Origin of the sequence: Parvularcula mediterranea (assembly GCF_013085255.1) — a bacterium.
GTDB lineage: Bacteria > Pseudomonadota > Alphaproteobacteria > Caulobacterales > Parvularculaceae > Parvularcula > Parvularcula mediterranea.
The window spans coordinates 282,596-339,743 of sequence record NZ_JABFCX010000003.1 but is presented as its reverse complement, the minus strand read 5'-3'; the positions used below and the strand labels follow the sequence as shown (position 1 = coordinate 339,743).

The window sequence follows — 57,148 nt, the reverse complement described above, 5'->3', positions numbered from 1 at the left end:
TGGAGCAGCCATAGCCATTCCACCATGTGGCCGGGCTCAATGACCGAACCGCTGGCCGCATCCGGGGTCCAATCTTCACCAAAGAACTCAAGGAGGGCTTTGCGCTGGCGATCCCAAAAGGCGCGATCCCACAGAGCCTTGATCTCCTCGACGGCACTGTCAGAAAACGCCCAAGGGCCAGCTTCGCGCCTAAGAAGCGCTGCCTCGAAGAGGTGCATGTGCGGGTTCGTTCGCCGAGGTAGCGACGCGGGGATGCCTTCTGCGAACCCTCCCTCAGGGTGGCGAACGGTTTCGAAGTACCGCTCGACGATGGCGTCAATGTCATCCGCTTCCGGATCATTGTAGCGCAACCTGCGCTCAGCCGACGCCAGAAGGACGAAGGCGTGGTCGTAGCTGTCCCGCAGGTCGCTCTTCACGGAGCCATCGGCGTTGAAGATGTGAATGAAGCAGGTCGGTCCGTCTTTGAGAGGCTTCAGTCCCTCATCGATCATGAAGCGCCAGGCGTGGTCCGAAGCCTCGCGTCCGCCGGTCATGAGGCCAAGATGCTCGGCGCGTGCAAATGACCAGGCTTGCCGGGCCTGGACGCGCAGCCTCTTGTGCCCATCGCGGAGAGGCTCGCCGTCATGGGAGAGGGCCTCGTAGTAGCCGCCAAGGGGGTCACGGCCCTTGTCGCGGAACAGGGGGATGGCGTCCTCAGCGCACCAGGCGAGGAAGCGATCCCGAGCTTTCTCAAACTTTGACGTCGCCATGACTGCCCTTGTTTATGACCCCAACGAGGCAGCGCCTCGCAGTGTACTGCCTTTGTTTCCGCAAAATGAGATGATCACCTCGCGCCAACGATCCCCTGCGAGCGGAGATACAGCTTCGAATGGTGAGTTTGAGACTTCGTGAAACACATGAAGATCCGAGGCAACCACCGGTGTGCCGAGCGCTTCGGCCTCGACGATCGGCAGACCAAAACCCTCTGCAAAGGAGGGCATGAGGAGAGCCCTTGCACCTGCGATGGCGCTGGCTAGGGCTCGGTCCGAGAGCGCTGGGGCTTCGAAGACGTGGTCCCGAAGGGCAGGACACCGGTCGATGAGGGCGAAGGTGTCGGAGTTCATCCAACCCCTCCGACCTGCGAGGACCAATGCCGGGGTATCGGCGCCGAGTTCCGAAGCTATGTCACGCCAGACCTGCAGAAGCAGGCCGTGGTTCTTACGCGGCTCGATCGTCCCCACGCAGATGAAATAGGGCCTGTTCGCTTGGAGCGGCTCGATGTCTGTGGGCAGCCCGGCGGATAAAGGCGTGACGGAGACTGGTGGGACCGGGAGGCCGAAGCGCTCGGCGAGACCGGTCAACTCATCGTGCGTGGCCTCGGAGTTGACCTCCACTCTGTCGGCAGAGCGGAGAAGCGCGCGGAGGCGCTTTTCGTGCTTCGCGGCGTCACCGTCTTTGGAGTACTCCGGGAAGGTGATCGGAATCGCATCGTGCCAGAAGAGGTCGATCTCAGCGCCCCACCGCTCTTTCAAGCCTTCGAGAAAGCCGTCCTTGTCGAGATGGTGGTGCGAGACGTTTCGGTAGGTGACCGCGTTCGCGCTGTCTGAAAGATAGGAATCGGCCCTCCGGGACCTCAGGATCGAAACAGGGGCGCGAGGGCCGTCCAGCTTAGGGGCTTCGACAGCTGACAGGTTTTCGCTCGGAGGCGCGCCCGCTCCAAGGAAGGCATAGAGCTCTCGAGCGACCTTCGCGCCTTCTTCCGTCCCTTTTGACCACCGTTCTTGAAGCGTGGAGGTGAGGGCCGCGATCTGCTCCCTCTGCAGGAACCAGCTCCGCTGGCCGCGCGTTGCGTAGAAGAAGACTTCGCCAGTCCGGCGCAGCGCTTTCCCGGCCTCCTCCAGCTCGACCCGGTCGATCCCTGTCGGGCTCGGGCGGTCTGCGCGTGAGACGAGGCGCGAGACATCGAGGACGAAAGCAGGAGAATCGCTCATTTTGGCGTTCTGCCTCATTCGGGGCCGCCGCACCATCCGCGGTTGGGCGTTGCCTGTTCACAGCCGAGGCGGAGTGTGCGAGACGCGGGTTTCCTGTTTCGCCTCAAGGACCAACACTGCCCCATGCCCCCCGCCCCTCTCTTCGCTTCGCAAGGTGCACACGAGGGGCCGCGGCAGATCTTCACCATCTGCTCGAAGAACTACCTCCCGCTCGCCCGAGAACTGGCCGCGTCGGTACTGGAGCACGAGCCTTCAGCGCGCGTGACGGTGATCCTTTCCGACGAGGCAGACGACGTCTCCGCGATTTCTGATTATCTCGGCGTGTCGTGCCTGCCGGGGCGGGAGCTGCCGCTGCCGACCTACTATGACATGGCGATGCGCTACGACATCGTGGAGTTCAACACGGCGCTGAAGCCAGCGGCGTTCCTCCACTTCATGGACAAGGGCGCGGGGAGTATTGTCTACCTCGACCCGGACATCCAGCTTCATCGTCCGCTCACAGATGTTTGGGATGCCATCGCGGAGGGTGCGCAGGGGGTGATCACGCCCCATATCTGCCAGCCGCTCGACATGGAGAAGAACCCGACTGAGCTGAAAATCATGCGGACGGGCATCTACAATCTCGGCTTCGCCGCGCTCGCCAATACGGAAGACGCCCGCAAGTTTGCGGAGTGGTGGGGCAGGCGGATGCCCGCAGACTGCCGGGTGGATCTTGATGCCGGGGTCTTTGTCGACCAGAAATATGTCGACCTCATGCCATCCTATCTTCCGCGTACGAAGATCTTGCGTCACCCGGGCTATAACGTCGCCTATTGGAACCTCGCGCATAGGCCCCTGGCCAGGGCGACGAATGGGTTCACCGCCGCGGGCCAGCCTCTCGTCTTCATGCACTTCTCAGGCATCCGCGAGGACAAGGCCGACTTTGTCAGTGTCCACCAGGACCGTGTCTCTGTCGCTGACCTCGGCGAGGGGAGGGCGCTGTTCGATGCCTATCGCGAGAAACTGCGTGGCAACCGAAAGGCGCTGAAGGAGGCCGGCATAGCAGCCAAATACGCCTACGGACAGTTCCTCACCGGCGAAGAGATCCCGAAGCTCGTCAGAACCGTCTACGCAAAGTCCGTGCCGCCATCGGCGAAGCCTTTCGAGGAAGTCTTCGACCTCGCCAAGGGACCCTTCAATCAGGGCGCGACAGGCATCACCCACAAGAACCAGCACCTCATCTCGCCTGTGATGGCCGACCTTTGGCTTAGGAAGCCGCACCTTCAGGTCGCCTTCAACATCAGGAATGCCAAGGAGGCCAAGGCCTACGCCCTATGGTTCGTCGAGACGGGCTACAGGGAATGGGACATTGCCCCCGCCTTCATCCCGAAAGCGGCATTCGCCTTGACCGATGAGAAGCGCTCCGTCCGGGCACGGATGGCCGTCTTCACCATGAAGCTCATGGAGAAGGCCAAGTTCTTCGCCTTCATGTATCCCAAGCCGGTGCGCAGAGCCGCCACCCGGTTCAACCGACGTGTGGCGCCCCAGCTCGCCAAGCGCATCAAGACCCGCTGAGTTATGGCGACGCCCACCACCTATTTCACAATCTGCTCGGCGAACTACATGCCCTTCGCGAGGACGCTCCATGCGTCGCTGACGAGGCACCAACCGGATGCGAGGTTTGTCCTGTTCCTCGCCGATATCGTCCCCGATGATCTCGATGCGAATGACCTTCCGTTTGACGTGGTGGAGGCGAGGACCCTCGGCATCGAGACCTTCCCGGACATGGCGTTTCGCTATGACATTATGGAGTTCAACACGGCCATCAAGCCGTTCTGTTTCCAGAAGGTCTTCCGCGACCAGCCGGGTTCACGTGCCGTCTATCTCGACCCAGACATCTACGTCACCGCGCCGCTGACGCGCCTTGATGAGGTCTTCGACGAAGGTGCGGAGTTGATCCTGACGCCCCATGCTCTGGCTCCGCTTGATGACGGCTACGACCCTGATGACCGCCGTATCATGCAGACCGGGTCCTACAATTTGGGCTTCGCGGCGATGGCGCATGCTACCGATACGGAGCGCCTGCTCGGCTGGTGGGCAGACCACATGCGCACCCGGTGCTTGAACGCACTGCCCATGGGCATCTTTGTCGACCAGAAGTTCATGGATATGGCCCCGGCCTTCGTGGAACAGGCGCATATCCTGCGGCACCGGGGCTACAACGTTGCTTACTGGAACCTGCACGAGCGTCCCGTCGCGAGGCAGGGCGATCAGTATACCGCAGGCAGCGATCCGCTCGTCTTCTTCCACTTCTCCGGCGTCGACCGGAAGAACGCGGAAGTCTTCTCCCGCCACCAGAACCGCTACACGGCAGCAGATATCGGCGACGCGCGTGAACTTCTCGAGGAGTACAAGGCTGCGCTGGCAAGCCATGACGAGGATCACTGGCGCCGCGTTCCCTACGCCTACGGAACGCACAAGGACGGTCGGCCGATCGCCGACTTCATGCGCAAGGTCTATCGCCGGGTGCACGAGGATGCGCTGAGCGTTGATGAAGACGGGCTCTTCACCTTCAATCCGACCCTCTACAACCACCGTTCGGATACGCTTCTCGATCACCAAGGCGCAGAGATCACGCGTATCATGCACGAGGTCTGGCGCATGCGGACGGACCTGAGGACCGCGTTTGACCTCCGCAGGGAACGCGACCGCAAGGATTTTGCCGCTTGGTATAGGAAAGACGGGGCTGCTCAGCATGGCCTGCCGCCTGAGCTGATCCCAGGCTACGAGCCCCCGGCCGACACTCCGGACGCTGAAGAGCCAAAGGGTCCGACAGACCTCGACGTCGATCCTTCGCTGCCGGAAGCCGTTACCCTCGTCGGCTATCTCAAGACGGAAAGCGGCGTCGGTGAGGCCGCCCGCAACAAGGAAGCAGCCCTCCGCTCGGCCGGCGTTCAAGTCCACCGCAGAACGCTCCGTGCGGAAGGCTTCGCCAATCTAGAGGACGGCGAAGAGGACAGCCTCGAAGACGCCCGCATCCTCTATCTTCACGTCAATGCTGACCGCACCCTCGGGACCCTCGGTACGCTGAGTGAGAAGGAGCGTTTAGGCCGCTACCGCATCGGCTACTGGGCGTGGGAGCTCAGGACCTTCCCGAGCCACTGGGTCGCTGCCGCCGACGGCCTCCACGAAATCTGGGTGCCGAGCCGCTTCGTCCGCGACGCCGTGGCCGAGCGGATCGACAAACCCATTACCCTCATTCCCCACCCCGTCGTCATCAATCCCGGCGACCGGGCCAAGGGCAGGGCAGCGATGGGCCTCGACGATCCCGAAACTCTCGCCGTCGCCACCGTCTTCGACACGCGCTCCTTCATCAAGCGGAAGAACCCGATGGGCGCCTTGGAAGCGTTCCGGAGAGCCTTCCCCGATCCCAAAAAGTCCAATGTCCGCCTGATCCTCAAAAGCCACGGCCCCCTCGATTCGGACCTCGCCCGTCAGGTCTTCGCTGAGGCGGCTGGCGTTCCCGGCGTCATCGTCAAGCACCAGGTCATGACAGGCCAGGATATGGCCGACTTCATGGAAGGCATCGACGTCCTCCTTTCGCCTCACCGAGCGGAAGGCTTCGGCCTCAACATCGCGGAAGCTATGGGGCGGGGGAAGGTTGCCATCGCCACGAACTGGTCAGGCAACACCGACTTCATGACCAGCACCAACTCGGTCCCGATCGATTTTTCGCTGAGGTCGCTTGCCCCGGGCGACTATCCGTTCGCGGAAGGCCAGATGTGGGCTGAGCCAAATATTGACCAGATCGTGCATGCTTTGAGGGACTTGGCAGAAGATATTGCGCTGCAACAGAAACTGGGGCAGGAAGCTGCGGTGACCATCGGGGAGCAGTTCGGGCTGGAGCGGATAGGGTCGCTCTCGAAAGCCCGAATCGATGCAATCCTCACGGCCACGGGGTAACCGGTATCAGGCGTGATTTTGTAATCTTATCAGGCCAGTTTCCTCACAATTAACGATTGACCCGTATTGATTCCGGTGGGGGTCCATCGCTAGCGTTAACCCAATTGGGGACATTTGGGCTATGGGGCAGAACCTCGCTGAACAATCGGCGCAGCTCGGGCAGGGGCTGGACGAGATCGATAATTTGATCGGCCGGAAATTTCTATTGCTGCAGGGGCCTTTCGGTCCCTTCTACCTGCGACTTGCAGAGGAGCTTCAGCGCTTTGGCGCCGAAGTGGCCAAGGTCAATCTGACCGGCGCAGACGTATGGGGCTGGAACCGCCGCTTTCCTGCTGTTGAGTTCAAGGAAGGCCCTGAGGCCTGGTCCGGCTGGCTCGCACGCGAGATGGAAGAGCGCGGCATCACCGATGTGATCATGCACTCTGACTGCCAAGCCTATCACCGCATGGCTGTCGACGTTGCTGGCGCGCTGGGTGTCCGGGTCTTCGTGACCGAGCAGGGCTATCTCCGGCCGCACTGGATCACCTTCGAGCGTGGAGGCGTGAACGCCAACTCGGCGCTCCTGAAGGAGTTCGAGGCCATCAAGACCTTCCCGGCGCTCTTTGCATCGCGGAAGAAGATCGCCACGCCGACCGGTAAGCACACGCGCGCCTATGTCATCAGGACCACGGTCGCGAACCTCGCGCTCTATTTCCACTGGCACCGCTTCCCGAAGTACAAGAACGCCTTCTCCTACGCGCCGTGGAAGCAGTGCGTCGGCCATATCCGTCGCTATGTCCGCAACCGGATGGGCTTCAGGAAGAAGAGCCTCGCCGCGCTTAATGCGGTCACGAACAGCGGTGATCCCTTCTACGTGGCGCTGCTGCAGCGCCCCGGCGACAGCCAGATCTACAAGCATTCGCGGTTCAAGGACCTCGGCGCCTTCTGCGAGGCAACAATCGAAAGCTTCGCGAACTGCGCTCCCAAGAACGCCAAGCTTGTCTTCAAGGCCCACCCGCTCGACCACGATCTCGACGACCACCGGCAGCGCATCTCAGATGCCGCGAAGCAGTATCGGGTCGAAGATCGCGTGGTCTATGTCGACGGTGGCGTGCTCGGTCAGATCCTGCCTCAGTCAGTCGGCGCCATCACCATCAACTCGACCGCTGGCCTGACGGCCGTGGAAATGGGTTGCCCCACCATCGCGCTCGGCAACGCTCTCTATGACGGTGAAGGGCTCACCCATCAGGGACCGCTCGACCAGTTTTGGAACAAACCGCAGTCGCCGGATCCTGCGCTCGTGCGCAGGTTCATCGGGTATCTCCTCGTGAAGACACAGATCAACGGCGACTTCTCGACCGATCACGGCATGCGCATGGCGATTGCCGGGATCATCGGTGGCCTGATCTACGAAGGCGCCCTCGACGGCCAGGTCGGCGAGTGCGTGGAGCTACCGCTTCAACAGGCCAACAGCTCCGCGCCAGCGCATGAGGCAGCCAGACGCGCCGCAGGTTAAGCACCGGGCGCATACCCCGTTGCAACGCCCGGCAATTTGCGCCATCTGAGGCGCCAATGCCCCTATAGCTCAGCTGGTAGAGCAACTGATTTGTAATCAGTAGGTCGTTCGTTCGAGTCGGACTGGGGGCACCACATTCTACCATCTCAAGCGCAGGTACGCTGCTGAGCGTCCGGCTTCAATGAAGGGTCAGCGTCCGAACTCGCAGACGACCGGAGTCGGCGAGGCTATTTTATCTGTATAAAGAGGATGAGCAGCAGAGAAGCCTGCCACCAAGTACGGTGCGTCTTGCTCAACGATCCTGAAGGGATGGCTCCGGTGGAGGGATTCGAACCCCCGACCCAGCGATTAACAGTCGCTTGCTCTACCACTGAGCTACACCGGAATGAGGGGCGGCAGTAGCGTATTGGGGCAGGGGTGAAAACCCCGTTTTTTCCCCTTTTTCGCGCTTTTTCCGCCTCCCTGAAAGAGAACGGCCCCGCGAAAGCGAGGCCGGTCCCTTGGGGGTATGGTGGGTATGTCTTCCTGGGAGAAGAAGACACCCTTGACCTGCACGGGTAAGGTTAACCAGCGGTAAAGCTGGAACCCTATTCCGCAGGGACGTGCTCGGCCCCTTTGATCTCCGGAACACCCTCAGCAGAGGCGCCTTCGCCAAGGCGAGGCTGACGCTCACCGGTCCAGATACCCTTGAAGAAGCGTTGGATGTCGGCGCCTGCCGCGTACATCGCCGGGACGAAGAACAGCGTCACGAAGAGCGCAAAGGCGACCCCGAAGGAAAGGCTGACCACGACCGGTTTGAGGAACTCTGCGTCGATCGAGCGCTCGAGCAGGATCGGCAGGAGGCCGATGAACGTCGTCACCGAGGTGAGGAGGATCGGGCGGAAGCGCACCGTGCCTGCCTCGACGAGGGCGGCGAACGCGCCGGCGCCTTGGGCCCTCAGCCGGTTCACATAGTCGACCAGCACGAGGTTGTCGTTGACGACCACGCCAGCGGCTGCCGCGATCCCGAAGAACGAGAAGATCGAGAACTCGATCCCGAATATCGCATGCCCGAACACGGCGCCCATGTAGCCGAACGGAATGGCTGACATGATGAGGAGCGGCTGGAAGTAGCTGCCAAACGCAATCGCCAGAAGCATGTACATGCCAAGGAGCGCCGCCATCATCCCCACGAAGAAGGAGTTGAGGAACTCGGCCTGCTCCTGGTCACCGCCGCGGCGGACAATGTCCACGGCGGGGTACTTGGCGAGGATCTGCGGCACCACCTGTCCGTAGAACTCACCGCGCAGGGGACCTGCATCGGCGCCTTCGCGGATACGGGCGAAGATCGTCACCGAGCGTTTGCGGTCGGTCCTGCGGATGAAGCGCACGGCTGGTCCAGTCTCGAACTCGACGACGGAAGAGACAGGGATCTCGCGACCGTCAGGGGTTCTGATCCGGAAGCCTGAATAGAGGCTCTCGAGGCTCTCACGCTGCTCCAGCGGGTAGCGGACCATCACGCGGACGTCCTGGCCGTCGCGGGGAAGGCGCTGGACCTCTTCACCGTAGTAGGCCTGACGAAGTTGCCGCGCGACGTCCTGCACCGTAACGCCGAAGCGTTCAGCACCCGGACGGAGCTTCAGACGAAGCTCGTCGAGCGGTGCCTGGAGGTTGTCGCGGACATCGTAGAGGATCGGCCGTGAACGGAGATACTCCTTGATCTCGTCAGCAGCCGCAGCGGCCTGGTCGAGGTCATTGGTCTCGATCGCCAGCACGAAGCGGTTGGAGCCGTTCGAGAAGGTCGAGCTGATCGTGATCTCCTGAGCGTCGGGAATAGGCCCGATCAGGTCACGGTAGATGTCACCGATCTCAGCCATGGTCATGCCGCGCTCGTCACCGGAGACGAACGTGTTGAAGCCGTTGAGGCCACCGGTCCAACCCCAAAGCTGGGTCGACGTCATGATGTCCTTGCCGGCCTTATCGAGAAGGACCTTGTCGAGTTCGATGTTCGCAGCCTCGATCTGGTCGTAGACCTGCTGGGTCCTTGTCCAAGAGGTTCCCTCCTGCATGGCGATGTTGGTTTGCAGGAAGTCGTTCTCGATATCCGGGTCAAACTTCAGCGGGATCCAGCCTTGGCCCACGAGGGAGACCGACACGGCGAAGAGGCCGAGGAAGAAGGCAATGGTGATCGTCCGGCCGTGGATCGCCGTCTTGATCATCGGGCGATAGAAACGGTCAGCGAACCAGAGGAGGCCGTCAGCCAGCTTGCCCTGCATCGCCATGATGCCCTTGCCGCTCGGTTTCTTGAGGTGCGCCAAGTGAGCAGGAAGGATCAGGAAGCTTTCGATCAACGAGAAGGTCAGCGCAAGGATGATCGTCCAGGAGATGGCCTGGAGGAACGCCTTGAACATGCCGCCGATGAAGAGGAACGGCGAGAAGGCGAGCATGGTCGTCAGGACGGCGAACACCACCGGCTTGAGGACAATCTGCGTACCGACGATGGCAGCATCGACGCCTTCACGGCCGATCTCGACCTGCCTGTTGATACTCTCCCCCACAACCAGCGCGTCATCGACCACGATCCCGATCACGAGGAGGAGGCCGAAGAGCGACAGCATGTTCAGGCTGACACCGACCATCGGCATGAAGATGAACGTACCGATGAAGGCGACGCCGATACCGATGGCGACCCAGAAGGCAACGGTCGGCCGCAGGAACAGCATCAGGATGATGAGGACGAGGAGAAGACCCGTCGCGGCGTTTTCGCTGACGATCCGCATACGGCCATCATAGAACTCCTCGAGCGTGAAGAGCAGCTCGAGCTTGGCGCCGTTGGGCAGCTCGGCATTCTTGCGCTCGATATACCCGCGCACCGCCGCCATGATGGTCTTGAGGTTCGCGTTCTCGGGCTGGTTCAGCTCGATGATCATGCCCGGCTCGCCATCGATGCGGAAACGGAAGTTCGCGTCGGGGAAGCCGTCGATCACCTTGGCGACATCGCGCACACGGATCACTGATCCATCGAGGTCTTGGCGCACGATGATCTCGCCGAACTCACGCTCTGTGTTGGCGAGGTTGCGCGAGGCAAGGGGAATGTTGCCCGTGTCGGTACGGATCTCGCCCATGGAGAGATTGAGCGATGAGCCGCGGATGGCGCGGGAGACGTCGTCGAAGGTCAGGCCGTAACGGCGCAGGGATTCTTCGCTGACTTCGATCGAGACCTCTTCGGTCCTGAGGCCCTGAACATTGATGAGGGGCGTCGCACCCGGAACGGCTGCGAGTTCGTTCCTGACCTCACGGGCGAGGCGGTTGAGCTTCCTCTCGCCGACATCGCCGGACAGCATGATCCAGGCGAGGTTGTTGCCGAAGTTCGTTCGCGCCACGACCGGGGGAAAGCTGTCCTGGGGCAGGTTGGAGACGCCGTCGACCCGGGCCTTCACCTCGTTGAGGAAGCTGTCAAAGTCGCCGCTCTCGGTCATCTCGACCGTGAGGGATGCGCTGCCCTCGCGGGCAATGGCCGTCAGTTCCTTGACGTTGTCGAGGTTGGCCATCTCCTCCTCGATGCGGAGGACGATCTGCTCCTCGACATCAGTCGGCGATGCGCCCGGCCAGGAGATGTTGATGCTCACCGACTGAGGCTGGATCGACGGCTGGGCCTCGCGGCTGAGCGAGAAGAAGCTCAGCATGCCGATGATGATGATGAAGGCCATCAGGAGGTTGGCGGCAACCTCGTTCTTGGCCCACCAGGAGACGAGACCGTTCATCAGTTGGCTCCGTTCTGGCTACCCGTCGAAGCAGCGGCCGAGAGACCGGTGTCCGTCGAGACAGGTTTGCGGCTGGCGCTCTCGCCGCCCTCGTAGAGAGGACGGATCGGCTGGCCAACACCAACGGTGACCGGGCTGATCACGAGAAGCTCGCCTTCTTCGAGGCCGCCGGTGGCGATGACGCCTTCACCGGCCTGGGCCACGATGATCGGACGCCGGACCTGCAGGAGGTCTTCGTCGTCGATGACGAAGACGGAGTTGTCATCCTGAAGGGCGAGGAGCGGGATCGTGGTCGCACGCTCGACGTCAGGGCCGTCGATCTCGGCGTTCACGAACAGACCGAAGGCCATAGGGAAGCCCTCGTCCGATCCGAGACCATAAGGGTCGATGACCTCAGCGATGGCCGAGATCTGGCGGGTCGAGCTATCGATCGCTGCGTCGACGCGAACGAGATAACCCTTCCACTGACGCATCTGCCCTGCGACGTCAGCGGTCAGCATGACCTCTGGGCCCTCGGTGCCTTCAGCCTCGAAGGCGAAGGGGAGCTGGAGTTTCGCAAGGTCACTGTCGGTGAGGGGCAGGCGAACCTCTGCGACATCGGTCGAGAAAACCGCGCCGAGATTGGCGCCTGGCGCCACATACTGACCGACGTTGGCGTTGATGGTCCGCACACGGCCATCGAACGGCGCACGGATGCGCGTCCGCTTCAGGGCCAGCTCGGCATCGGCGAGGTTGGCCTTGGCCGAGGCGAGGTCAGCCTCTGCTGCAGCGAGCTGGGGCTTGCGAAGCGCGAGGAGCGATGGGTCGGTGCCGTCATTGCCCGAAAGCTCGGCATAGTCGCGAGCGGCGAGGGCGGCTTCCGCTTCCTCAACCGCGAGGCGCTGCTCCGACTGGGCCACCGTTGCGCGAGCGCGGGTCACGGCGAGGCGGTAGTCGTCATCCTCAATGGTGACGAGCACGTCGCCCTGCTTGATGACGCCGCCGCCAGCGAAGCTTGGCGAGACACTTTCGATCCTGCCGGCGATCTGGGCTGCGAGCTGGATCTCGCGGCGGGGCTGGACCTCGCCTTGGGTCTTCACCTTGAGGTTGATCGGTCCGTATTCGACGGGTCGCACGAAGGCGATGGGCGCGACGACCTCAGCCTCCTGCTTCTCAGGCTCGGGCCGGAGCGCTCCCATGACGGAGATGGCCGCTACGAAGAAGAACAAGACACCTAAGGTGCCGCCGATGACGACGAGTTTCCGGATCATAGGACATCTCCTTCGGATGGGCCCATCGCGGTCAGGGGTTTCGCGGTACGGGCCTCGGCGAGCTGCTCCTCGCCTTTGAGCTGATAGGGGGCGCCAAGCGCCAGGTAGAGATCGACGCGGTTCGCCAGCCTTGCCCGCTGGGCATCGATCAGTTGTCCCTCGGCCTGAATGCGGCGCTGCTGCGCGTTGATCAGGTCGAAGATATTGGTGGTGCCTGCCAGATAGCGGCGTTCGGTCAGGTCCTCGGCAGCTGCGGCCTCGCGGAACGCGACGGCCAGGGCTTCCTGACGGAGTGCCAGAAGGCGCTCAGCTGCCACGGCGTCCTCGACCTCGCGCCAGGCGGTCAGGGCCGTGGTCGCATAGTCATAGAGCGCAGCGCGCGCGTTGGCGGCGGCCTGGCGCTCGTTGGCGATGAGACGCCCGCCCTGGAAGATCGGCTGGGTCAGATTGCCGACGAGACGCTTTGAGAGAAGGTCGAAGTCAAAGAGGTCTTCGAACGTCGCGACCGTCGAACCCTGTGGCGGCAGCGCGTTTTCGGAGACGCTGGCCGAGAGGCTGAGCTGCGGAAGGAAGGCTTTGCGCGCCTGGCTGACCCGGAGGCCTGCGGCTTTCAGGCGGCGTTCGGCGGCGACAATGTCAGGGCGACGGACGAGGAGCTCCTCCGGCGTACCAAGAGACATGGGCCGGCTGTCGCTCAGACCTGTCGGGTTCGGCAGGGAAGAAAGGCCCTCGATCGAAGCGGAGGGGTAGCGGCCGAGAAGCACTTCGAGCTGGCGGCTCGCCTCGAGCTCCTGCTGCTTCCGGCCCTCAAGAGCGGCCTGGGAGCTGGCAAGGCTTGAACGCGCGAGGCGCAGGTCGAGGCTGGTCGAGATCCCGCGATTGTAGCGGCGCTCGATAATGTTGAGGTTGGCTTCGCCCGTCTCGACATCACGCTCCGCCAGCTGGCGCTGTAGCTTTGCAGCCGTCAGGTTGAAGTGGCCGCGCGCCGCATTGGCAGCCAGCGACAGGCGCGCCGCTGCGAAATCGAGGTTTTGCGCAGCCGCATCGAGGTAGGCCGCGCGTGTCTGATCCGTGAGGCGGCCCCAGACGTCGAGCTCCCACTGGAGGCTTAGCCCTAAGTCGAAGTTGGTCTGGAACTGGTCACCGAACTGCTGGCCCTGGAAAATAATCGGACCACCGGAGCGGCTGGCGTTCAGGCCAGAGCTGACAGAAGGCAGCAGCGACGAGCGGGTCGCGCGTGCAACGTTTCGGCTCGCCTGAACCCGGGCATAGGTCGCCTGGATGTTGAAATTGTTCTCGAGAGCGTCGGCAACGACCTCTTCCACGACGGGGTCGGCAAGGTCTGCGAGCCAGTTGTCCGTCACCGGGGTCGCAGGCGCGCCCTCGGTCACCGCCGCCCAGTTGGCCCGGTCGGTCTCGATCGGCTCCAGCGCCTCCCGGGGTCCGGGTGTGGCGCAGGAAGCGGCCAATACTGCCACTGCGACGCCCTGTCGCGCCCAGTTTGCCCTTGCCATCTTAGGACTCCTTACCTTCCCCACGGGTGCCTCTTATCGAAAAACATTGAAAATGTGGATTCGATTTCAACCACCGGCGCCAAAAAAAATTGCCTTAGAGCAAGTTTATCACACGATCGGTTGAGGATCAGACACCAGCATTCATGCGGGTTCCGAAAGGTGACAGAATGACATCGAAAGTCTCGCTCAACGCAAGCGTGTAGCGGCCGAAGAAACTCTCTCTATGAGGGAGGGAAATGGAGGCACCACCCGGAATCGAACCGGGGTACACGGATTTGCAATCCGCTGCGTCACCACTCCGCCATGGTGCCTCGAGACCCGCCGCGACCGCGCCGGAAGGCGGTCCATAAGCGAGCCGGAAAAGGATCACAAGCGGGGACCTTCTCTTTCTCGAAGAAGACGCCTAACAGCCCGCGAACGAGCTCAGTTTTGCATCATCCCGGAGGTTAGCGTGGATACGGCCAAGGCGCGAAAACACATGGTGGACAGCCAGGTCCGTCCGAACGACGTGACCGATTTCGCGCTGCAGGACGCGATGAGCGAGCTGCCCCGCGAGCGCTTCGTGCCCGCGGACAAGCGTGCTCTGGCCTATGTCGAGCAGGACGTGCCGCTCTTCGATGACCGCTGGATGCTGAAGGCTCGCGACTTCTCCAAGCTCATCAACGCGGCGAACATCCAGAAGGATGACCTCGTTCTCGATATCGCCTGTGGCTACGGCTACTCGACCGCCGTGCTCGCCAAGCTCTGCAATGTCGTCGTTGCTGTTGAAGAAGACGAGGCCATCGTCACCGGCGCTTCGGAGCGAATCTCCGAGCTTGGCATCGATAACGCCGTGGTCATGGCCAATCCGCTGGCCGAGGGGTGTCCGGCCCAGGGGCCGTATGACGTTATCGTCGTGGCCGGCGGCGTCGAGGACAATCTCGAGCCGCTCCTCAAACAGCTCAAGGAAGATGTCGGCCGCCTCGTGACCGTCCGCGTCGAAGGCAGGGTCGGAACCGCGACCCTCTACACACGCTCTGGTGAGGTGTTCGGCGAACGGAAGCTCTTCGAAGCGCACCCTGCAGGGGTCATCCCGGCCTTCAGGAAAAAGGCCGGCTTCGCGTTCTAAGGTCACGCGCGTTTACCACTTTTACGTGCAATTGCACTTGCTCCTGATTCCGAACGCCCCGATGGTGGTTACCTAACTCTTATTGGAGCTTGCGGCATGGCAGCGGCGCAGACCGAACTCAGCATGGACGAAATCCTCGCGTCGATCCGCAGGATCATCCACGAGGAAGAAGAGCCCAAGGCGAAAGCGCCGCGTGACGAGACCAACACGGTCGACCTGAAAAAGGCCGCGGCGGAAGCAAAAGCCGAAGCCGCGCCGAAGGCCGCTGCGCCTGCCATTGAGGACGAGGACGACGAACCGTTCATCCCGGCGGTCCCGCGCGAGCCGAAGGCAGCAAAACCCAAAGCCAAACCTGCTCCGAAGGCTTCGCCTGAAGTCAAAGCTGAGGCACCAGAAGCTGCTCCGCAGACGGATGACGACGAAGCGACCGCCGCCTTCGACGCTGCTCCGCTCAAAGAGCTTCTGTCCGAGCTGCCAGCAGAGGAAGTCGCCACGGAGCGCGGTGCGCCCGCCGAAGCGCAAGCTCCGAAGACTGAAGAACCAAAGCCTGCTCCTGCGGCTGCGCCTGAAGTGAAAGCGGAAGCTCCCGCTCCGAAGGTCGAACCGACGATGGAACCAAAGGCAGAGGTCGCTGCACCCGCAGAAGAGCCGGCAACTGCTCCCGAGACCAACGAAGCACTCACCGACCGTGTCGTGGAAAGCCTTCTTGGCGGTGGTCAGGCCGACGGCGTCGCTGCTGCGTTCGCGAGCCTCAAGCGCCAGGTCCAGATCAGCCAGGCACCGCAGCCGAAGACCCTCGAGGACCTCGTCCTCGAGATGCTCAAGCCTATGCTCCAGCAGTGGCTCGACCAGAACCTTCAGCCCATCGTCGAGGCCGAAGTGAAGGCGGAAGTGAAGCGGCTCTCCGGCCGCTCCTAAGCTCTCAGCTCCTAGCGGTAGAGAACCCGTTCCTTGAAGCCGAGCCCTTTGGGCTTGGCGAACTCAACGGTGCCGTTCTTCTTCACGAGATCGAATGAAGCGCCCCGGGTGGCGGTGTAATTAGGGCTCCTGACCGTCGACATGGTGATGAAGTCGACGCGGCCACGATCCTCTTCGAAGCTCAAGAGCAGGTAGCCATTGTTGATGGCGTCCGTGTACCGAACTTCCGGGTTGTCCCTGCGCATCAGCAGGCTGAAATCGAAGGCCTTGTCACCGAAGAGGCCCGCTGGCCCAGGCGACGTAATCCCCGCCGTGCCAAGCTCGACGCCCATGTGGGTGCCGTCATCCCGCTTCAGGTCGTTGGCCCAGAACTGGTGCGTGTCGCCCGTCAGGACCACGAGATCGCTTGCGCCAGCCGTGGCCGACGCCTCGTAGAAGCGCTCCCGCTCCACAGGGTACCCGTCCCAGCTGTCCGTGTTGTAGGGCAGGCCAGCTGACGTATACGCCATGAAGTCCCTGATCTCTGGGAAGAGGGGCTCAATGGCCGCGATCTCTGCCTCGCCCACATATTCCGAGAGGGCAGGGAGCGAGACGCGGGCGAAGAGGATCTGGTTCGCGATCAGCCGCCACTCAGCTCCGGTGTCCACAGAGCGCTTGAGGCTACCCATCACGTAATCCATCTGCTCCGCACCCAGGAGGCGTCGCTCAGGATCGTTCAGGACCTCGGCGCGATAACGGTCCGCGCCGCCGTCCTCGGCCAGCATGGGCGCAGCCTGCTCATAGCCGATGGGCTTGGTCCGCGCGGTCAGGCGGCTCTCGATGGCGGTGACGGTGAGGTACTTGCCCCAGCCATAGTCGCGCCAGATTTCTTCCCGCGTCCGGCCCGGCACAGGCTCACGCACAGGCATGTATTCATAGTAGGCCTGCATCGCCGCGCGCTTGCGCTCAGCCCACGGGCCTTCGGTCTCGGGCTGGTGGTTTTCCGCGCCGTCCTTCCAGCTGTCATTGGAAGTCTCGTGGTCGTCCCAGATCGCGATGAGCGGGTGCTTCGCGTGCATCCTCTGGGAGGCAGGGTCGGCTTTATATTGGCGGTGACGCTGGCGGTAATCGTCGAGGACGACGATCTCCTTGGCAGGCTCGTGCAGCCTCCCGATGGCCGCGCCGACATCCCCGCCATAACCGTCGGGGCCATACTCATAGAGATAGTCGCCAAGGTGGAGGACTGCATCGAGCCCTTCCTGCCGGGCGATGTGATCATAGGCATTGAAGAAGCCGTACTGGTAGTTGGTGCAGCTGGCGATCGCGAACCGTGCGCTCTCTGCCTCCAGCGGCAGGGTCTTGGTGAAGCCGACGGGGCTCTCGCGGTCAAAGACCAGGAACTTGTAGGCGTAGCTCTTCCCCGGTTCGAGCCTGTCAGCGACCACCTTCACGCAATAGTCGGTCTGCGGGCCTGCCTCGGCCTTGCCGCGCCAGACCATTCTGGAGAAGCTTTCATCCTCCGCGATCACCACGGTGACGGGCACCTGGCCCTCCGACACACCATGCACCCGGGTCCAGAGAACCACCGAATCGGGCCGCGGATCGCCGCTCGCCACGCCGCAGGCGAAGGTGTCCTCACCGCCTGCCCCTGCGTTCTGGAAGCTACCAAGCTGGGGCTTCGTCGCGCAGGCACCGACGCCCCCGACCATGCCGCCAAGTAAAGCTGTGCGCCGCGAAATGATCATGGGATCTCCTCCAGATAAGGTCGTGGATTATCTGAAGGAGGGTTACCCCTCTCCGCGGTTGAGTGCACCCCCTGATTTCCCATCTTTACTTCAGTAGCGGAGAGCGCTAGCGGCGCGCTCCTGCCGTATCCCACCAAAGCCCCGACCGATTGAGGGGCCCACTGCAAGGGGTCCGGCACTCATGTCTAACGGCGGTCAGGGGACAAGGGCGTCCCGTAGCCGCCTTACACACGGGGGTCCCATGCGGTGGTCCAATTCGATAACGCGCGGCAGCTAGTCCAAGAGCTGCAGCCCGAGGTACCGGTGGTGTGCCAGCGCCCGCATCTCGCGGAGCGCGCGGCCAGACGCTTCCTCGAAGGCTTTCCCGGAGATGTTCTCTACGCGGTCAAGGCAAACCCAGCGCCATGGCTGATCGAGACGCTTTACGGTGCAGGCATCCGGCATTTCGATGCTGCGTCCCTGACCGAAGTGCGGCTCGTGCGCGAACATGCGCCGGGGGCAACGATCGGCTTCATGCATCCGGTGAAGATGGAGCGGGCCATTGCCGAGGCGTATTTCGTCCACGGCGTGCGCATATTCTCTCTCGATACCGAGGCGGAGCTCGAGAAGATCCTGACCGCGACGCAGGGCGCCGCGGACCTGACCCTCTGCGTCAGGCTCCAGGTCAGCTCCGACCTCGCCAAGATCAGCCTCAGTTCAAAGTTCGGCGCGGACGAAAGCGCTGACGCATCACTCCTTCAGGCCGTGCGCGGCAAGGCGGAACGCCTCGGCGTCTGCTTCCACGTCGGCAGCCAGGCGATGAGCCCCGCAGCCTTCGCAGGCGCCATGGACCGTGCCGCGCGCGCCGTGCGCAGGGCAGGGGTCATCGTCGACGTCCTCGACGTGGGCGGCGGCTTCCCAGCCACCTACCCGGGGATGGAGCCGCCGGATCTCGAAGCCTATTTTGCGGAGATCGCCGCGAAGTTCGAAGACTTCCCCAAGGCCGGAAACGCACGCCTCTGGTGTGAGCCGGGCCGCGCCCTTTCAGCGGATGCAGAAAGCGTCATCGTCATGGTCATGGGGCGCAAGGACGACGCGCTCTTCATCAATGACGGGGCCTACGGATCACTCTACGACGCCGCCCATCTAGGCTGGCGTTATCCAGCCCAGAACCTAGCGCGGGAAGGAGCAGAGACGCCCTTCCGCCTCTACGGGCCGACCTGTGACGATGCGGACCAGATGTTCGGTCCCTTCTACCTCCCCGAAGCCACGCAGGTCGGAGACTATATCGAGTTCGGCACCTTGGGTGCCTACGGACGAAGTATGGTCACCGGTTTCAACGGATACGGACGTTTCCAAGAGGCCGGCCTCGCCGACGACCCTTTTCCTTCCCTTTTCAAAGGCGCCCCTGAGATGGCAGCCGAGGAGATCAACCGATGAGCCAGACCAAGATTGCCCTTTTTCAACCCGCCTTCGACGCAGCCAATGATCTGCACCATGACAATGACGCTCTCGATCACTTCATCGAGCGTGACGGCAAGGTCTACGCAGGCACGCACCTGATCATCGACCTTGTCGGCGCGAAGAACCTGACGGACAAGGACCGGATGGACGCCGCCTTCCGCGAGGTCGTCGAGACCTGCGGCGCGACGCTTCTGCACATCCACATCCACACCTTCCTGCCCTCGGGCGGTCTGTCGGGCGTGGCGGTGCTGGCCGAGAGCCACATCTCCGTCCACACCTGGCCGGAGCGCGACTACGCGGCTTTCGACGTCTTCATGTGCGGCGACGCCAAGCCTGAGCTGGCCGTCGAGATCCTCAAGCGGCATTTCTCCGCAGACGAAGCAAACGTCCAGACCTTCTACCGCGGCGAAGGCGTGGCTGACTGATGGGCAAGTACCTCCACAAGATCGGCGACGAGCTCTGGTTCAAGGAAGAGATGGAGGAGGGCATCGGCCACTCCGCTCGCGTGGACAAAGTCCTCTTCGATGACGAAATCGACCACCAGCACCTCGTCGTCTTCGAAAACGCCAAGTACGGACGGATGTTTGCCTTGAATGGCATCATCCAGATGACGTCCTCGGACGAATTCGTCTATCACGAGATGCTGGCCCATGTGCCGCTTTACGCCCACGGCGAGGCGAAGCGGGTCCTGATCATTGGCGGCGGCGATGGCGGCATCCTGCGCGAGGTCCTGCGCCACAAGAGCTGCGAAAGCGCGACCCTCGTCGAGATCGAGAAGGATGTCATCGAGTTCGCCAAGCAGTGGTTCCCCGAGACCTCGAACGGCGCCTTCGATGATCCGCGCACGAACATCGTCATCACTGACGGTGCGAAGTACGTGCAGGAGACGGACGAGCGCTATGACGTGGTCATCGTCGATTCGACCGATCCCGTCGGCCCTGGCGAAGTTCTCTTCACGGAGGAGTTCTACGCGGGCTGCAAGCGCGTCCTGACCCCCGGCGGTATCCTCACGGTGCAGGGCGGCCTTCCGTTCCTCCAGCCGTGGGAGCCAAAGATGATCAAGGAGCGTCAGTCGAAGAGCTTCGCGAATGTCGACTTCTACGTCGCAGCCGTACCGACCTACACCGGCGGCCTGATGACCCTCGGCTTCGCGTCAGACGCTCAGTACCCGCACGATGCCACCTGGCTCCGCCGCCGCACCAGCGCCAACCCGCTGGAGATGGGCTACTACACCCCCGAAGTGCACGAAGCAGCATTTGCTCTGCCTGCGTATATTCGGAAGGGGTTGGAGTAGGTTCCTCTTCCCCCGTGGGGGAAGTGTCAGCGAAGCTGACGAAGGGGGACGCCGCTCTCGACCCCTCAGCCCCTAACAGGGGCAGCTCCCTTACCGGGGAGCAAGGCACCAACTTGATTGTCCGCTTTCCCAGCCGACCGGAGGGAGAGCCGGGACCCATGGACTACCCTCTGGAATTGCGCCCGAGGTTGGTCCATGGATCCCGGATCCCCGGGGCAAGCCCCGCGGTCCGGGAAGACGTCGGCGTAGGATTTACCCATGACTAACCTCATGTTCGAACACGACCGCATCGCGGCCCCTGAGGACGCGCCCCGCGTCCACATCATCCCCTTCGGCCTCGAGGACACCGTTTCCTACGAAGGCGGCACCGCAAAGGCGCCCGAGGCGATCTTTCGGGCCGCCAAAGAAGTCGAGCTCTGGGACGATGAGCTCTGGCGTGAGCCGATCCGCTCTTTTAACGAAGAGATCATCGAAACCGGCCCCATCGCCAAGACGATCGAGGAGGGCATGGGCCAGCTCGAGGCCCTCGTCCGCAAGACCCTCGAGGCAGGGGCCTTCCCGATGACCCTGGGCGGTGAGCACTCCATCACCCCCGGCGCGATCAAGCCGCTGGTCGAGAAGCACGACGGGCTGCACCTCCTGCAGTTCGACGCCCATGCCGACCTGCGAGACATGTTCCGCGGCGACTACTACTCCCACGCCAACGCCATGCGCCGCTGCTTGGACGATGAGCGGGTGAACCTGACGAGCTTCGGTATCCGCAACATCTCGCGGACCGAAGTGCCGTTCTACGAGGAGAACCGCCACCGCATCGATATCCACTGGGCCCGGGAGAAGGCCAAGTGGGACATAGAGAAGGCGCTCGAGCCCCTGCGCGGAAAAAAGGTCTACGTGACCTTCGACGTCGACGGTTTCGATTCATCGCTCATGCCCGCAACCGGGACACCGGAGCCGGGCGGCATGTTCTGGGACGATGTCATGCCCATCCTCCGCCACACCGCTGAAATCGCAGACATTGTCGGCGCGGATGTTGTCGAGCTGGCACCCCGGCCAGAGCTGCACGGCTGTGATTTCCTCGCCGCAAAACTGTGCTACAAAATCCTCGCGTACAAATTTGCGCTGTAGTTCCCGAAAAAATTCATGTCTCTGGACTTGAAGAGTCGGTAAGCTTTCACAATCTGCGCCTCAGGAAGAGGAACGCTATGACAGACCGCAGCAGAACTGAACGAAGTCCCGCCCGTATTGCCCATGGTCTGGGCGCAGCTGTCGGTGCCTTCATGGTGGCCACTCTCGGCCTTTCGATTGCCATCTATCTCACCGGGGACAGCAGCCTCGCAGAGGCAGGCCTTGTCCCTAGCGAAATGGGCATGTTCGAAGTGACCAGCGCTGCGGCCTACGGGATCGCCAGTGCCGTGATGTCGCTCGTCATGGGCCTTGTCGGCATGGTCACCGCTGCTGGTGCAGCGATCATCGGCCTCGCGGTCGGAGCAGTCGGCATTGTCGGCGCAGTGGTCGTAGGCCTCGGCATCATCACCGGCCCGCTGCTTCTGGTTGCTGGCATTGGTGTCCTCATCAAGCGCCGGTTCTTCCCCGACGTTATCTGATCTCCTGAGGGTCGAAGCTCTGTTCGTTATCTTCGACCTCGACGGGACGCTGGCTGACGTCGAACACCGCAGGCACTTTGTTCAAGGCGGGCGCCGTAACTGGCCCGCCTTTTTTCGTGCCTGCGTGGATGACGCGCCGATCCGCCCTGTGATCGCGATGCATCAGGAGCTGACGAGGGCAGGGCACAGGGTCGAGATCTGGTCAGGACGCTCTGATGAGGTCCGGGTAGAGACCGACGCTTGGCTGGCTGAGCATGTGGGCGAGGGCGTTAGCGCCCGTCACATGCGGCCGCGCGCCGACTACCAGTCCGATGTCTCGCTCAAAGAGGCATGGCTGCTGGCCGAGCCGCAAAAGCCGGACCTCATCTTCGATGACCGCCAGAGCGTGGTCGACATGTGGCGACGCCACGGCATCGTCTGCGCGCAGGTCGCCCCGGGTGACTTTTAGAACTTAGCGGACGCCAGGAAGGCGCAGGGCGCCACGGCGGTCACGGGCTATCGTGACAGAGCCTTCTTCACCAACGACGTCCTCGATCGACTCCTGACGCTGGGCCAGCCATGCCTCGCGGTCGTCAACGACCAGCGGAGCCGCGGAGTCGTCCACCTGCCCATCGGAGTAGTTCCAGAAGATCAGGCGGGTCGCCAGACTCCCGTCCTTATCCGCACGACCGCCATTCTCGGCGGCGAGGATCGAGCGGATCGAGGGATCGACATCCATCGCGCCAGCCGACTGGATCAGCACGAGTTCACCCGTCGTAGGCGGCTCAAACGAGACATCGCCAAGCAGAAGCTGCTGGGTCCGCTGGGTCGTGGAAAGCTCTTCAGGCCGCGTCTCACCGGGCTTCGGCGGGCGCAGGGCGTAATCCGGCGGCACGGTGAGCGGCGGCTTCGTCAGGATCGCGAACTCGTCCGGTGCCCCGCGATTGTTGAGGGGATTGCCGCTGCACGCGCCCAGAAGGGCTGCGGAAAGGGCGAGAGCCGGAAGAAAACGCATAGTCACCTGCCTTGAGAAGTGGTGCATCGTTACAACGCTACGCCGTCTGGAGAAACCCCTAACGGCCTTGCTCTTTCTTCACCGCGTCCCGTTTTTCGAGGACCAGCGCATCGAGCAGGAGGCAAGCGACGCCGATATTGATCGCCGCATCCGCCACATTGAAGATGTAGGGGAAGCCGAGGCCTGAGAAGTCGAGGAAATCGACCACGAAGCCGTAGAACACCCGGTCGATCAGATTGCCGATCGCACCGCCAAGGATGAGGCCAGCACCATAGGCCGTCACAGGCCGCTCGATCCTCGTGAGCCAGCGGATCAGGAAGACCGACACCACTGCCGAGAGAAGCGACAGGAGCACCCGGCTGGTCATCCCGCCTGCGAAGAGGCCGAAGCTGACGCCCCGGTTCTCCGTGTAGGTCAGGTCGAAGATGCCGGAGATCTCGATCTTGTTGCCATAGCGGTCAGGCAGGTGGATGCCGTGCAGGATCCAGAGCTTGGTGATCTGGTCCAGCACGATAGTCGCGCCCGCAAGGATCATCCCTATGCGGAAGAGCTTCCTGGGCCACGCGGCCTTGAGGTTCGAGAAGAAGGTCCCGATCACTTGGTCGCATCCGCGCAGCGTCCGCAAAGCGCGCCGTCTTCGGGAACGTCCGGAAGCACCCGCCAGCAGCGGCCGCATTTCTCGCCAGCCGCCTTCGAGATCGACACGGCGACATTCGGCTGATCAGGAAGACGGTGCGCACCATCAGGGGCCTGACCATTGGCAAGGGTCGCCTGGGACGTGATCGAAAGCTCAGCCAAGTCCACCGAAGCTGCAAGGTCCGCAAGCGCCGGATCGTCGATCACGACACCCGAAGCCGCTTCAAGGCTCGCGCCGATCAGCTTCTCGTTCCGCTTCTCTTCGATCGCGCCCGTGATCACACGGCGGATGCCGCGCAGCTTCTGCCAGCGCTCAGCCAACGCCTCGTCGCGGTAGCTGCCCGGCACGTCTGCGAACTGGAGGAGGTGTACGGAAGGCTTCTTCTCGCCAAGGCCCGCAGGGAAGTGGTCATAGACCTCTTCCGCCGTAAACGGACAGACCGGGGCGAGAAGCCTGACGAGATGGTCGAGCAGGATCGCCATCACCGTCCGGTTGGCCCGTCGCTTCAGCGACGACGGCGCATCGCAATAGAGGCAGTCCTTGCGGATGTCGAAGTAGAAGGCGGAGAGGTCCTGAATCGCGAATTCCGAAAGCGCGCGCCACGCGGCTTTGAAGTTGTACGCATCGAAGGACGCGCGGATCTTCTCGTTCACCTCATGGAGGCGGTGGAGAATATAGCGCTCGAGTTCAGGCATATCCGCCACGTCGACCCGCTCTTCCTCCGTGTACCCGTCGAGGCCCGAAAGGAGATAGCGCAGCGTGTTGCGCAGCTTGCGGTAGGCATCGACAGCCGAGCCGAGGATCTCGTCACCGACGCGGATGTCTTCCTGCACGTCCGAGCTTGCGACCCAGATGCGCAGGATATCGGCACCGAACTTCTGCGTCACCTGCTCCGGCAACATGACGTTGCCGAGCGACTTGGACATTTTGAGGCCCTTGTCGTCCAGCACGAAGCCGTGGGTGAAGATCGCCTTGTAGGGCGCACGGCCACGGGTGCCGCAGCCTTCGAGCAGTGACGACTGGAACCAACCGCGGTGCTGGTCCGAGCCTTCCATGTAGAGATCGGCAGGCCACTGAAGATCGTCCCGGTCTTCGAGAGTGAAGGCATGGGTGCAGCCTGAATCGAACCACACATCGAGAATGTCGGTGACCTTCTCAAAGTCAGCCGGATCGTACTTGTCACCAAGGAACTCCGCATCCGGCGTATCGAACCAGGCGTCCGCGCCTTTCTCGGCCACGGCATCGTAGATCCGCTTGTTCACAGCCTCATCGACCAGCGGCTCGCCGGACTTGTCCACGAAGAGGGTGATCGGAACGCCCCATGCGCGCTGGCGGCTGACCAGCCAGTCAGGCCGCTGCTCCACCATGCCGCGCAGGCGGTTGACGCCTGAGGGCGGGTAGAAGGTGGTCTCGTCGATGGCCTTGAGCGCAGTCTCACGGAGGGACCCTTCGCCCTGACCCACACGGATGAACCATTGCGGGGTGTTGCGGAAGAGGACAGGGGCCTTCGACCGCCACGAGTGCGGATAGGAGTGCTTGAGACGACCGCGGGCGAGCAGGGAGCCTTTCTCGACCAGCGCCTTGATGACCTCCGGGTTGGCGTCGCCATCCTTGCCGGCCTTCTTGCCTTCCGTGCGGAAGACCTGACGGCCTTCAAAGCCCGGGGCTTCATCGGTGTACGCACCATCGGGTCCGACCGTGTACGGAATGGCATCGAGGGGCAGGCCTGCGCCAAGCCATGCGAAATAGTCTTCCTGACCGTGGCTGGGCGCGGTGTGAACGAAGCCCGTGCCTGCGTCGTCGGTGACGTGATCGCCGGAGAGCATGTGCACATCGAAGTCATAGCTGTCGGCATGGCCATTGAGTGGGTGCTTCAGCTTGGCACCCGAAAGCTTCGTGGCCGGAACATCTTCGATACGCTTGAAGGTATCGACAAACGCCGCACCGAAGACTTCCTCGGCAAGGCTGTCCGCGAGGATCAGCCTGTCCCCGGGCGCAGCAAACGGTGCGAACTCGAGGTCCTGACGCACGCTCTCCACCTCGTAGAGGCCGTAGGAGATACCCTCGCCGTAGCAGACCGCGCGGTTGGCAGGAATCGTCCAGGGGGTCGTCGTCCAGATGACCACCTGCGCTCCTTCGAGACCTTCAGGGGCCTGAACGAACGGGAACTTCACCCAGATCGTTGTGGACTGATGATCATGATACTCGATTTCCGCCTCGGCGAGCGCCGTCTGCTCCACGGGCGACCACATGATCGGCTTGGACCCGCGATAGACGAGGCCCTTCTCGACGAAGGTCAGGAACTCGCGGACGATGGCGGCTTCGGTGGTGAAGTCCATCGTCTTGTAGGGGTTCCACCAGTCGCCTTCGATGCCAAGCCGCTTGAACTCGGTGCGCTGGATGTCGATCCATTTCGCAGCATAGGCGCGGCATTCCTCGCGGAATTCAGAGGGCGGAACATCACCCTTCTTGCGGCCCTTACCACGGAACGCTTCCTCCACCTTCCACTCGATCGGCAGGCCGTGGCAGTCCCAGCCGGGGACGTAGTTCGCGTCAAAGCCAGCCATCTGGCGCGTACGGACGATCAGATCCTTGATCGTCTTGTTGAGCGCGGTGCCCATGTGCAGGTGCCCGTTCGCATAGGGCGGGCCATCGTGCAGGACGAATTTCTCGCGGTCTTTCGCGTCGGCACGCAGCATCGCGTAGAGACCCATCTCGTCCCAGCGCGTAATCATCTGCGGTTCTTTCTTCGGCAGGCCGCCCCTCATCGGGAAGTCGGTCGCGGGAAGGAAGAGCGTGTCTTTGTAGTCGTTCTTGGAACGTTGATCGTCAGCCATTCGGCGCTGTTAGCGAGGCTTGGCGCCTACGTCATCCTTGGATTTGCGCTACGTCATCCTGGACCCGATCCAGGATCCATCGAAAGAAAAAGATGCGCGCCGGAGGCGCACTTTCATTTCTGCTCCCGATGGGTCCCGGATCAAGTCCGGGATGACGGTGGGAGGAGAGGTCAGGCGCCCAGCAATTCCCGCGCGCGTCCGCTGTCTTCGGCGATCTGCGCTTTGAGCGCATCGAGGCCGTTCATCGGGCGTTCTTCGCGGATGAAGTGCCTGAACCGGCAGCGCATGGTCTGGCCGTAGAGGTCGCCTGAGAAGTCGAAGAGGTGGACTTCCAGCCGCTCCTCCTTGCCATCGACCGTTGGCCGGACGCCGATATTGGCGACGCCGGGATAGGCTTTGCCGCCGACCACCGCTTCAACAGCATAGACGCCGTAGAGCGGCCTGATCTGGTCCGCCATCGCAATGTTGGCCGTCGGGAAGCCAAGCGTCCGGGCCAGCTCGCGGCCTTTCAGGACCTCGCCATCCACGAACCAGTCATAGCCAAGGACCTGCGCCGCTGCCACGGGATCGCCTGCGCGCAGGGCATCCCGGGCCTGGCTTGAGGAGAACTTCTCCTCGCCCGTACCGACGGGCGCGATAGCCTTGTAGTGGAGACCGATCTTGCCAGCGATCTCCGCCAGCGTCTCCGACGACCCCGCCCGGCCTGCGCCGAACTGGAAATCCTGCCCCGTCGCCACGCCCTTGAGGCCCAGCGTACCGAAGAGGATGCCGCGGATGAACTCTTCAGGCGTCTGGCGGTGGAGCTCCGGCGTGAAGGGCAGGGCGAAGACATCGGCGCAGCCTGCCTCCTCGAGAAGCTCGGCCTTTGCCTCCAACGGCGTCAGCAGGAACGGTGGCTCATCGGGCCTGAAGACCCGGCGTGGATGGGGCTCGAACGTCACCGCAGCGAGGGGAGCGCCAAGCTCATCCGCAAGGCTCTTCGCCTCGTCGATCAGCGCGCGGTGGCCCTTATGCACCCCGTCGAAATTACCCATCACGGCGACCCGGCCGCGAAGGCTGTCCTGCAGGTGGCAGGCGAGGGGCGCCCTGACGAGGCTCACCAGGCGAGGGTGTCCATGCCGTAGGCCGCGTAGACGTCCTGCGACTTGAGCTCTTGAGACAGCTTTGCCGCAGACAGCTTGCCGTCCTCGCCGCGGACCTCTTCGGAGAAGATGCCCTCAGCGATGAAGACCACGGGCAGGTCTTGATTGTTCGCGCCAAGAATGTCCGTGCCGAGGCCATCACCGATGACGAGGATCCGCTCTGGCACGTCCCCGGCGATCTTCGCGAGCCGATCCCGCGCGAGGTCATAGATCGGCGCGTGGGGCTTACCGCCGAGGATCTGCGTGCCGCCCATCTGCTCATAGAGCTCACCGAGCGCACCAGCGCAGAACATCATACGGTCGCCGAAGCGCACAACGATATCAGGGTTCGCAACGACCATAGGGAGGTCCCGCTTCGCCGCCTTTTCAAGCAGCTCGCGATAGTCCTCAGGCGTCTCAGTCAGGTCATCCTCGAGACCAGAGCAGAAGATGGCCTCCGCCTCTTCAAAGCTGCCAAGCTTGAGGTTCATGGCATCGAAAAGGCCATCATCCTTGGCCGGTCCAATCCGGTAGAAGACCTTGTCACCCAGCGAGTGCGCCGCATGCATCGTCGCGTCGCCGGAGGTCACCACGCCGTCATAGGCATCGCGGGGCAGGCCCAGCCGGTCGAGCTGCGCGGGTATCACGTCGGACGGCCTCGGCGCATTTGTCAGCACAAGGACAGGTCCCCGCTCACGGCGGAACGACGTCAGCGCTTCAGCCACGCCGGGGAACAGCTCGCGGCCATTATGGATCACGCCCCATGCGTCGCAGAGGATGGCGTCGTAGTCGCCTGCGATCTCGCGAAGGCCTTGAAGAATGCGGGGCTCGGTCATGGTCTGGCGTTAGGGGCAGTCAGGGAGAGGCGCAAGCCGTCAGGCAGGAAGGTGGCCTGTCTTCACATAGATCAGGCAGCCTTCCTCCGAGAAGGGATCGTGGAACGAGAGGTGCGGGCTCCTAAGCCAGGTGCCCTTCGGATAGTCGCCATGCTCGTCTTGGAATGTGCCGTCGAGGACGAAGATCTCTTCCCCGCCCCAGTGCCGGTGTCCCTGAAACCGCGTCCCCGGCTGCCAGCGGACAATCGCCACTTTCTCGGTGCCGTGGTTGTGCAATGGCAGGACGCTCAGCCCCGGCACCTGGCCAGGCACGAACTGCGCGTTCCTAGTATCAACAGCCTTCTGAATCAGGTCGTCCGGCGCGAATTGGCGGAGCTTCACGAGGATCGTCGCGCCTTCCTCCGTATAGGGTGCATGGCGCGAGCCGGGCGGGTTCCTGACGTAGGAGCCCACGGGATAGTCACCGCTCTCATCGGAGAAGACCCCTTCGAGCACGATGAACTCCTCGCCCTTGTCATGGAGGTGCGCGTCGAACCGGCTCTCGGGCGCATACCGGACGATCGACGTCGCGCGCGCCACCTCGTCGCCGATCCGGTCGAGCATCATCCGCTCGACCCCGGGCGCGGGTGAAGGGACCCACTCGTAGTCGTCGGGCCGGACGACTTCACGCTTCGAAAAATCAGCACGGAGTTCGGTCATAGGTCAGGCTTTCAGTCCGGTTACGCCGAGGCGCCGAATGAATGGACGGATGGCTGCATCGAAGAGGGCCGGATCAGACGCACCTCGCGCCATAATCTGCGCGCCTTCCAGCAACGCCAAAAACGCCGCGGCCTCGTCCTGCGGATCGTCGGGAAACTCCGGCGTATTGAGCTCGTTGAAGGTCACTTCGAGCCAAGCCAGCGCCATTTCCTGAAACGACCGCGTGGCCAACGCCACAGTCCCAGGCAGGCTCTCGCGCCCAGCGGCGAACGCCACGCAGAGGCAGACCTGCTCACCGCCCGCCAGCGCATCCCGGTAGAGCCCGGTGAAAGCGCGCAGACGCTCCTGAGGCGTGACATGGGCATCTTCGATGTCCCGAAGAGCATCGGCAAAGCGCTCTGAGTATCGCTCGATCAGCGCCAGCGCGAGGTCGGCCTTGCTTTTGAAGTGGTGGTGGATGCTCGCTTTGCGGATCCCCACGGCTTTTTCGAGGTCCGCGTAGCTGAACGCCTCGAGCCCACGGGCGCGGGCAAGCTGTTCACCTGCATCGAGAATCTGAATTCGCGTCGACATGCCTACCAACTAGTAGGTTGTGGCGATCTTTCAAGGGTAGCGCCTCACGGCCCGAATTCTGCCTGTTCTCTCTTCCGCGCGGCTACTCGCGTTGCTATCTTGTCATGACTTGGGAAGGGCAGGGTTATGGAGAGGGATCTCGATCTCGGCGATCCGCTGGTGCGTCTGTCTGACGACGACCACGAAGCGAACCTGCGCCTGCTCTATGACGACGACGCCCCGCGTCTGCGCCGGCCGATCAACGAGTCCGTTCTTGTTTTGCGCCGGCCTTCGGTTTTGTTCGCCCCAGTCGCTGTCCTGATCGCAGCTGGCATTCCTGCCGCTGTGCTGGCGTTCCTGACCGCGGACATGCTTCCGTTCAGCCTCGAACAGATGGGCATTGCTTACGGCGCCTTCCTGACCCTCGTGCTGGTCGCCGCCATCGGCCTCGCCAAGCGGGAGCAGCGCAGCTTCGCGCTCCTGATGCCGAGCACGCTTTCCATGGCGCATTTCGGCCTGCTGATCGCAGCCATCGCAGGTCTCGTCGCCGCTGGTTCAGGCATTGAAGCCGTGCCCCAGACCCTCGCAGGGCTCCCGGGGCCGCAGCTCGACACGATCCAGCTCCAGCTGATGAAGGGCTACATGGTGTTCTTCGTCCTGATGACGGTCGCAGCGATCCTGTCGGTCTTCCTTCTCCGCATCATTGGCTTCCAGCGGGTCGTTGCAGCTGACGCGTAACCCGTTTTTTTTGTCGGTCGCGTTTTCGAACCGCGAAACCGGGCTCCACTTTCGCTGAAAACGCTCTAGAGAGCGCACTGTTCATCTGGAGAGTGCCTTGACCGACGCCCCTGAGAAAAAGCCGCTGACCTTCCAGGGTCTGATCATGACGCTCCAGCAGTACTGGGCCGACCATGGCTGCGTGCTGCTTCAGCCCTATGACCTCGAAATGGGGGCGGGGACCTTCCACCCGGCTACGACCTTGCGCGCGCTCGGGGACAAGCCGTGGAACGCGGCCTACGTCCAGCCATGCCGCCGGCCGACCGATGGCCGCTACGGCTCGAACCCCAACCGCTTCCAGCACTATTACCAGTACCAGGTCGCCCTGAAGCCGAGCCCGCCGAACATTCAGGAGCTCTATCTCGGCTCCCTCGACGCCATCGGCATCGACCGCACGAAGCACGATGTCCGCTTCATCGAGGATGACTGGGAGAGCCCGACCCTCGGCGCATGGGGCCTTGGCTGGGAAGTCTGGTGCGACGGCATGGAAGTGACGCAGTTCACCTACTTCCAGCAGGTCGGCGGCTTCGACTGCAAACCCGTCCTCGGTGAGATCACCTACGGCCTCGAACGCCTCGCCATGTATGTGCAGGGCGTCGACAATGGGTTCGACCTCGTCTTCGGCGGCGAGAAGCCGGACGGCACGCCCTTCACCTACGCCGACGTCTTCCACCAGAACGAGGTCGAGCAGTCCGCCTATAACTTCGAACGCGCGAACACGGAGGTCCTCTTCCGCCAGTTCGTCGAGGCCGAGGAAGCCTGCATGGCGCTCCTCACGGGTGACCAGGATAAGCTCTGCCTTCCCGCCTATGAGCAGGCGATCAAGGCATCGCACCTCTTCAACCTCCTCGACGCTCGCGGCGTGATCTCCGTCGCTGAGCGGCAGAGCTACATCCTCCGGGTCCGGAAGCTCTCCAAGGCCTGCTGCGAGGCATGGCTTGAAAGCCCGCAAGGCGCGAGCGGCATGCCTGGCGTCGCGGAGGCTGTCGCCTAGTGATGAACGCCCTGAAGAAGCTTGGCCTCTTCGGGGTCTTGATCCGCGTGCTGATCTATGGTGTCCGCTTCGTACTGGCGCTCATGGCGGTCAGCCTCTTCTTCATCCTCCTCTACCGCTTCATGCCGGTTGAGCAGACGACGCTGATGGCCCTGCGGGGCCTTCAGGGCGAAGAGGTTCGCCAAGAGTGGGTGAGCCTTGACGACATCTCTCCCAATCTCGTCCGTGCCGTGATCGCTTCCGAGGACGTAAAATTCTGCAAGCATATCGGCTTCGACTTCGGCGAGATGAAGGCTGCGTGGGAGGACTACCAGAACGGCGAGCCCCTGCGCGGTGCCTCGACCATCAGTCAGCAGACGGCCAAGAACGCCTTCCTCTGGCCCGGGCGAGGCCCGGTGCGCAAGGTGGTGGAAGCCGCCTACACCCTGCCGATGGAGGTCCTGTACCCCAAGCGCCGGATCATGGAAATCTATCTCAACGTCGCCGAGTGGGGCGATGGCCTCTTCGGCGCAGAAGCCGCAGCGCAAGAGCGTTTCGGCAAGTCCGCCAAGGACCTGACCCAGCGCGAAGCGGCGCTCCTTGCAACCGTTCTTCCGTCCCCGAACAAATGGCGCGTCGACCCGCCGGGCCCTTACGTCCGCAGGCGCTCAGGTACCGTCAGGGCACGGATGCGTTCGGTGAGCCAGAACGGCCTCGACACTTGCGTCTTCAAGGACTGAGCTTGCCGCGCTTGATCGCACGCACCATGAACCGCCCGGGATGCACGAGATCCATCTGATCCCGCGCCAGGGGCGAGACACCGCCGGTAATCTGCGCCGCGACATGCGCCGCGAGAATGGGTGCCGTCACGAGCCCACGTGAGCCGAGGCCTGTAAGAGCATAGTGGGCATAGGTCGCAGGCGGATAGTCCTTCTGCTGACCCTTCGCGAGGCCGGACCAGGCCGACGCCAGTTCCTCCGGCGCCGCGTAGAGCGGTCCGGCGATCGGATGCCTATCCGACGTGTTGAGCCGCACGGCAGATCTCGCGGACACGGACGCGCCAATCGGCGCACCGAGCAGGTCCTCAGCCTTCTGACGGTTGATAGCTGTGCGCTCCGCAGACACCTCGATGTGCCCGCCCTCAAACGGGTCGTAGGTCGCGCCAGTCAGCAGCCGCTCTGCAAGCGGCGCCGCATAGTGATCACCGGTCCTGACCCGGTTAGGCACAGGCGTATCGAACAGGTCGATCTGCCCGAGCTTCCGCTCCAGCGCCTCATACTGGTGCGCCTCAAAGCCTGAGCCTGAAGCGAAGATCACCGTCGCAGCATCAGCGGGTAGGGAGGACAGGGAGACGGTCTCACGCCTAACCTCAATACCATCCGCAAGCTGTGTAATAGCTTCCGCTGGCCGGAGCACCCCGCCTCTTGGGACGTGCATCAATCCGTTGGAAAAACTCAGTACGCTATCGGGCCAGAGCCCATTGGCCAACACGCTTTCGGCCTTCGCCTTAGCCATCTCCTTCTCACCGCCGCAAGGATCAAGAACCCCATCAAGCCCGCGGTAAAACCGCTCCGCATAAAGAAAAGCGTCGCGGTAGAACCGGGCAATCGCGTTATCCTCGGCGTCAAGACGCGGCATCACCAGCCCGCCGGGATTGCCCGAAGCTCCCGAGGCAGGCTCGGGGTCATAGATGACGACCTCGCGCCCCGCCGACTTCAGCGCTCGCGCGACGGTTGCTCCCGCAATCCCGCAACCCACGATGGCCACCGGCCCCTGAAGGGCCGGCGAAGGCGGGATGAACCAGGGCCTGGGATCAGGCCTGTCCGCATACTCCTCAAGCCGGGCACGGAGCATATGCTTCTTGCGCCCGAACCCCGGGATTTTCTCCCACGAGAAACCAGCAGTCTCGAGACTCTGGCGCACCGCGCCCGCGACCGAAAACGTCGCCGCTGTCCCGCCTTTCTCGGTCAGTCGGGCAATCTCGGCCATCACCTCAGGCGACCACATGTCAGGGTTCTTCGACGGCGCGAACCCATCGAGGAACCACGCATCGGCCTTGAACTCTGCCGTGCGCAACTGCTCCAGAACCGGCCCGAAGGCGAGGGTCAGGCTCTGCCCCTCGGCGATCTCCAACCGAACAAAACCCGGCACGGGGTCGGGATAGATCTCGGCTAACCGCTCTGCATAGGGAGCGATCTCCGGCCAGCGCTCGGCGATGCGCTTCTGCGTCGCGACAAACTCCTCGCGGGGCAGGGGAAAGCCCTCAACCGAGAAGACATCAACCGGCGCGCCCTTAGCCTTAGCCAGCAGCGCTAGCACATTCAGCCCCGTGCCAAAGCCAAGCTCCCCTACGACAAGACGGCCACGCCCCAATCGCGCACCCAGTTCATTACCCTCAATGAACACATGCCGCGTCTCGGCCAGACCATCGTCGGGCGAGTAATAGATATCGCCAAAGCCCTCCGAATAAAGAGCTCCGGCATCACCGTGGGTCAGGTCGGGAGTGGGGAGGCGGCTCACTCGTTCCCTGAGAGCTTCGCGAGCATCGACGCCGAAGGATAGCCGTCAGGGGTCAGACCATTGGCGGCCTGCCACTGGCGCAGCGCCTTCCTAGTGTTCGGACCGATGATCCCGTCAATGCCGCCGACACTGAAGCCCTTCGCCGCCAGAAGCCGTTGCAGCTCCATACGCTCCGTCCGCGTCAGGGGACGGTCATCGCGCGGCCATTCGGCCTTGAGCCCTGTCTCCGAGCCGCCAATCCGCTCGGCCAGCATGGCCACGCCGAGGGCATAGGAGGTCGCGTTGTTATAGCGCTTGATGACATCGAAATTGTGGAAGGTCAGGAACGCCGGACCCTTCGCCCCCGCAGGCACAATCAGCTTCGCGCCTAGGTCGGGATCGGCTACGTCGAGAAGGACACTGCTCGCGCCTCGTACGCCGTTCTGGATCCAGTCGACAACACGCAGGCGGCGACCATCGGTCAGTGCATAATTGAAGTCGTCAGGCAACGTCACTTCAACGACGACAGGGCGGCCCGTGCGCCAGCCTGAGCGGTCAAGGTGGTTGGCGGTCGAGGCAAAGACATCGCCAAGGTCGGTCCAGATGTTCTTCTTGCCATCGCCATCGAGATCGACCGCATACGCAAGATACGTGGTCGGAATGAACTGCGTCTGCCCCATCGCGCCTGCCCAGGAGCCGACAAGCTGCTCCCGCGTCGCGTAGCCGTCCTGAATGATCCGCAGCGCTGCGATAAGCTGCGCCTTGGCGAAGCGCTCACGCCTGCCATCGATGGCCAAAGTGGTCACAGCGGAGATAATATCATTGTTGCCGAGGATCTTGCCGTAGTTCGACTCGAGCCCCCAGATCGCCGCGATGATGTTGGGATCCGTCCCGTAAGCCGTCGCCGCCATGATCAGGGGGTCCTGGCCCCGCACGGCTGCCGCACGCCCATCAGAAATCCTGCGGTCGGAGACGGCACTGTCGAGATATCCCCAGATCGGCCGGACAAATTCCGGCTGGTTCCGGTCGCGCTCGATGACCTTGGGGCGGACCGTCGCCGTCGCCATCTCGCGGTCATAGACCGTAGGCGAGATGCCTTCGCTGAGCGCCTCGGCGCGGAAGTCCCTGACAAAAGCGTCGAGTTCGCTCTCCTGCGCGGCCGAAACCGAGAGTGTGAGCGCGGCGAGAGCAGCAAATAGCAAAGCGGAACCTCCCCATATTCGACGGACCACGCTACCGCGCGTCGCCGTCCCTGGTCCAATGACGATCCAGCCGGATTTAGGTCAAGGCTTGGTAAACAGCCTTAACCAAACGCACCGCGCGAGGGTCCGCCACAAGGTGCGGCGACTGCTGGTTCGGCACATAGGCGAAGCTCATATTGCGGGCCGGGTCGGCCAGCACGCAGGAGCCGCCAAAGCCGTAATGGCCGATAGCAGTCGGAGGCGCGCCGAAGAGCTCGCCCGTCTCCCTCATCACGCCAGCCGCCCAGGACAGGGTGAAAGGCAGAACGAGGTCCGCGCCGTGAATGCGCTCGGCCCAGGCTTCCTCGCGAACCTTATCGCTCACCGTTAGCTCGCCCCAGCAGCCCGAGGCGAAGAGCTGCATCACCTCCGCAAGACCATGCGCGCAGGCGTGCATGTTGGAGGCGGGGATCTCCGCCGCCGCCCAGGCCTGCCGTGAGACGCCAGCTGGCGAGGACCATTTCTCGAGGAATGCGGCCTTCGTGATGGCATCAATCTCGCCGAGATCTGGCGGACGTTTGGGCTTCACCAACGGCGTCGTGCGCGTCGCTTGGGACAGCGTGAGGCCGCAGATCACATCGTCTGTGAGGCCCGCAAGCTGCCGCCCAACGGACTGGCCATTGGCGATGCGCAGGAGCTCGCCCGCGATATAGCCATAGGTCTGGGGGCCATAGCCGCTGGCGCTGCGAGGCGCGAAGATCGGCTCCATCTCCGCAATAGCTGCGCAGGTAGCCTCCCAATCGATCCAGATCGCCGGGTCTTTCTCTTCGAGGAAAGCCGAGAGGCCAGCCTGATGGCTCAGGGCCTCGGCGACGGTGATGTCGCCTTTCCCACCAGCCGCAAACGTCGGCCAGTAGTCAGCGACCGGCTTGTCATAGGCAAGCTTGCCCTCGGACACCGCCGCCATGATGAGCGCTGCGCAGACCGCCTTGCCCGATGAGAAGACGCAGGTCAGCGAGCGGGGGTCGTAGGGGAGGGTCTTCGCCTTGTCCTGATAGCCGCCGGCGATGTCCACGACGGTCTCGCCGTCTATGATCACCGCCACCGATGCGCCAAGGTCTTCGCCTGCTGCGAGGCTTTCCTTCAGCGCCGTGCCGACATGGCGAAAGCGGTCGTCTGCCTTGCCGCGGAGGTCCAAGGTCAGTTCAGCGCACAGGAGAACGCCGAGCCGGTCACGGCGCGCGCGATCTTGGGATCTTCGATCTGGCGCAGGGCCGAGATCGCCTGCAGCGCGCTGTCTGCCTTGTCGAGCTGCACCGTGAAGCGCGCGAACTTCGACAGCTGGTCGTCGTTCAGGCGGTCATCGAGCTCATTCGCCATGCATTCCGAGCGGTCCCGGGACAGGCCAAGATTCTCGAGACGATCAGCGATGGTGATTTTGGAAGCGGTGGCGCAGGCCGTCGCAGAGAGCACCGCCAGAGCGGCAAGAAGGCAACGTTTCATGGCGGTCTCCCTCATAATCCTGACAGGCGCGAGGCTAACAGCTCCCGCGCCGGACCGATAGGGCCGAAACTTACTCGGCTTCCTTCAGGCGGAAGGTCACGGCGAATAGAACGTCGCCGTCGAACAGGTCCTTGGGCTGCTCATGGCCTTCGATCATCTGCATCTTACGCGGGGTGATCGAGCCTTCCATGACATAGCCCTTCTCGGCCATCTTGCCGCGGTGGAACTCCAGCGCAGCGGCGCTGAATTCGCGGGCGAGGATGGTGATGCGCTCGGGTTGATCGGCCATGATGGGCTCTCCTCTTGAGTGATCTCTTTCGCCCCGCATCGCAGGTTCCGCGAGGCGGTTCAACAGGCTGGTGTCAGGGAGTGTACGTGGTGCGCAGTTAGCGGAAGCCTAGCGGGGAGGGCGGCTGCGCCGGCGACGCGTCAGTTTGAGAAAACGGAATGAGACTCGTCTTTGGCTCAGTTTTGCATCCCCTTGGTGCGAAACGCCTCGAGCACCTCGAGATACTTATCAGCAATCGCGCGAGAGGGATCTTTTCCCGACACTCTTTCTGGCAAGTTGCCTAATTTATCAAAGCCTCTGCTCTCATCTTTAAGTAGTTTTTTCAGTTTTGATTGGGACCACTTATCGCCCTCATCCAGTGAGGATAATCCCCACTGATGATAGAACAGGACGTTCACGAATTCGCGCCTGGCAAACCGATACTGAAGCATGAAACTTATCAATACAAAAGCAGCTAGTAAGAGAGATAAAGACATATCTGAAGTATAGAATGACGAACCAACTGCCATTCCAAACATTGGTAGAATAAAAGAAGCAAAAGCAATCGGTCCGACACGACTTCGGTCGTCACTCGATTTGAGTCTTTGGTCGAGGTGTCGATTTTCAATATCGTGTAGGATGCCTTCTATCTTACCCCAAATCTTGAGAGCATCAAGTAGGCTTTTTGCACTATTCATTGATGCCACGTCACTATTTGAGTTTGTCGATATACCCCTTATGCTTGAAGAGGGGTCTTCGAGAAAATGACTTTGGAATTCGGAATCAAAATAAGTATTGAGCGAAACTCGCATATCCTTGAGATCGCGCTCGTTTTTCAAAAGCCAAACGTAACGGAACAATCCCTGTAGAGTCACGAGCAAGAGGCACGCTCCGAAAATCAGATAATAGTTCTTATCATCTGGAGAAAATAAAAAAATTGTCGCAGCCAAACCGACGAATGAGATGAATGATGCGATCATCATCTCTTTCCAAAAATTTCTGTAAAAGAGACGTTTCTCAAAACGAAGATTCGTCCCATTCAATACGTCGAACGCACCATCGCAAAATTTTCGTATGACACTATCAAAGTCTTTTGCCTCATCGACTGAATCTTCTGGATAAAGCTCTCGAAATTGCTCCAACACGTCTTTCTCGTCTGGGAACGAGCTAATGAGCTCATCCTGTTCCACAAGAGCATTGCGCGAAGAAGAGGGCTCGATCCGCCCCTTGAATGACCCGTCCATTTTACCCCTCCGCATCAATCCCTCATGTATCACGTTAACCGTGCCGGTCTTTCACCGAGTTTGGAAGAGGCTATATTGAAAGTGTCGGATGGAAAAACAGCACCTCAGGATTCTGTAACCACCCAAGCAGCGCTTCCGCCGCCGCATCCCCTGCCTCCCACATCACCCAGTGCCCGCTGTCGAGTTCGGCGCGGGAGAGGTTCGGCACCCGCTTCTCCATCCCGAGCGATGCCTCAGGCGGCAGCATCATGTCTCGCGTCGCCGTGACCATCAGTGCAGGGACGGTGATGTCGGGATCGTACTCCGAACGCTCCTGCCAGTGGAGGTCGATTGCGCGGTAGACCATCGTTGGGCCTTCGTGCCCTGACGCAGCATAGGCCTCCGCATAAACCGGCACGGCCTCCTCAGGCAGCACACAGTCAGGCCACGGACCTTCCGCTTCGGCAAAGCGGTCAGGGATCTCGAGCGCCGAGGGGATGAGCTTCGGCCAGACCTCGCGCGGAGGACCTGGGCGCATGATGAACCTGAAGAAATCCTCCTCACGCCCGCCAAACACACGATCCGGGAGCTGAGGATCCTGGAACTGATTGATATAGAACCGCTCGCCCATCTTCTGCTGCCAGATCTTGAGCGGCGGCGCTGGCGCGAGGTCAGGGTAGGGCGTGCAGAAGCTCGCCACCCCGAGGATGCGCTCGCCCAGCCGCTGGGTCATCGGCCATACTATGGCACCGCCCCAGTCATGGCCGACCAGCACCACCTTTTCGAGGCCCAGCGCATCGAGGAGCTTGCCGTAATCCTCCGCAATCACGCTCATCCGGTAGGCTTCGGGATCGGTCGGTTTCGACGATGCGCCAAACCCTTTGATGTCCGGCATGATGAGCCGATAGCCCGCCTCCGTCAGAGGACGCACGAGCGGCGCCCAGCTGAACGCCAACTCCGGCCAGCCATGGAGCATGAGAAGCGGCAAGCCATCCTCAGGGCCCGCTTCGTGCACGGAGAAGGTGACCTCCCCCGCCTCGACAAGCCGCAGCTCAGGAAACCCGAAAGGCAGGCTCACGCGAGGCAGCCTTCGAGGAACTGATAGGCCCGCTCATGGTGCTCCTCGGCGATCTTCAGGCCCGGCACATGGTCAAACGCATGAACCCCGCCCGGATAGATCTCCAGCTCGGCCCTGTTCCCAGCCGCGAGCCAGCGCGGAGCCATCATCAGCGTATCGTCAATTAGGGGGTCGGCCGTCCCGACCGAGAAAAGCGCAGGACACAGATCGTCGAGCTTGGCCAGAAGCGGCGACACTCCCGGATCATCCATCTCGTACCCGCAGCCCTCAGGGAACTGCTGGGCAAAGAACCACTCCACGATCGGGGTGGAGAGGATGAGGTTCCGCGGCCCCCAGTTTCTCATGCTCGGCGTCACCCGCATGTCGAAGGCGCCATAGACAAGGTTCGCACCGAGGAACCGCTTATCGTGCTTGTCCCGCATACGGAGGATCGTCACGGCAGCCAGATGCCCACCGGCGCTCTCGCCGCCGATGATGATCTTCTCCGTGCCGAACATCGCCCCGGCATTCTCGAACAGCCAAACGGCTGCCGCCTCGCAATCGTCAGGGCCCGCAGGCCAAGGGTTCTCCGGCGCAAGACGGTACTCCACGCTCACCACCGCCACCTGCAGCCTCATTGCGAGACGCTCCAGAAGCTGGTCCTGCGTGTCCGCCGTGCCGATACAGCCGCCGCCTCCATGGATGTGGAGGTAGACGCCCTTCTTCTCGCCCTCGGCCTCGATCACCCGGACAGGCACCTCAAGGCCATTCGCCTTCGCCGTCTCCCAGCGCGCCAGCTTGCTCTCAGGCTGCTTGCCGAGAAGGCCTTCGCCCTTCGCGCGCAGCTCCCGGATCAGGGGGGCGCCAAGGTCGATGATCGTCGGCTTGTCCTTCAGGAAAGCCTCGATCTGGTCGTTCACCGCCTGGGTCTCAGGGGTGACGGAGGAGGGGTCGAAAACGGCGGGATCAATGGTGAGCATCCCTCACTTCTGCCGCGAAGCCGCCACCTGCGGCAAGGGGACCGCTGTGCTCAGCCTGAGTGGTCGCTAACTTCCTTGCAACCGAGGAGAGCCCCATGCTCATCGCAGCGCTGATTGCAGGACTGGCCATGACCGAGTGCACGACGATCGACGATTTCTCAGGCGATGAGTTCGGCCGCTGGCGCACCGTCAATGACGGGGTCATGGGCGGACGCTCCGACGGCTCGGCCCGGGTCAAGGACGGCGTCATGGTCTTCGAGGGCAACATCAACACCAATGGCGGCGGCTTCTCCTCCGTCCGCCGAGGCCTCCAGGGCATGGAAGGTGCCACCCACATCGAAGCCCTCGTCGAGGGCGACGGCCGCGCCTACGAGCTGATCTTCCAGACGAACGAACGCTATCGCGGCCGCCGCGTCACCTACCGCGCCGCGCTGACCTCCGAGACCCATGACGAGCCTCAGACCGTCAGAGCCGAGCTCTCCGACATGCCCACCACCATCTTCGGAAGATCCGTCCGCGCCGCCGACTTCGACGCCTCCGACGCGGTCGAGATCGGCATCATCCTCGCCGACGGAGAAGACGGCCCCTTCGAACTCAAGGTCCACAAGATCAGCTACTGTCGTTAGCTTTCATTCACCGCGGAACGCTCTCCCGGAATCGGCAGAGCCGATATCCGGGACCCATGGACCATCACGTTCAATCACTCAGTCGGTCAGTCCATGGATCCCGGATAAGCCTCCGGCTTTCCGGGAAGACGTTCTCAAAGAACCCAACCCCTTGCTCACCCCCGCCAAAACCGGGCAGGGAGAGCGCATGTCCGCAACCCCCGCCATTCCAGAGCAAGACCCACGCGAAACCCTGCGCGAGGTCTTCGGCTTTGACGATTTCCGTCCCGGCCAGCGGGCGGTTGTGGAGCGGCTGCTCGAAGGCGGCAACGTCCTCGCGGTGATGCCGACGGGTGCGGGGAAGTCCATGTGCTTCCAGATCCCCGCCCTGATGAAGCCCGGCTTCGCGGTGATCGTCAGCCCCCTGATCGCCCTCATGCAGAACCAAGTCGCGCTCCTGCAAAGCTTCGGCGCACCCGCAGGGATGTTGCACTCAGGCCGCCCCCGCGAAGAGAACGTCGCTGACTGGAAGGCCGCCGTGGAGGGCCGCATCAAGCTTCTCTACATGTCACCCGAACGTCTGGCTACGGATCGTATGCAGGCCGCCCTCGCAAAGGCCGACGTCTCCATGTTCGTCATCGACGAGGCCCATTGCATCAGCCAGTGGGGCCACGATTTCCGCCCCGAATACCTCGCGCTCAGCCAGCTGCGCGACCTCAAACCCGGCGCGCCTGTTGCTGCCTTCACCGCCACCGCTGACGAAGACACCCGCCAGGACATGGTCAAACGCATCTTCGGCGGCGACGTCGAGGCCTACGTCTCAGGCTTCGACCGCCCGAACCTCACCCTGTCGGTGGAAGAGAAATCCGGCCCCGACAAACGCATTGAAGAGCTGCTCGATGAGCGCCGTGGCAAACAAGGCATCGTCTATTGCGGCAGCCGCAAGAACACCGAAAAGCTCGCGGACTCCCTGCGCGCTGCAGGCCACAACGCCGTCGCCTATCACGCAGGGCTCGCCGATGATGACCGCGCCGCAAGGCTCGACCGCTTCCTGTCCGAGCCAGACCTTGTCGTCTGCGCGACCATCGCCTTCGGCATGGGCATCGACAAGCCGGACATCCGCTTCGTCATCCACCGCGACATGCCTGCCTCTCCTGAGGCCTACTATCAGGAGATTGGCCGGGCAGGGCGCGACGGCAGGCCCGCAGAGGCGATCCTCCTCTACTCCGCTGCTGACCTTATGTTCCGTAGGCGCATGATCGACGATGGCGGCGCGCCCGAAGAGATCAAGCGCCACGAGAAGCGCAAGCTCGATATCCTCTCAGGCTTCTGCGAGGCCGTGACCTGCCGCAGGAACCTGCTCCTCTCTTACTTTGGCGAAGTCCGTACCGAGCCTTGCGGCAAGTGCGACGTCTGCATTGATCCTCCGAAGACGGAAGATGCCACCGGCGACGCCCGCCTCTTCCTCGAAGCGGCGATGGACACAGGCGAAGTCTACGGACAGGCGCACCTCATCGACGTGCTGCGCGGCGCAGAGACCGAGAAGGTGCTCAAGGCATCCCACGACGACCTCGCCGTCTTCGCCCGGGGCAGAGACCGCAGCGCCAAGGCCTGGCGCAGCCTCGTCGGCCAGCTCTTCGCGCAAGGCTATGTCGAGATGCAGGGCGAGTACCGCTCGATCGTCGTCACGCAGGAAGGCCGTGCCTTCCTGGGCTCCAACGCCACCGTCTCGGTCAAGCAGTCCCGCAAGAACGCCACGACCTCAGCCCTCAAGCGCCAGCAGATCGAAGTCCCGCCAGATTTCGACGAAGATCTCCTCAGCAGGCTGAAGGCCAAACGCCTCGAACTCGCCCAGGCTAAAGGCGCGCCCGCCTACACGATCTTCTCCGACCGGACCCTCATCGACATGGCCCTCCGCAGGCCAACGAACCAGCCCGAACTCCTCGCGGTCTACGGAGTAGGCCTCAAAAAAGCCGAGACCTACGGAGAGGTCTTTCTGGAAGTCGTCGCCGGAAGCTAGGGGCCACCGACCAGATCGAAATCAGCGCCCACAAAGACCCCGAAGATCAGCTGGTCTTCGGGGTTCCACTCGACCTTCAAGCCGCCGTTGAACTTGTCTTCGGCGTTCTTGAGAAAATAGATCGGCGCTTCGACCAGCCATTCGTCATCCTGAAGGTCGAACCCCACGCGGAGAGATGCCCCGTGAACGAATGGCACCCCCTTAGGGGCAGTGCGTCGGATTTCTCCGAAAAGCGTTGCGTCGATATCTCTTGATGGGTCCGCGAAGACGCCCTCCACGCAATTGACGGCGTCGTCTGTATCCGTCTGACAGGCAATTTTTTCGGAAGCAGCCTTGAACGACCGGCTCCAGGAGAAACCGCCACCGATATAGGTCGACTGATCTTTGGTCACCCATCCAGCGCTGCCGCTGAGGCTATAAGGCGTTCGGTCTTCTTCCCTGTCGCCATCTTCGTTGAAAGCTTCAGCAACCTCGAATTCCTGCGCCCCGATCGCGGCCTCGACACTGTAAAGCCAGAAGGAGCTCTCTACCGCGACAGCATCGCGGTAGGTTTCGATCTCCTCCTTCAACTTGTATCTCTCAAGGCATGTCGGATTGACTTTAATCGGCCGTATTCCTCCGATCTCTGGGACGATCCGGTCGAACGCAGGGTCGTTCCGATAGACCCGGCAGGCAGCCGAAGAGGGGTCCTTCTCGCAGCTTTTCTCAAGCGCGATATTGATCTTTGCCCTGAGCAAGCCTTCAAGACGGGCGAGCGCCTTTTCCTCTCTGATCCGGCTGAATCTCCGCGTCGATCCAGAAAAGGCATAGGACGCCCGCAGGTCCGCTCCGAAGTCGCCGAAACGCCCGAACCTCGTATCGCCCTCATCGGCGGTCGGCGTCGAAAGCGTGAGCGTATGCGCGTAAGATCCGAACCCGCCCGTAGCGGTGCGCCGGTCGACCGCGATCGTTGCGCGGCTATCGGCCTGCCCGGTTTGGATGAGGAAGCGTGCGGCGTTCTGGGGCTTCTTGACGTCCTCGGCGGAACTGTCATTTCCGACGCTTGTTCTTCTGGCAGCAGCAGCAGAAACGTCCGTTGTCAGACCAACGACGTTCCGCCCCTCAGGCTTCCTGAGCTCGTCTATCCGCCGGGAAGTGGTGCGCAGGTTTTGCGCTACCTCCGCCCGGTTGGCAGCGATAGCTTTCTCCGGCGCAACGTTCGGGGGCTGCTGAATGAGGCAATATTCGCTGAGGACCTTCTTCTGTTCCTCGACACTCGCGGGGGCAAGGCTGACGGAGGCGGCGAGGGCGAGCAGTGTGATCATGATGGCTCACCCGGCGTGAACGAAACCCAACCGGATTCGGCTGAGCCTCCATATCGCTCGAAGGTCTCGGGAATTGACGTATAGCCAGGATAGGAGAGCGTCACCTTGAGCTTACCACCTTCCTTGACGCGCGCCTGAGCGAACCATTCGAACGCCTCACCGACACCGGCGGTGATGCCGCCGCCCCAAAGCTTCCCGCTAACCTTCTTGAGCGGGACGGACTTGATCCCCGGATCGGCTCCATAGATATCAAGGCTGGGGGCCACCCCGGCAGTCAGCTTCTCGATCTTGAGCGCGAAGTCGATCGCTACCTGTCGAGAAGGCGGCTTCCGGGTGATCAGAACCCGCCGCGATACCAGACGTCGAATCTCGGTCGGCATGGAACCCTCCTCATCGGTTGAGAAGAGTATGCCAAACTGCGACGTTCATTCTACAATTCTGTGCAGATGATCGCTGCACATTCTTCAGCGCCGACGCCGCGCCGAAAGCAGCTTGCCGACGAGCCAGATCGGGATGACCACCACGGCGCCCGTCACCAGGAGGGTGAAGACCAGCGCAACGCCCTCGACGCTCGTGCCGACGAGCTCCGTCACGCCTGTCTGGATCCAGTGGCCGATGGTGCGCCAGAGCTCGATCGGGTTGATCTTGAACCCAGCCAGCAGGATGCCGACCACGACGCTGGCCAGCGCGAGCCGCAGGACGGTGCCGAGCACAGCGCGGCCATCAATGGTCGGGGAGGTCACGCGGTCGCGGAGAGGCTGGTCATCACTCATGGGGATAGACTTAAGCGCTCACGTGGCGATGAGAACCCTTCGCGCGCAGCGTCAGACGTTCGCTGATGGCGTATCGAAGAAGAGCGGCAGGATGAGACGGCCATTCTCAGGCTTATCGCCGAACGAGACACCCGCATCGTGCCACAGATAGCCGCGGAAGAGGAGCATCCGGTTGAACTTGAAGGGGATCTCGAACGTCGTCTCCCACTCCTCTTCCTTGAAGTTGTCCTTCGACCGCATGGCGTTCACCGCCTGCGGCACTGAGGAGTAGCCAAGCGCTTCGGGCTCGCCAGGGAAGACCGGGCAACGGTCGTAGCCCGTGGGGATGTGTTTCTTGAACTGGGTGCCGCCGACCACGTGCTCATCGAGGCTCAAACAGATGATCGCTGACCAGTGGCAGTGGTCGTAATGGACATTGTTCCTCCCCTCATCACCCGCCATCGCGAGGCGAGGCATGGCGTGGCTCGAATCCTTCACCATCGGCACAACGGGCTCGTGGACGATCTGGCTGATGAGACGCTCGATCCCGTCCATCGGCAGTTTTCCGTTGGCATTGCGCCCGGGATACTGCGCGCCTTCAGGGCGCGGCGGGTACTCCATCCGGAGGGCCGCCTCGCGCACGGCGTGGGGCTGGTCGAAGAAATCGTCGATAATCAGGTGGGTCAGATGCATGGCCATGTTGGCGTGCTCTCAGAATCTCGCGCCGGGCGCAATCAGGAAGGAAACGATCCGACCTGACCGCGGTGGCGCAGGGCATGATCGAGGAGGACACAGGCCATCATAGCCTCAACGACAGGGACAGCCCTGATCGCCACGCAGGGGTCATGGCGGCCCTTGGTCACGACATCGACCTCTTCGCCATCGCGGGTGACCGAACGGCGGGGTGTGAGGATCGAACTGGTCGGTTTGATCGCGACGCGGGCCACGATAGGCTGACCGGTCGATATCCCGCCGAGAATGCCACCCGAATGGTTGGACTGGTAGGCGACCTTGCCATCCTCCATCCGCATCTCGTCAGCATTGTCGACGCCGGACAGCCGGGCAGCAGCCATGCCGTCGCCAATCTCGACGGCCTTGGCGGCGTTGATCGACATCAGCGCCGAGGCGATGTCCTGATCAAGCTTGCCGTAGACCGGCGCGCCGAGACCTGCTGGAAAACCTTGCGCCTCGACTTCGACGATGCCGCCGAGCGAGTTCCCGCTCTTCCGGGCGTCGTCGAGCACCTTCTCCCACGTCTTCGCCGCCTCAGGATCAGGGCAGAAGAGGGGGTTCTGGTCGACCGCGCTCCAGTCTCTCGCCTCGGCATCATGGGTGCCGATCGCCACAAGACCTGCGCTGATGGCGAACTCCCCGAACATCTGTTCGAGCGCCAGCTCCGCCACGGCGCCCGCAGCCACCCTCGCAGCGGTCTCGCGAGCAGACGATCGACCGCCGCCTCGATAATCCCGAACGCCGTATTTCTGGTCGTAGGTGATGTCGGCATGGCCGGGACGGTAACGGTCCCTAATTTCCGAGTAGTCTTTCGAGCGCTGGTCCTTGTTCCGAATCATCAGGCTGATCGGCGTTCCAGTGGTCACTTGACCGTCCGTTCGGTCGTCTTCGAAAATTCCCGAAAGGACTTCGACCTGGTCAGGCTCCTGCCTCTGCGTGACGAAGCGCGATTGCCCGGGCCGTCTGCGGTCGAGGGCACTCTGCACCCGAGCCAGATCGAACTTCACGCCGGGCGGGCAGCCATCGATGACACAGCCGAGGGCTGGCCCGTGGCTTTCTCCCCAGGTGGTGACGCGGAACAGATGGCCGAAACTATTATGTGACATGTTGGTGCCCTTAGACGCAGCCGATCAAGGAATGGTAGCGGTCAGCGCAACGCTCCACTAGGACGCCCCGATGGACAAGGAATTCGAACTCACGGTCTACGAACCGAACGGCAAAGACAGCGCGGAGGAGCTGATCCCCGCGACGCCCACGGCTGAGGACTATGAGGAAGAGGCCAAGGCTCAGGAAGCCTTCGGCGTCGATGATGACCAGGGCGAGGTCTTCGGCACTGGCGACGACCCATTCGCGATTTTCCGCGACTGGCTGGCGCTCGCCAAGAAGCACGAAATCAACGACCCCAATGCCATGTGCGTCTCCACCGTCGACGGCGAGGGGATGCCCGATGCGCGGATGGTTCTCCTGAAGGACCTCGACGACGGCTTCACCTTCTACACCAACATGCAAAGCGCCAAGGGCGAGCAGCTTCTGAAGCGCCCCAACGCCGCCGTCCTTTTCCACTGGAAGTCCATTCGCAGGCAGGTCCGCATCCGCGGCATCGCCGAGGAGCTCTCCAAAGAAACCGCCGACGCTTACTTCGCCCGCCGCGATAGGGGCTCCCGCATCGGCGCATGGGCCAGCCAGCAGTCCCGCGAGATGAGCGAGGACGGCATCCTCGAGACCCGCATCGAAGACTACGAAGCCCTCTTCGAAGACCGCGACGTCCCGCGTCCCGATTTCTGGAAGGGCCTCCGCATCATTCCCCGGTCCATCGAGTTCTGGGTGAACCGCCCCTTCCGCCTCCACGAACGGCTGAAGTTCGAGCGCGACGGCGACGAGTGGACTACGGCGCGGCTTTACCCCTGATCAGAAGCTCAGCGTCGCTTGGGCATAGCCGAACAGTGTACGCGAGCCTTCCGGGGCGTCCGGGGCGTTTTTTGTGAACTCACCGAAGGTAAAGAGCGAGCCGCCAATCTCGTAGACCAGTGGTTGCCCCTTCGGCAGGTAGCGTGCGCGCATGTCGACAGCGTGGCCCATGAAGCGTCCGGAGAGACCTTCGCTATCTCTCAGCCTTGCGATCTGGAACTGATCAGTCTCCGAGGCGAGGGCGCTCGCCGACCATGCGATCCGCGCATCCGTCACCGCGTTCGGCTTCAGCTCCAGCCGCGCCCCGGGCGCATTCAGGTTTGCGTAGGTCAGGGGGCCGTGCAGCGATGTGTTGTTGAGGTCCGTCCGGCGTGAACCGAACAGCCGTTCGTAACGCTCGAAGCTGCCGTCGGCAGGATCCTCGTCGCCTGACGCATAATACCACTCCGCAGCGAGCCTTGGCTGCCATGTTGCGTCGAAGGTGTAGCCGAGAATTGCGATGACCCGTGCGGCCTCGACCTCGAGATCTTCGGTGTCCGACGGCGCGCTTGAAGCGTGGCGCTTTCCGAAACGGTAGGAAGGCTCAAGGTCGATATCCCAACGCCCGACCGCCTTCGGCCGCCAGATCCTGAACCCTGGCCAGGTGTATCGCCTGTCAGGGCCTTCGAGATCATCCGTATCCTGCTCATACAATCCGTAGACGAAGAGCTCCGCCATGATGTCAGGCGCAAGGGCGGGGAAGGCATCGGGCCGCCTGAAATGCAGCCCGACGAAGCGCCGACCCCATTGCTCCTCATCGGCCACGAAGCGGTTCTCCGCAGCGCCTTCACGGCCGCCCGTGGCGCGCTCGACAGGCACTGCGGCGAAGAGGTGGAGATGGTCTCCGCGCTCCGTGCTGCTTGTGTGATGAATGCCGGTGAAGCTGCGGATGACGTTTGCGTAGCTGACGCGCTCGACCTGCCTTTTGGAACCGATCGAGATCGTCTGACGGCCGATGACCGTCCGCCCATCGGACCCTACGCCGAGGAGGCCCGGGCCATCCACGGAGACATAGGCCTGGAGCAGGTCCGAAGCGTTGACGAAGCCCCCGGATAGCGGCGTCCCCTCATCATCGAGGAATGCGCGGCTGTCCTGCATCTCCGCCCCGAAGGCCCAGCGCCCCGTCTTCCACTCCGCAAGGAAAAGGGCGCGCGTGAACAGCGCCTGGTCCGACCCCTCAAGGCCCGCCCGAAACTGCCCATCCAGACTCTCATACCGGGCGCGAAGTTCGCCCTCGACCCGCAGCTCGGCCGAAGCCTGGGCGAAGAAACCCCAGGCCAAGGCCGCACTTAGAAATGTTCGGATGCCCACCATGCGAGCGCGCTAACGCGGCACCCTTGGCATTTCAATAGTCTTTGAACTTTAGAAGCATTAGCCTGCATCTGGCTTGGATCCATGCATCGCCTGCAGCGGAGAGAGCCGCCAAGTCTCTGCGGACTTATCCCCTCCAAGGCTCAGGCCCCTTAGGCTGCCACCCTCGCAGCAGGGCCAGGGATGCCGGTACCCTTCCCGTCCATCCTGCTGCCGCCGGATGCTCCGTGGCGAGGGTGAGACCCCCGCCCGCAGCGGACCGCGCAGGGCGGTCCCTGGGTTTTCCTGAATCGTCCGCGCGAGCGGATGGCCGGTGTACTTTATGCTGTTCGAAACATTGTTTCGGCGCCTAAGCAAACCTCAGACTTCGTAAATTAGGGAGCTGGAAGTTGAGCCTCAGTCGACGAGAGTTTAGCAAGGGGATACCAGCTCTGTTCGGCGCGACAGCTGTTGGGGGGAGTGTCGGTGCCGGCACGTATAGCTTGGCAAAGCCAGTTTTTTCACCCGATGTTGCGCTATCGAATGTCGCAGTTGGGGTGAGTGATGCTCGTTCAGTCGCAGATATTTTTGTCGACGCAAACTCCGGGTTGCTAATGGCGCTTTACGGGGTCTTTTTCCCGGAGTTCTTAGACCGATACAATAGCGGCGATGGCGTGAGGCTTCTAAGTGCTGTACGTGACACTCAAACGTACGCTGATCATGCAAATGTACATCGGATAGACGCTCTGCCAGCGGTTGCAGCCGTTCATTACATACCTAGGTCAAGCTCATTCCTTATCGAGGATCACGTCGAAGAGAGGCTTATTGCCGGGCTATCCGATAAGCGACGCGAAGTAAGAGAGATCATACTACAAAACTTGGTCTCTGCGACGCTCCCAAATCTGGAAACCAAGAAGCGGACGCTATACTCCGAAGCGGTGATTGACCAAGCCTATAACATGGGCCGCTCCGCTATGGATGAAGTCGGCCCAAGCCTCACGGTGCCGCTTTTTACGCTTGAATTTTTACTGAATATTAGTCAGCTTGCGATTCTTCAAAACGATAGAACAAAAAGCACTTTAGCATTAGACAGGATTCGAGATTTATGCAGCGTAGATAGCAGGTACCAATTTGTACTACGTTTGGTTCGAGACGTTCATAACGAAAAATTTTCCCTCATTCAAGGCGACTTTTATTCGTTGCCTCCGCAAAGCTCTGAGTTACTTATGAGCTGGAAGTCATCATTTTATAGCTATGCTAGAGACTATGCTGGAATATTTGGCGTGAATCGTGTGGCGCTTTGTAAGCAATTGTCGGAGGTGGCGTCTGGCCGACAAAACGAAACCGAGCAAAATTCTCAATCTCAAGCTGCAATAGCCCTCCCTAAAGTAATCGACTTCATCGACAAGTTCGACATCAGGAGCCTCATCCAGTCGGCCAATACATCGAGAATTCTGGACGCATGGGGATCCGAGCTTACCACGTTCATAACCGATGATCTGAGCGCACTCATCGGAAAGAAACGCGCCCTTCTCGAGGCTGTGGGCCTCTCAGAGATAACCAGAAAGGAGCTTGCCTTCTCGTCGCTAGCGCCATTCGCGCAGTACGTTCCAAAGCAGCGACTGGTTGAAGCAAGCAGACAGTATCGAAAGGAACAATCGGGCGCAGCAGGAGCAGGCGCTTTAGCAGCGGCTGGCATCTATGCCTCGCCCGCCTCGACGTTCGTGGGCAATGCCAGTGAGGCAACTGTAAGCGCCCTTTTCAAGATCATGACTGGTAAGACTGAGGAGGAGGCGGAACTCGATGACAATCAGGCGGCTGAACGCGTCGCTGATATTTTGTCGGACCGTGAAAGCAGAATCGATGCTGGGTCCTACGGCGGAGTAGAGGAGGAACAGGAAGCCCACGGCAATCTGGACCTGCCAGAAGACTTGGAGTAGCGACCAAACCCCTTGCCAAGCCTCGCTTCGTGCACTATCCGCCCCGCTTCAACCCACAGCCGGGGGACCTTCGGTGGCTGCTTGCAGCTCCCCTCCGGTGAGGCTCAACCGAGGATGACATTGTGAGCGCTCCTGAATTTTCGATGCGTCAGCTTCTCGAAGCTGGCGTCCACTTCGGCCACCAGACCCATCGCTGGAACCCCAAGATGCGGTCGTACATCTTTGGCGACCGTGGCGGTGTCCATATCATCGACCTGTCGCAGACAGTTCCACTTCTCCACGCTGCACTGACCAAGATCCGTGACGTCGTCGCTGGCGGCGGCCGCGTGCTCTTCGTCGGCACCAAGCGCCAGGCCCAGCAGCCTGTTGCAGAAGCCGCCCAGCGCTGCGCCCAGTACTACATGAACCACCGTTGGCTCGGCGGTACGCTGACCAACTGGGAAACGGTTTCCAACTCCATCAAACGCCTTGGCGAGATCGAGGAAACGCTGAACAGCGAGACCGCGAACTTCACCAAGAAAGAGCAGCTCATGATGACCCGCGAAGCGGAGAAGCTGACGCTCTCCCTCGGCGGTATCCGTGACATGGGCGGCCTGCCTGACCTGATGTTCGTGATCGACGTCAACAAAGAGCAGATCGCCATCAAGGAAGCCCAGAAGCTGGGCATCCCCGTCGTCGCCGTCGTCGACACCAACTGCTCGCCCGATGGCGTCCAGTTCGTAATCCCGGGCAACGACGACGCGTCGCGCGCTATTGGCCTCTACTGCAACCTCGTTGCTGACGCTGTCATCGACGGCCTCGGTGCAGCTGCTGTCGCCATGGGTGAAGACCTTGGCGAGCTTGCTGACTTCGAAGGCGAGCCTGGCCTCGAAACGTCTGAAGTTGAAGCGGCAGTCGAAGAAGCTGGCGCCGAGACGGCTGCTGAAGCTGAAGCTCAGGAAACGGCTGAAAAGTCCGAGCCTGAAGCGGCCAACTGATCCAGCTCGGGGTCGCGCTGGGGCTCTGCCTCGGCCGCGGCCTCGATCGCTTCGAACAGTTTCGAACCCCATGACCCGGTTCGATCGACGTAACGCTCCCGCCCGACAAGGGCAGCGGCGCGAAGTCGGTCCCGGGTTTTTTCGTTGAAGAGCGCCTCAGCCAGCGCATCCGTCAGCGCTTCCTGATCATCGGCTTTGAAGAGCAGCGTCGAGTCGTCTGCCATGCTCCGGCAGATCGAACTCGCCACCGCAGCACGCCCGGCAATGTGCGCCTCGATCAGAACCCGCGGTTGCCCCTCGATATAGCTCGACCGCGTCGGGCAGCAGAGGAGGGAGGCTTTGCCAAGCTCTTCCATCACCGCGGCGTTGGGCAGCTGCCCACGCAGGGTTATCCAGTCCTCTCCGCCAACCTCCGCGACAGTGTCCTTCAGCATTCCCGGGTGGTTACCCGCGAAGACAAGCTCGACCGGTCCATGCTGCTCGCGCAGGGCTTTAACGGCGCGGACGAGATCGAAGATCCCCTTGTTCGGCACCAGCCGGCCCACGAACAGGATACGCGGCGTCTTGGGGTAGGGCGCGATGGCCGGAAGGCTCTCGCCCGACCACTGGGCCAGCGCCGTGAAGATCGGCAGGCGGCCGCCGCTCATCCGCTCCATCTGATCCGAGCCTTCGCCTGAGACCGAGAGCGCTGCGTGGAAAAGGGAGCGGCCCGCGAAGATCTCATCGACCTTGCGGATGCCATCTACCAGCGTCGGCCAGCGGCGGTCAGGCTGCCAGAGATTCGTATGCAGCGAACGGATCACCAGCCCCCTGATGCCGATGGCTGCAAACCAATCCATCTCGTAGCTGAAGACGTTGATGTCCGAGCCGAAGGCGTTGACCTTTTGCCTGATGTTGCGGGTCTGACGCACGACGTCGACACGCCTCAGGGGTAGGGGCTTCGGGCTGTCGATGATGCCAAGGCGGCTCATGGTGATCCCGGGTCCCAGCTCTCCGACCGGTTCCCGCTGATCCCGGGTGAAGAGGTGAACCTCAGCGCCCATGGCTTCGGCAAGATCGAGGAGCTGTGTTGTGTATTCGATGGTCGGGTGCCGGAGATCAGCTTCGCCCGCGAGCCAGCTCTCGACCGTCGGGCCGACGACAGGCTGGAGAGGGAAGTAAGCGATCCGTATCGGCTTGCCGGGCTTCTTGACCCGCTCGATGAGGGCCTCAAGGCGCGCCTCATCGATGGCGAGAGAGCCGCAGCGGCCTTCGATCATCGTTGCGCCTCCCACCCGGGCGGAGGGGGTCCTTCGGAGTGTCTCCGAGGGGCAGTCCGGCCGCCTTCCGACCTGCCAACCTAAGCTCGATAGAGCTTTTCACGCCCCTTCTACAATCGCGTCATTTCTCAAACCTTGACAAGGAGCGCCGCTTGGGGGTGTAGCCCTCCGCACGAGTTTTATTCGGGGCCGAGCCCCATTCCCCCCAAGGAGGAACTGATGGCCGAGATTACGGCGAAGATGGTCAAACAGCTGCGCGACATGACGGGCGCAGGCATGATGGACGCTAAGAAAGCACTAGTCGAAAACGGCGGCGACGTGGACGCTGCGGTGGACTGGCTGCGTACGAAGGGCCTCGCCAAGGCCGCCAAGAAGGCTGGCCGTACGGCTGCCGACGGCCTCGTGGCGTTTGCTATCGACGGCACCAAGGGTGCCCTGGTCGAAGTCAACGCAGAGACTGACTTCGTTGCGCGTAACGAGAAGTTCCAGGAGATGGTCCGCAACATCGCTGACACGGCCCTGACCGTTGATGGCGACACGGCCAAGCTGCGCGAAGCGAGCTACCCTGGCACGGACAAGACCGTCGACGGCTTCGTCGCTGAGATGGTCGGCCAGATCGGTGAGAACATGGCCCTCCGCCGCTCGGAAGGCATCTCGGTCGAGAAAGGCGCTGTCGTGCCTTACCTTCACACCCAGATCGCTGACCGCTCGGGCAAGATCGGCGTCATCGTCGCTCTCGAGTCCGACAAGGACGCTTCGGAGCTTCAGGAAGTCGGCAAGCAACTCGCCATGCACATCGCTGCTGCGCGCCCCCAGGCTCTCAACATTGACGGTCTCGACCAAGCTGTCGTCCAGCGGGAGAAGGACGTCCTCTCCGAGCAGGCACGCGCTTCGGGCAAGCCGGACAACATCATCGAGAAGATGGTCGAAGGCCGCATCCGCAAGTTCTACGAAGAGAGCGTTCTCCTCGAACAGATCTTCGTCATCGACGGCGAGACCAAGGTCAAAGACGTCGCCAAGAACGCTGGCGCTGAGCTGAAAGGCTATGTCCGCTTCGAACTCGGTGACGGCATCGAGAAAGAAGAAGAAGACTTCGCCGCCGAGGTCGCCAGCCTCTCGAAAGGCTAAGCCTTCCAGGCATCTGTGATCGCAAGCCCGGGCACTGTGCCCGGGCTTTTTTCGTTTCAGGGGCGCTTCAAGCCCTTCAGGTGCGCTGCGACCGCGGCGCGGACATCGTGCTTTGGCGCAGGCGTCTCGACCTGAGGAACCGCTTCGGTCTGCTGCGGTTCTGGCGCCAGGGGACGCTCAGGCCGCGTCGGTGCAGGCAGGAGCTCTTCAGCCCAGCTTGTCATCATCGCGCGGAACGGCGCTGCGTCACCGAAGGCGCTTGAGAGGACGAGTGCGCCTTGGAGAAGGGCGACCGCTCTCAGGCTCCGTGTCCTGGCTTCGTCTTCGGAAACACCGGCATCCTCGAGCACCTGCGCGATGGCCGTGATGAGCGCGGAGACCAGCGCCTGGACACCTCGTGTCAGCCCATCGGGAAGATCGTTGGGTGTGCCAAAGAGATTGATGAGGCAGCTCTCTGAGCCCCCATCGTAAAAGGTGAGGAGAGCCTTGCCTGCGGCGTCGAGCTTCTCCTTCGGAGTGCCGAGACCGCGCAGCTTAGCGAGCACCTGCTCGTCCATCTGCTTGAGCGTGACGGCGAGGGCTTCCTCGGCCATCTGCTCCTTGCCGCCTTCGAACCGGTGGTAAAGGCTGGCGCGGCGGAGCCCGGTCGCAGCCGACAGTTTGGTCAAGGACGCGCCTTCATAGCCTTCCGAGCGGAAGACGTCCGCGATGGCGTCGATGAGCTCGGGCTGCGTATTCCGTTGCGGGCGCGCCATGTAAAACCTCTTTACCGAATGACCGTTCTCCCTGAGCAGACAGGGCAAACCGGGTCAATCGGTGGTCTCAGCAGCGTTAGCGGCGCCTTGACCTTGGCCGCTCGCCGGAGGTCCAGGAAAGCGCGGCAGCGGGCGCCTCAGCCTTGGGAGAAGAGCCCGTGCTGCGGCCCTCGGCATCGGGGCTGAGCGGTGACCAGCTCCGGTCAACGCCATAACCCCGATAGGCGGCATTGGTCTCGTAGAGGCTCTCGATCATGACCACCGGGGTTTCCGAGGCATGCTCGCCCTTGAGGTTCACATCGCCATTGAACCCGCCGCCGCCACCGCGAGGAGACCTGCGGGCGAAGGGCGTGAAGAGCTGCATCACGTCGGAGTAAAGTTCGAACAGCTCCTCGACCGGGCGTTCGATATTCGTGTCCTCAAGCTTCGTGATGAAGCTCACGCCAGCCTCCTCGGCCTCCCTGCGGCGCACACCCTGGGAGTGGATGCCGATGCCGTAGAGGAAGAAGTCGGCGATCCGTTCGTTCTCCTTGTCCGACAGCGGCTTCTGGCGGCTGCCGAGAATCTTCAGGATCTTGCGCTTGTTCTCCCGGAACACCCGGTAGACCTCGCCAAGCATCAGCGGGTTCGCGTTCCTGGTCAGCCAGTCGATCGTCTGCTTGTCGTCGAGCTTCCCCTTGAGATCGAGGTCGCTGAGCATGTCGAGGAAGCCCTTGAGGGCCGAGACGCCGCCGCCCGTGGGTTCTGACTGCCAGAAATAGCCGCCAGCCTGCGTGTCCACCGGACCGAGGACGGAGGAGAGGCCCATGACGACTTCGTCACCGCCGAGCGCGATGCCGGTGCCTGCGCTGTAGCTCTCGAACGGCAGGATCATGCCGATCTTCGTCTTGGGCAGATAGTCCCGCAGCATCGCATGGAGAGCCCACGGGACCGTCGCATCACCGCCCCAGGTGGAGAGGTAGAGGTCGAGCTTCTTGATCCCGTCGCGCCGCGCCTGCGCCGCATGACGCTCGATGATGCGCACGTCCTCGGAGAGGACCATCGACTTCCAGCCTTCCCGGAAGCTCGTGATGTAGGTGAGCACCAGCGATCCGCGCGCCTCGCCGATCTGCCTGAGGAGCGCGAGGCGCTCGCTTTCATTCGCCCGCAAGGCGGTCATGCCCGCCGACGGCGTCCTGCCAGTGTTGCTCATACGCTCTGCCCACCCATCCGAAGCGGAAAGCGTATCAAGAGGTTGGCCGGGGTGCGAGGAAAAGTCGTCCTCGCGGCGCCGCTTCTTTCGTAGCCAGCCAAATCCAAATCTGATAGCGGCTCCCAAAATCCGGGAGATCCCCCAAAATGGCAGAACCCATTTACCGCCGCGTCCTTCTCAAGGTGTCCGGCGAAGCGCTCATGGGTGGGCGCGAGTTCGGCATCGACCTCGACACGGTTGAGCGCATCGCTTCCGAAGTGAAGGCAGCGACGGAGCTCGGCGTCGAGGTCTGCCTCGTCGTCGGCGGCGGCAACATCTTCCGCGGTCTTTCGATGGCAGCGAAGGGCATGGAGCGCGCGAGCGCCGACTATATGGGCATGCTGGCGACCGTGATGAACGCCCTCGCGGTCCAAAACTCCCTCGAATCCATCGGCGCGAAGACCCGCGTCATGTCAGCGATCGAGATGCAGGAAGTCTGCGAGCCTTACATCCGCCGTCGCGCCATGCGCCACCTCGAGAAAGGCCGCGTGGTCATCTTCGCGGCCGGTACCGGCAACCCGTTCTTCACGACCGACACAGGTGCAGCCCTGCGCGCAGCGGAGATGGGCTGCGAAGCGCTCTTCAAAGGCACCCAGGTCGACGGCATCTACTCCGCCGACCCGAAGAAAGATCCGAACGCTGAGCGTTACGACCGCATCAGCTACCGGGACATTCTGACCAAGGACCTCCAGGTCATGGACCAGGCCGCCGTCAGCCTGACCCGCGAGAACGGCATTCCCATCGTGGTCTTCAGCCTCAAAGACGGCATCGTTGGCGCCCTGACAGGGCAGGGCAAGTTCACGACGGTCGAGGCGGACTAGGCCAAGTCCGCTGAGGGGGCAGCCTCGACCAGTCGCCTCACGTCGGCCTTGCGCCGCCTGCTCACGGGGATCTCGAGACCGTTTGCAGCTGCGATGGTCTCCCAATTCGCAGCCGGTTCGATCTCTGCGGGATCGCTCAGGGATACCCACCAGGAGCGGTGGGTCTGAACGCCGGGATAGCCTTCAAGGGCGCGCAGGGCATCGGCCAGCGACATGTGGATGAGGTCTTCGCCGCTACTCGTGAA

The 57,148-nt window shown here is 62.3% G+C and carries 52 protein-coding genes and 3 tRNA genes (2 of these 55 cut by a window edge); 22 read left to right on the top strand and 33 right to left on the bottom strand.

The features are described from left to right. Both HK107_RS10510 and HK107_RS10505 read right to left on the bottom strand, forming a co-directional pair. On the bottom strand, positions 1–749 hold the 5' portion of the coding sequence (locus HK107_RS10510; RefSeq protein WP_173199512.1) for an AGE family epimerase/isomerase. It extends 385 nt beyond the left edge of the window; 749 of the gene's 1,134 nt are visible here — the first part of the coding sequence; it begins with the start codon at positions 747–749; the stop codon falls past the left edge of the window. A gap of 12 nt (positions 750–761) precedes the next feature. Then, positions 762–1,970, bottom strand: a complete 1,209-nt coding sequence (locus HK107_RS10505) for a glycosyltransferase family 4 protein (protein WP_173199510.1) — start codon at positions 1,968–1,970, stop codon at positions 762–764. Between the two features lie 123 nt (positions 1,971–2,093). On the opposite strand from HK107_RS10505, the gene HK107_RS10500 reads away from it, so the two are divergent. From HK107_RS10500 to HK107_RS10485, 4 genes are all read left to right on the top strand, one after another. Next, on the top strand, positions 2,094–3,524 hold the full coding sequence (locus HK107_RS10500; protein WP_173199508.1) for a hypothetical protein: 1,431 nt from the start codon (positions 2,094–2,096) through the stop codon (positions 3,522–3,524). Between the two features lie 3 nt (positions 3,525–3,527). Then, positions 3,528–5,912 carry a glycosyltransferase gene (locus HK107_RS10495; RefSeq protein ID WP_173199506.1) on the top strand — a complete coding sequence of 795 codons (2,385 nt, stop codon included), beginning with the start codon at positions 3,528–3,530 and terminating at the stop codon, positions 5,910–5,912. Between the two features lie 121 nt (positions 5,913–6,033). Next, complete coding sequence (locus tag HK107_RS10490; RefSeq protein WP_173199504.1) at positions 6,034–7,407, top strand: capsule biosynthesis protein; 1,374 nt, start codon at positions 6,034–6,036, stop codon at positions 7,405–7,407. 58 nt (positions 7,408–7,465) lie between these two features. Beyond that, positions 7,466–7,541, top strand: a tRNA-Thr gene (locus HK107_RS10485). A 176-nt stretch (positions 7,542–7,717) separates the two neighbouring features. Here the strand turns inward: HK107_RS10485 and HK107_RS10480 are convergent. The 5 genes from HK107_RS10480 to HK107_RS10460 all read right to left on the bottom strand — a co-directional run bounded on the left by HK107_RS10480 (position 7,718) and on the right by HK107_RS10460 (position 14,225). Then, positions 7,718–7,792, bottom strand: a tRNA-Asn gene (locus tag HK107_RS10480). Between the two features lie 202 nt (positions 7,793–7,994). Further along, on the bottom strand, positions 7,995–11,150 hold the full coding sequence (locus HK107_RS10475) for an efflux RND transporter permease subunit (protein WP_173199502.1): 3,156 nt from the start codon (positions 11,148–11,150) through the stop codon (positions 7,995–7,997). Then, a complete protein-coding gene (locus HK107_RS10470) occupies positions 11,150–12,400 on the bottom strand; it encodes an efflux RND transporter periplasmic adaptor subunit (protein WP_173199500.1) in 1,251 nt (416 codons plus the stop codon). Before HK107_RS10470 ends, HK107_RS10475 begins: the two co-directional genes overlap by 1 nt. Then, positions 12,397–13,914, bottom strand: coding sequence for an efflux transporter outer membrane subunit (locus HK107_RS10465; RefSeq protein WP_173199498.1), 1,518 nt, complete (start codon positions 13,912–13,914; stop codon positions 12,397–12,399). The genes HK107_RS10470 and HK107_RS10465 overlap by 4 nt, the downstream gene beginning before the upstream one ends. 237 nt (positions 13,915–14,151) lie before the next feature. Continuing rightward, positions 14,152–14,225, bottom strand: a tRNA-Cys gene (locus tag HK107_RS10460). A 140-nt stretch (positions 14,226–14,365) separates the two neighbouring features. On the opposite strand from HK107_RS10460, the gene HK107_RS10455 reads away from it, so the two are divergent. Then, the gene (locus tag HK107_RS10455; RefSeq protein WP_198912390.1) at positions 14,366–15,022 is read left to right on the top strand and encodes a protein-L-isoaspartate O-methyltransferase family protein; all 657 of its coding nucleotides are present in this window, start codon (positions 14,366–14,368) and stop codon (positions 15,020–15,022) included. 96 nt (positions 15,023–15,118) lie between these two features. Beyond that, positions 15,119–15,940, top strand: coding sequence for a DUF2497 domain-containing protein (locus HK107_RS10450; protein WP_173199496.1), 822 nt, complete (start codon positions 15,119–15,121; stop codon positions 15,938–15,940). Between the two features lie 11 nt (positions 15,941–15,951). Here HK107_RS10450 and HK107_RS10445 read toward each other — a convergent pair whose 3' ends face one another. Beyond that, positions 15,952–17,664 carry an alkaline phosphatase D family protein gene (locus tag HK107_RS10445; RefSeq protein WP_173199494.1) on the bottom strand — a complete coding sequence of 571 codons (1,713 nt, stop codon included), beginning with the start codon at positions 17,662–17,664 and terminating at the stop codon, positions 15,952–15,954. A 246-nt stretch (positions 17,665–17,910) separates the two neighbouring features. Between HK107_RS10445 and HK107_RS10440 the strand changes: the two genes are divergently transcribed. From HK107_RS10440 to HK107_RS10415, 6 genes are all read left to right on the top strand, one after another. After that, a complete protein-coding gene (locus HK107_RS10440) occupies positions 17,911–19,083 on the top strand; it encodes a type III PLP-dependent enzyme (RefSeq protein ID WP_173199492.1) in 1,173 nt (390 codons plus the stop codon). Further along, positions 19,080–19,532 (top strand): adenosylmethionine decarboxylase, encoded by a 453-nt coding sequence (gene speD, locus HK107_RS10435; protein ID WP_173199490.1) that lies wholly within the window; start codon positions 19,080–19,082, stop codon positions 19,530–19,532. Before HK107_RS10440 ends, speD begins: the two co-directional genes overlap by 4 nt. Then, a complete protein-coding gene (speE, locus tag HK107_RS10430; protein ID WP_173199488.1) occupies positions 19,532–20,401 on the top strand; it encodes a polyamine aminopropyltransferase in 870 nt (289 codons plus the stop codon). Before speD ends, speE begins: the two co-directional genes overlap by 1 nt. Before the next feature lie 258 nt (positions 20,402–20,659). Further along, positions 20,660–21,526: an agmatinase gene (gene speB, locus HK107_RS10425; protein WP_173199486.1), complete on the top strand. Its 867-nt coding sequence runs from the start codon at positions 20,660–20,662 to the stop codon at positions 21,524–21,526. Between the two features lie 77 nt (positions 21,527–21,603). Further along, positions 21,604–22,005, top strand: coding sequence for a hypothetical protein (locus HK107_RS10420; RefSeq protein WP_173199484.1), 402 nt, complete (start codon positions 21,604–21,606; stop codon positions 22,003–22,005). Positions 22,006–22,054: 49 nt separating this feature from the next. Further along, on the top strand, positions 22,055–22,453 hold the full coding sequence (locus HK107_RS10415; protein WP_456299598.1) for a phosphatase domain-containing protein: 399 nt from the start codon (positions 22,055–22,057) through the stop codon (positions 22,451–22,453). Between the two features lie 3 nt (positions 22,454–22,456). Here HK107_RS10415 and HK107_RS10410 read toward each other — a convergent pair whose 3' ends face one another. The 7 genes from HK107_RS10410 to HK107_RS10380 form a co-directional block, all read right to left on the bottom strand. Next, positions 22,457–22,999, bottom strand: a complete 543-nt coding sequence (locus tag HK107_RS10410) for a DUF3035 domain-containing protein (RefSeq protein ID WP_173199480.1) — start codon at positions 22,997–22,999, stop codon at positions 22,457–22,459. A gap of 58 nt (positions 23,000–23,057) precedes the next feature. Further along, a complete protein-coding gene (gene lspA / locus HK107_RS10405; protein WP_332871540.1) occupies positions 23,058–23,597 on the bottom strand; it encodes a signal peptidase II in 540 nt (179 codons plus the stop codon). Further along, the gene (ileS, locus tag HK107_RS10400) at positions 23,594–26,473 is read right to left on the bottom strand and encodes an isoleucine--tRNA ligase (RefSeq protein ID WP_173199478.1); all 2,880 of its coding nucleotides are present in this window, start codon (positions 26,471–26,473) and stop codon (positions 23,594–23,596) included. Before ileS ends, lspA begins: the two co-directional genes overlap by 4 nt. Positions 26,474–26,643: 170 nt before the next feature. Then, entirely contained in the window at positions 26,644–27,573 is a 930-nt protein-coding gene (locus tag HK107_RS10395; protein ID WP_198912389.1) for a bifunctional riboflavin kinase/FAD synthetase, read from the bottom strand. Then, positions 27,570–28,430, bottom strand: a complete 861-nt coding sequence (locus tag HK107_RS10390) for a TIGR01459 family HAD-type hydrolase (protein ID WP_173199476.1) — start codon at positions 28,428–28,430, stop codon at positions 27,570–27,572. Before HK107_RS10390 ends, HK107_RS10395 begins: the two co-directional genes overlap by 4 nt. A gap of 39 nt (positions 28,431–28,469) precedes the next feature. Continuing rightward, positions 28,470–29,129, bottom strand: a complete 660-nt coding sequence (locus HK107_RS10385; protein ID WP_173199474.1) for a cupin domain-containing protein — start codon at positions 29,127–29,129, stop codon at positions 28,470–28,472. A 3-nt stretch (positions 29,130–29,132) separates the two neighbouring features. Further along, complete coding sequence (locus tag HK107_RS10380) at positions 29,133–29,702, bottom strand: TetR/AcrR family transcriptional regulator (protein ID WP_173199471.1); 570 nt, start codon at positions 29,700–29,702, stop codon at positions 29,133–29,135. Between the two features lie 126 nt (positions 29,703–29,828). Between HK107_RS10380 and HK107_RS10375 the strand changes: the two genes are divergently transcribed. The 3 genes from HK107_RS10375 to mtgA all read left to right on the top strand — a co-directional run bounded on the left by HK107_RS10375 (position 29,829) and on the right by mtgA (position 32,171). Beyond that, on the top strand, positions 29,829–30,419 hold the full coding sequence (locus HK107_RS10375; RefSeq protein ID WP_173199469.1) for a hypothetical protein: 591 nt from the start codon (positions 29,829–29,831) through the stop codon (positions 30,417–30,419). Positions 30,420–30,516: 97 nt separating this feature from the next. Then, positions 30,517–31,452, top strand: a complete 936-nt coding sequence (locus HK107_RS10370) for a glycine--tRNA ligase subunit alpha (RefSeq protein ID WP_173199467.1) — start codon at positions 30,517–30,519, stop codon at positions 31,450–31,452. A 2-nt stretch (positions 31,453–31,454) separates the two neighbouring features. Continuing rightward, positions 31,455–32,171, top strand: coding sequence for a monofunctional biosynthetic peptidoglycan transglycosylase (gene mtgA / locus HK107_RS10365; RefSeq protein WP_173199465.1), 717 nt, complete (start codon positions 31,455–31,457; stop codon positions 32,169–32,171). Here mtgA and mnmD read toward each other — a convergent pair. The 8 genes from mnmD to HK107_RS10325 all read right to left on the bottom strand — a co-directional run bounded on the left by mnmD (position 32,161) and on the right by HK107_RS10325 (position 40,142). Then, on the bottom strand, positions 32,161–33,951 hold the full coding sequence (gene mnmD, locus HK107_RS10360) for a tRNA (5-methylaminomethyl-2-thiouridine)(34)-methyltransferase MnmD (RefSeq protein ID WP_173199463.1): 1,791 nt from the start codon (positions 33,949–33,951) through the stop codon (positions 32,161–32,163). The genes mtgA and mnmD overlap by 11 nt on opposite strands. Then, positions 33,948–35,132, bottom strand: a complete 1,185-nt coding sequence (locus HK107_RS10355) for a lytic murein transglycosylase (RefSeq protein WP_173199461.1) — start codon at positions 35,130–35,132, stop codon at positions 33,948–33,950. Before HK107_RS10355 ends, mnmD begins: the two co-directional genes overlap by 4 nt. A 76-nt stretch (positions 35,133–35,208) precedes the next feature. After that, the gene (locus HK107_RS10350; protein ID WP_173199459.1) at positions 35,209–36,309 is read right to left on the bottom strand and encodes a serine hydrolase domain-containing protein; all 1,101 of its coding nucleotides are present in this window, start codon (positions 36,307–36,309) and stop codon (positions 35,209–35,211) included. Positions 36,310–36,311: 2 nt separating this feature from the next. Next, positions 36,312–36,614, bottom strand: a complete 303-nt coding sequence (locus HK107_RS10345) for a hypothetical protein (RefSeq protein WP_173199457.1) — start codon at positions 36,612–36,614, stop codon at positions 36,312–36,314. A 70-nt stretch (positions 36,615–36,684) separates the two neighbouring features. After that, on the bottom strand, positions 36,685–36,903 hold the full coding sequence (locus HK107_RS10340; protein WP_173199454.1) for an AMP nucleosidase: 219 nt from the start codon (positions 36,901–36,903) through the stop codon (positions 36,685–36,687). A gap of 176 nt (positions 36,904–37,079) precedes the next feature. Continuing rightward, positions 37,080–38,126 (bottom strand): hypothetical protein, encoded by a 1,047-nt coding sequence (locus HK107_RS10335; protein WP_173199452.1) that lies wholly within the window; start codon positions 38,124–38,126, stop codon positions 37,080–37,082. A gap of 70 nt (positions 38,127–38,196) precedes the next feature. Then, positions 38,197–39,183, bottom strand: coding sequence for an alpha/beta fold hydrolase (locus tag HK107_RS10330; RefSeq protein WP_173199450.1), 987 nt, complete (start codon positions 39,181–39,183; stop codon positions 38,197–38,199). Next, a complete protein-coding gene (locus HK107_RS10325) occupies positions 39,180–40,142 on the bottom strand; it encodes an alpha/beta hydrolase (protein ID WP_173199448.1) in 963 nt (320 codons plus the stop codon). Before HK107_RS10325 ends, HK107_RS10330 begins: the two co-directional genes overlap by 4 nt. Positions 40,143–40,237: 95 nt before the next feature. Here HK107_RS10325 and HK107_RS10320 point away from each other — a divergent pair, with 95 nt between their 5' ends. Both HK107_RS10320 and recQ read left to right on the top strand, forming a co-directional pair. Continuing rightward, entirely contained in the window at positions 40,238–40,768 is a 531-nt protein-coding gene (locus HK107_RS10320; RefSeq protein ID WP_173199446.1) for a CIA30 family protein, read from the top strand. Between the two features lie 187 nt (positions 40,769–40,955). After that, positions 40,956–42,767 (top strand): DNA helicase RecQ, encoded by a 1,812-nt coding sequence (gene recQ / locus HK107_RS10315; protein WP_173199444.1) that lies wholly within the window; start codon positions 40,956–40,958, stop codon positions 42,765–42,767. On the opposite strand, the gene HK107_RS10310 is transcribed toward recQ, so the two are convergent. The 5 genes from HK107_RS10310 to aroC form a co-directional block, all read right to left on the bottom strand. Further along, positions 42,764–44,071 (bottom strand): hypothetical protein, encoded by a 1,308-nt coding sequence (locus HK107_RS10310; RefSeq protein ID WP_173199442.1) that lies wholly within the window; start codon positions 44,069–44,071, stop codon positions 42,764–42,766. The genes recQ and HK107_RS10310 overlap by 4 nt on opposite strands. Then, on the bottom strand, positions 44,068–44,451 hold the full coding sequence (locus HK107_RS10305) for a hypothetical protein (protein ID WP_173199440.1): 384 nt from the start codon (positions 44,449–44,451) through the stop codon (positions 44,068–44,070). Before HK107_RS10305 ends, HK107_RS10310 begins: the two co-directional genes overlap by 4 nt. Before the next feature lie 84 nt (positions 44,452–44,535). Further along, positions 44,536–44,844, bottom strand: coding sequence for a DUF6460 domain-containing protein (locus HK107_RS10300; protein ID WP_173199438.1), 309 nt, complete (start codon positions 44,842–44,844; stop codon positions 44,536–44,538). Positions 44,845–44,895: 51 nt separating this feature from the next. Continuing rightward, positions 44,896–45,522, bottom strand: a complete 627-nt coding sequence (locus HK107_RS10295) for a DUF6445 family protein (RefSeq protein ID WP_173199436.1) — start codon at positions 45,520–45,522, stop codon at positions 44,896–44,898. A 35-nt stretch (positions 45,523–45,557) separates the two neighbouring features. Beyond that, positions 45,558–46,661 carry a chorismate synthase gene (aroC, locus tag HK107_RS10290; RefSeq protein WP_173199434.1) on the bottom strand — a complete coding sequence of 368 codons (1,104 nt, stop codon included), beginning with the start codon at positions 46,659–46,661 and terminating at the stop codon, positions 45,558–45,560. 70 nt (positions 46,662–46,731) lie between these two features. Here aroC and pdxH point away from each other — a divergent pair, with 70 nt between their 5' ends. Beyond that, positions 46,732–47,463, top strand: a complete 732-nt coding sequence (pdxH, locus tag HK107_RS10285) for a pyridoxamine 5'-phosphate oxidase (RefSeq protein ID WP_173199432.1) — start codon at positions 46,732–46,734, stop codon at positions 47,461–47,463. Here the strand turns inward: pdxH and HK107_RS10280 are convergent, their stop codons facing one another. Next, a complete protein-coding gene (locus HK107_RS10280; protein ID WP_173199429.1) occupies positions 47,464–48,816 on the bottom strand; it encodes an alginate export family protein in 1,353 nt (450 codons plus the stop codon). 533 nt (positions 48,817–49,349) lie between these two features. Between HK107_RS10280 and HK107_RS10275 the strand changes: the two genes are divergently transcribed. Continuing rightward, entirely contained in the window at positions 49,350–50,732 is a 1,383-nt protein-coding gene (locus HK107_RS10275; RefSeq protein ID WP_173199427.1) for a hypothetical protein, read from the top strand. 122 nt (positions 50,733–50,854) lie between these two features. Then, positions 50,855–51,709, top strand: a complete 855-nt coding sequence (rpsB, locus tag HK107_RS10270; protein ID WP_173199425.1) for a 30S ribosomal protein S2 — start codon at positions 50,855–50,857, stop codon at positions 51,707–51,709. Here the strand turns inward: rpsB and HK107_RS10265 are convergent. Continuing rightward, positions 51,667–52,968 carry a glycosyltransferase family 4 protein gene (locus tag HK107_RS10265; RefSeq protein ID WP_173199423.1) on the bottom strand — a complete coding sequence of 434 codons (1,302 nt, stop codon included), beginning with the start codon at positions 52,966–52,968 and terminating at the stop codon, positions 51,667–51,669. The two genes, rpsB and HK107_RS10265, sit on opposite strands and share 43 nt — an antisense overlap. A gap of 219 nt (positions 52,969–53,187) precedes the next feature. On the opposite strand from HK107_RS10265, the gene tsf reads away from it, so the two are divergent. Then, positions 53,188–54,096 carry a translation elongation factor Ts gene (tsf, locus tag HK107_RS10260; RefSeq protein ID WP_173199421.1) on the top strand — a complete coding sequence of 303 codons (909 nt, stop codon included), beginning with the start codon at positions 53,188–53,190 and terminating at the stop codon, positions 54,094–54,096. Positions 54,097–54,152: 56 nt separating this feature from the next. Here the strand turns inward: tsf and HK107_RS10255 are convergent, their stop codons facing one another. After that, complete coding sequence (locus tag HK107_RS10255) at positions 54,153–54,851, bottom strand: TetR/AcrR family transcriptional regulator (protein ID WP_173199419.1); 699 nt, start codon at positions 54,849–54,851, stop codon at positions 54,153–54,155. Between the two features lie 76 nt (positions 54,852–54,927). Further along, positions 54,928–56,043, bottom strand: coding sequence for an SDH family Clp fold serine proteinase (locus HK107_RS10250; RefSeq protein ID WP_173199416.1), 1,116 nt, complete (start codon positions 56,041–56,043; stop codon positions 54,928–54,930). A 146-nt stretch (positions 56,044–56,189) separates the two neighbouring features. Here HK107_RS10250 and pyrH point away from each other — a divergent pair, with 146 nt between their 5' ends. Next, complete coding sequence (gene pyrH, locus HK107_RS10245; protein ID WP_173199414.1) at positions 56,190–56,903, top strand: UMP kinase; 714 nt, start codon at positions 56,190–56,192, stop codon at positions 56,901–56,903. On the opposite strand, the gene HK107_RS10240 is transcribed toward pyrH, so the two are convergent. Continuing rightward, a protein-coding gene (locus HK107_RS10240) for a LytTR family DNA-binding domain-containing protein (RefSeq protein WP_173199412.1) crosses the window boundary here: on the bottom strand, positions 56,900–57,148 show its 3' end. Its footprint extends 552 nt past the window's final position; the window shows 249 of its 801 coding nt (coding positions 553–801); its start codon lies beyond the right edge, outside the window; its stop codon occupies positions 56,900–56,902. The two genes, pyrH and HK107_RS10240, sit on opposite strands and share 4 nt — an antisense overlap.

Excerpts from the sequence above, each read along its gene's own strand:
- HK107_RS10380 (WP_173199471.1), bottom strand. The coding sequence starts at position 29,702 with ATGTCGACGCGAATTCAGATTCTCGATGCAGGTGAACAGCTTGCCCGC.
- aroC (WP_173199434.1), bottom strand. The coding sequence starts at position 46,661 with ATGTCACATAATAGTTTCGGCCATCTGTTCCGCGTCACCACCTGGGGA.
- tsf (WP_173199421.1), top strand. The coding sequence starts at position 53,188 with ATGGCCGAGATTACGGCGAAGATGGTCAAACAGCTGCGCGACATGACG.
- HK107_RS10385 (WP_173199474.1), bottom strand. The coding sequence starts at position 29,129 with ATGACCGAACTCCGTGCTGATTTTTCGAAGCGTGAAGTCGTCCGGCCC.
- pdxH (WP_173199432.1), top strand. The coding sequence starts at position 46,732 with ATGGACAAGGAATTCGAACTCACGGTCTACGAACCGAACGGCAAAGAC.
- HK107_RS10300 (WP_173199438.1), bottom strand. The coding sequence starts at position 44,844 with ATGAGTGATGACCAGCCTCTCCGCGACCGCGTGACCTCCCCGACCATT.
- HK107_RS10410 (WP_173199480.1), bottom strand. The coding sequence starts at position 22,999 with ATGCGTTTTCTTCCGGCTCTCGCCCTTTCCGCAGCCCTTCTGGGCGCG.
- HK107_RS10340 (WP_173199454.1), bottom strand. The coding sequence starts at position 36,903 with ATGGCCGATCAACCCGAGCGCATCACCATCCTCGCCCGCGAATTCAGC.
- HK107_RS10295 (WP_173199436.1), bottom strand. The coding sequence starts at position 45,522 with ATGGCCATGCATCTGACCCACCTGATTATCGACGATTTCTTCGACCAG.
- HK107_RS10265 (WP_173199423.1), bottom strand. The coding sequence starts at position 52,968 with ATGATCGAAGGCCGCTGCGGCTCTCTCGCCATCGATGAGGCGCGCCTT.
- HK107_RS10250 (WP_173199416.1), bottom strand. The coding sequence starts at position 56,043 with ATGAGCAACACTGGCAGGACGCCGTCGGCGGGCATGACCGCCTTGCGG.
- HK107_RS10310 (WP_173199442.1), bottom strand. The coding sequence starts at position 44,071 with ATGATCACACTGCTCGCCCTCGCCGCCTCCGTCAGCCTTGCCCCCGCG.
- recQ (WP_173199444.1), top strand. The coding sequence starts at position 40,956 with ATGTCCGCAACCCCCGCCATTCCAGAGCAAGACCCACGCGAAACCCTG.
- speE (WP_173199488.1), top strand. The coding sequence starts at position 19,532 with ATGGGCAAGTACCTCCACAAGATCGGCGACGAGCTCTGGTTCAAGGAA.
- mtgA (WP_173199465.1), top strand. The coding sequence starts at position 31,455 with ATGAACGCCCTGAAGAAGCTTGGCCTCTTCGGGGTCTTGATCCGCGTG.
- HK107_RS10320 (WP_173199446.1), top strand. The coding sequence starts at position 40,238 with ATGCTCATCGCAGCGCTGATTGCAGGACTGGCCATGACCGAGTGCACG.
- HK107_RS10305 (WP_173199440.1), bottom strand. The coding sequence starts at position 44,451 with ATGCCGACCGAGATTCGACGTCTGGTATCGCGGCGGGTTCTGATCACC.
- HK107_RS10475 (WP_173199502.1), bottom strand. The coding sequence starts at position 11,150 with ATGAACGGTCTCGTCTCCTGGTGGGCCAAGAACGAGGTTGCCGCCAAC.
- speD (WP_173199490.1), top strand. The coding sequence starts at position 19,080 with ATGAGCCAGACCAAGATTGCCCTTTTTCAACCCGCCTTCGACGCAGCC.
- HK107_RS10390 (WP_173199476.1), bottom strand. The coding sequence starts at position 28,430 with ATGACCGAGCCCCGCATTCTTCAAGGCCTTCGCGAGATCGCAGGCGAC.
- ileS (WP_173199478.1), bottom strand. The coding sequence starts at position 26,473 with ATGGCTGACGATCAACGTTCCAAGAACGACTACAAAGACACGCTCTTC.
- HK107_RS10505 (WP_173199510.1), bottom strand. The coding sequence starts at position 1,970 with ATGAGCGATTCTCCTGCTTTCGTCCTCGATGTCTCGCGCCTCGTCTCA.
- HK107_RS10495 (WP_173199506.1), top strand. The coding sequence starts at position 3,528 with ATGGCGACGCCCACCACCTATTTCACAATCTGCTCGGCGAACTACATG.
- HK107_RS10465 (WP_173199498.1), bottom strand. The coding sequence starts at position 13,914 with ATGGCAAGGGCAAACTGGGCGCGACAGGGCGTCGCAGTGGCAGTATTG.
- speB (WP_173199486.1), top strand. The coding sequence starts at position 20,660 with ATGACTAACCTCATGTTCGAACACGACCGCATCGCGGCCCCTGAGGAC.
- HK107_RS10500 (WP_173199508.1), top strand. The coding sequence starts at position 2,094 with ATGCCCCCCGCCCCTCTCTTCGCTTCGCAAGGTGCACACGAGGGGCCG.
- HK107_RS10255 (WP_173199419.1), bottom strand. The coding sequence starts at position 54,851 with ATGGCGCGCCCGCAACGGAATACGCAGCCCGAGCTCATCGACGCCATC.
- HK107_RS10345 (WP_173199457.1), bottom strand. The coding sequence starts at position 36,614 with ATGAAACGTTGCCTTCTTGCCGCTCTGGCGGTGCTCTCTGCGACGGCC.
- HK107_RS10280 (WP_173199429.1), bottom strand. The coding sequence starts at position 48,816 with ATGGTGGGCATCCGAACATTTCTAAGTGCGGCCTTGGCCTGGGGTTTC.
- pyrH (WP_173199414.1), top strand. The coding sequence starts at position 56,190 with ATGGCAGAACCCATTTACCGCCGCGTCCTTCTCAAGGTGTCCGGCGAA.
- HK107_RS10470 (WP_173199500.1), bottom strand. The coding sequence starts at position 12,400 with ATGATCCGGAAACTCGTCGTCATCGGCGGCACCTTAGGTGTCTTGTTC.
- HK107_RS10445 (WP_173199494.1), bottom strand. The coding sequence starts at position 17,664 with ATGATCATTTCGCGGCGCACAGCTTTACTTGGCGGCATGGTCGGGGGC.
- HK107_RS10450 (WP_173199496.1), top strand. The coding sequence starts at position 15,119 with ATGGCAGCGGCGCAGACCGAACTCAGCATGGACGAAATCCTCGCGTCG.
- HK107_RS10335 (WP_173199452.1), bottom strand. The coding sequence starts at position 38,126 with ATGGACGGGTCATTCAAGGGGCGGATCGAGCCCTCTTCTTCGCGCAAT.
- HK107_RS10490 (WP_173199504.1), top strand. The coding sequence starts at position 6,034 with ATGGGGCAGAACCTCGCTGAACAATCGGCGCAGCTCGGGCAGGGGCTG.
- HK107_RS10420 (WP_173199484.1), top strand. The coding sequence starts at position 21,604 with ATGACAGACCGCAGCAGAACTGAACGAAGTCCCGCCCGTATTGCCCAT.
- HK107_RS10375 (WP_173199469.1), top strand. The coding sequence starts at position 29,829 with ATGGAGAGGGATCTCGATCTCGGCGATCCGCTGGTGCGTCTGTCTGAC.
- HK107_RS10325 (WP_173199448.1), bottom strand. The coding sequence starts at position 40,142 with ATGCTCACCATTGATCCCGCCGTTTTCGACCCCTCCTCCGTCACCCCT.